The organism is Sphaerisporangium sp. NPDC049457 (assembly GCF_055586705.1).
Genome location: NZ_JBVJHR010000014.1, coordinates 1 through 57,671, shown reverse-complemented (window position 1 = coordinate 57,671; position 57,671 = coordinate 1). Strand labels below are relative to the sequence as shown.

48 protein-coding genes and 1 riboswitch (1 of these 49 running past the window's edge) are annotated in these 57,671 nt (G+C 71.6%); of the genes, 26 read left to right on the top strand and 22 right to left on the bottom strand.

The genetic code is table 11. The features are described 5' to 3' along the window. Positions 1–5 carry the 5' portion of a cytochrome ubiquinol oxidase subunit I gene (locus tag ACZ6QO_RS22295; protein WP_465853435.1) on the bottom strand. It extends 1,180 nt beyond the left edge of the window, so only the first 5 of its 1,185 coding nucleotides appear in the window; its start codon is at positions 3–5; its stop codon lies off the left edge, out of view. A gap of 89 nt (positions 6–94) precedes the next feature. On the opposite strand from ACZ6QO_RS22295, the gene ACZ6QO_RS22290 reads away from it, so the two are divergent. Next, on the top strand, positions 95–424 hold the full coding sequence (locus ACZ6QO_RS22290; protein ID WP_465853433.1) for a helix-turn-helix transcriptional regulator: 330 nt from the start codon (positions 95–97) through the stop codon (positions 422–424). A 39-nt stretch (positions 425–463) separates the two neighbouring features. On the opposite strand, the gene ACZ6QO_RS22285 is transcribed toward ACZ6QO_RS22290, so the two are convergent. Together ACZ6QO_RS22285 and ACZ6QO_RS22280 are read right to left on the bottom strand one after the other, a co-directional pair. Further along, entirely contained in the window at positions 464–1,195 is a 732-nt protein-coding gene (locus ACZ6QO_RS22285; protein WP_465853431.1) for a permease prefix domain 1-containing protein, read from the bottom strand. A gap of 192 nt (positions 1,196–1,387) precedes the next feature. Next, complete coding sequence (locus ACZ6QO_RS22280) at positions 1,388–2,848, bottom strand: pentapeptide repeat-containing protein (protein WP_465853430.1); 1,461 nt, start codon at positions 2,846–2,848, stop codon at positions 1,388–1,390. Positions 2,849–3,064: 216 nt separating this feature from the next. Here ACZ6QO_RS22280 and ACZ6QO_RS22275 point away from each other — a divergent pair, with 216 nt between their 5' ends. The 3 genes from ACZ6QO_RS22275 to ACZ6QO_RS22265 all read left to right on the top strand — a co-directional run bounded on the left by ACZ6QO_RS22275 (position 3,065) and on the right by ACZ6QO_RS22265 (position 6,657). Then, complete coding sequence (locus ACZ6QO_RS22275; RefSeq protein WP_465853428.1) at positions 3,065–5,488, top strand: ExeM/NucH family extracellular endonuclease; 2,424 nt, start codon at positions 3,065–3,067, stop codon at positions 5,486–5,488. Between the two features lie 174 nt (positions 5,489–5,662). After that, on the top strand, positions 5,663–6,049 hold the full coding sequence (locus ACZ6QO_RS22270; protein ID WP_465853426.1) for a hypothetical protein: 387 nt from the start codon (positions 5,663–5,665) through the stop codon (positions 6,047–6,049). A gap of 209 nt (positions 6,050–6,258) precedes the next feature. Continuing rightward, complete coding sequence (locus tag ACZ6QO_RS22265) at positions 6,259–6,657, top strand: thioredoxin family protein (protein ID WP_465853425.1); 399 nt, start codon at positions 6,259–6,261, stop codon at positions 6,655–6,657. 217 nt (positions 6,658–6,874) lie between these two features. Here ACZ6QO_RS22265 and ACZ6QO_RS22260 read toward each other — a convergent pair whose 3' ends face one another. Continuing rightward, a complete protein-coding gene (locus ACZ6QO_RS22260) occupies positions 6,875–8,215 on the bottom strand; it encodes a class II 3-deoxy-7-phosphoheptulonate synthase (RefSeq protein WP_465853423.1) in 1,341 nt (446 codons plus the stop codon). Positions 8,216–8,366: 151 nt separating this feature from the next. Beyond that, positions 8,367–9,584: an FAD-dependent oxidoreductase gene (locus tag ACZ6QO_RS22255; protein ID WP_465853421.1), complete on the bottom strand. Its 1,218-nt coding sequence runs from the start codon at positions 9,582–9,584 to the stop codon at positions 8,367–8,369. Positions 9,585–9,820: 236 nt separating this feature from the next. Here ACZ6QO_RS22255 and ACZ6QO_RS22250 point away from each other — a divergent pair, with 236 nt between their 5' ends. Next, a complete protein-coding gene (locus ACZ6QO_RS22250) occupies positions 9,821–10,408 on the top strand; it encodes a hypothetical protein (RefSeq protein WP_465853419.1) in 588 nt (195 codons plus the stop codon). Positions 10,409–10,609: 201 nt separating this feature from the next. On the opposite strand, the gene ACZ6QO_RS22245 is transcribed toward ACZ6QO_RS22250, so the two are convergent. Further along, complete coding sequence (locus ACZ6QO_RS22245) at positions 10,610–11,608, bottom strand: phosphotransferase family protein (protein ID WP_465853417.1); 999 nt, start codon at positions 11,606–11,608, stop codon at positions 10,610–10,612. Between the two features lie 209 nt (positions 11,609–11,817). After that, a complete protein-coding gene (locus ACZ6QO_RS22240; RefSeq protein ID WP_465853415.1) occupies positions 11,818–12,711 on the bottom strand; it encodes an aldose 1-epimerase family protein in 894 nt (297 codons plus the stop codon). 624 nt (positions 12,712–13,335) lie between these two features. Between ACZ6QO_RS22240 and ACZ6QO_RS22235 the strand changes: the two genes are divergently transcribed. The 3 genes from ACZ6QO_RS22235 to cydB all read left to right on the top strand — a co-directional run bounded on the left by ACZ6QO_RS22235 (position 13,336) and on the right by cydB (position 16,406). Continuing rightward, entirely contained in the window at positions 13,336–13,698 is a 363-nt protein-coding gene (locus tag ACZ6QO_RS22235) for a cupin domain-containing protein (RefSeq protein WP_465853413.1), read from the top strand. A 310-nt stretch (positions 13,699–14,008) separates the two neighbouring features. After that, on the top strand, positions 14,009–15,403 hold the full coding sequence (locus ACZ6QO_RS22230) for a cytochrome ubiquinol oxidase subunit I (protein ID WP_465853411.1): 1,395 nt from the start codon (positions 14,009–14,011) through the stop codon (positions 15,401–15,403). Positions 15,404–15,416: 13 nt separating this feature from the next. After that, the gene (cydB, locus tag ACZ6QO_RS22225) at positions 15,417–16,406 is read left to right on the top strand and encodes a cytochrome d ubiquinol oxidase subunit II (RefSeq protein ID WP_465853409.1); all 990 of its coding nucleotides are present in this window, start codon (positions 15,417–15,419) and stop codon (positions 16,404–16,406) included. 8 nt (positions 16,407–16,414) lie between these two features. On the opposite strand, the gene ACZ6QO_RS22220 is transcribed toward cydB, so the two are convergent. Then, complete coding sequence (locus tag ACZ6QO_RS22220) at positions 16,415–17,095, bottom strand: helix-turn-helix domain-containing protein (protein WP_465853407.1); 681 nt, start codon at positions 17,093–17,095, stop codon at positions 16,415–16,417. 146 nt (positions 17,096–17,241) lie between these two features. Between ACZ6QO_RS22220 and ACZ6QO_RS22215 the strand changes: the two genes are divergently transcribed. Next, the gene (locus tag ACZ6QO_RS22215) at positions 17,242–18,477 is read left to right on the top strand and encodes an acyl-CoA dehydrogenase family protein (RefSeq protein WP_465853405.1); all 1,236 of its coding nucleotides are present in this window, start codon (positions 17,242–17,244) and stop codon (positions 18,475–18,477) included. Beyond that, positions 18,474–19,313 (top strand): SDR family oxidoreductase, encoded by an 840-nt coding sequence (locus ACZ6QO_RS22210; RefSeq protein ID WP_465853403.1) that lies wholly within the window; start codon positions 18,474–18,476, stop codon positions 19,311–19,313. The genes ACZ6QO_RS22215 and ACZ6QO_RS22210 overlap by 4 nt, the downstream gene beginning before the upstream one ends. Positions 19,314–19,346: 33 nt before the next feature. Here the strand turns inward: ACZ6QO_RS22210 and ACZ6QO_RS22205 are convergent, their stop codons facing one another. From ACZ6QO_RS22205 to ACZ6QO_RS22175, 7 genes are all read right to left on the bottom strand, one after another. Further along, positions 19,347–20,666, bottom strand: a complete 1,320-nt coding sequence (locus ACZ6QO_RS22205) for a GH1 family beta-glucosidase (RefSeq protein ID WP_465853401.1) — start codon at positions 20,664–20,666, stop codon at positions 19,347–19,349. A gap of 80 nt (positions 20,667–20,746) precedes the next feature. Beyond that, positions 20,747–21,766, bottom strand: coding sequence for a LacI family DNA-binding transcriptional regulator (locus ACZ6QO_RS22200; protein ID WP_465853399.1), 1,020 nt, complete (start codon positions 21,764–21,766; stop codon positions 20,747–20,749). A 29-nt stretch (positions 21,767–21,795) separates the two neighbouring features. Beyond that, positions 21,796–23,229 carry a GH1 family beta-glucosidase gene (locus tag ACZ6QO_RS22195; RefSeq protein ID WP_465853397.1) on the bottom strand — a complete coding sequence of 478 codons (1,434 nt, stop codon included), beginning with the start codon at positions 23,227–23,229 and terminating at the stop codon, positions 21,796–21,798. Further along, complete coding sequence (locus ACZ6QO_RS22190) at positions 23,226–24,101, bottom strand: carbohydrate ABC transporter permease (protein ID WP_465853663.1); 876 nt, start codon at positions 24,099–24,101, stop codon at positions 23,226–23,228. Before ACZ6QO_RS22190 ends, ACZ6QO_RS22195 begins: the two co-directional genes overlap by 4 nt. A 5-nt stretch (positions 24,102–24,106) precedes the next feature. Continuing rightward, the gene (locus tag ACZ6QO_RS22185; RefSeq protein WP_465853395.1) at positions 24,107–25,087 is read right to left on the bottom strand and encodes a carbohydrate ABC transporter permease; all 981 of its coding nucleotides are present in this window, start codon (positions 25,085–25,087) and stop codon (positions 24,107–24,109) included. A 250-nt stretch (positions 25,088–25,337) separates the two neighbouring features. Beyond that, on the bottom strand, positions 25,338–26,672 hold the full coding sequence (locus tag ACZ6QO_RS22180) for an ABC transporter substrate-binding protein (RefSeq protein ID WP_465853393.1): 1,335 nt from the start codon (positions 26,670–26,672) through the stop codon (positions 25,338–25,340). Positions 26,673–27,196: 524 nt separating this feature from the next. Then, complete coding sequence (locus tag ACZ6QO_RS22175) at positions 27,197–27,886, bottom strand: CHAP domain-containing protein (RefSeq protein ID WP_465853662.1); 690 nt, start codon at positions 27,884–27,886, stop codon at positions 27,197–27,199. Between the two features lie 11 nt (positions 27,887–27,897). Further along, positions 27,898–28,049, bottom strand: a riboswitch (cyclic di-AMP (ydaO/yuaA leader). Positions 28,050–28,536: 487 nt separating this feature from the next. Here ACZ6QO_RS22175 and ACZ6QO_RS22170 point away from each other — a divergent pair. The 3 genes from ACZ6QO_RS22170 to ACZ6QO_RS22160 all read left to right on the top strand — a co-directional run bounded on the left by ACZ6QO_RS22170 (position 28,537) and on the right by ACZ6QO_RS22160 (position 32,059). After that, a complete protein-coding gene (locus ACZ6QO_RS22170; protein WP_465853391.1) occupies positions 28,537–29,568 on the top strand; it encodes a hypothetical protein in 1,032 nt (343 codons plus the stop codon). Beyond that, positions 29,565–30,776, top strand: coding sequence for a DUF6716 putative glycosyltransferase (locus ACZ6QO_RS22165; protein ID WP_465853389.1), 1,212 nt, complete (start codon positions 29,565–29,567; stop codon positions 30,774–30,776). The genes ACZ6QO_RS22170 and ACZ6QO_RS22165 overlap by 4 nt, the downstream gene beginning before the upstream one ends. Before the next feature lie 167 nt (positions 30,777–30,943). Continuing rightward, a complete protein-coding gene (locus ACZ6QO_RS22160; protein ID WP_465853387.1) occupies positions 30,944–32,059 on the top strand; it encodes an endo-1,4-beta-xylanase in 1,116 nt (371 codons plus the stop codon). A gap of 36 nt (positions 32,060–32,095) precedes the next feature. Here ACZ6QO_RS22160 and ACZ6QO_RS22155 read toward each other — a convergent pair whose 3' ends face one another. The 4 genes from ACZ6QO_RS22155 to ACZ6QO_RS22140 all read right to left on the bottom strand — a co-directional run bounded on the left by ACZ6QO_RS22155 (position 32,096) and on the right by ACZ6QO_RS22140 (position 38,045). Beyond that, positions 32,096–33,373, bottom strand: coding sequence for a polysialyltransferase family glycosyltransferase (locus ACZ6QO_RS22155; RefSeq protein WP_465853385.1), 1,278 nt, complete (start codon positions 33,371–33,373; stop codon positions 32,096–32,098). Then, positions 33,370–34,332 (bottom strand): glycosyltransferase family 2 protein, encoded by a 963-nt coding sequence (locus ACZ6QO_RS22150; RefSeq protein WP_465853383.1) that lies wholly within the window; start codon positions 34,330–34,332, stop codon positions 33,370–33,372. Before ACZ6QO_RS22150 ends, ACZ6QO_RS22155 begins: the two co-directional genes overlap by 4 nt. A 116-nt stretch (positions 34,333–34,448) precedes the next feature. Further along, complete coding sequence (locus ACZ6QO_RS22145; RefSeq protein WP_465853381.1) at positions 34,449–36,509, bottom strand: N-acetylneuraminate synthase family protein; 2,061 nt, start codon at positions 36,507–36,509, stop codon at positions 34,449–34,451. Positions 36,510–36,689: 180 nt separating this feature from the next. Continuing rightward, positions 36,690–38,045: a sensor histidine kinase gene (locus ACZ6QO_RS22140; protein ID WP_465853379.1), complete on the bottom strand. Its 1,356-nt coding sequence runs from the start codon at positions 38,043–38,045 to the stop codon at positions 36,690–36,692. A gap of 276 nt (positions 38,046–38,321) precedes the next feature. Here ACZ6QO_RS22140 and ACZ6QO_RS22135 point away from each other — a divergent pair, with 276 nt between their 5' ends. Together ACZ6QO_RS22135 and ACZ6QO_RS22130 are read left to right on the top strand one after the other, a co-directional pair. Continuing rightward, positions 38,322–39,641 carry a right-handed parallel beta-helix repeat-containing protein gene (locus ACZ6QO_RS22135; protein ID WP_465853377.1) on the top strand — a complete coding sequence of 440 codons (1,320 nt, stop codon included), beginning with the start codon at positions 38,322–38,324 and terminating at the stop codon, positions 39,639–39,641. Between the two features lie 157 nt (positions 39,642–39,798). Beyond that, positions 39,799–40,419, top strand: a complete 621-nt coding sequence (locus tag ACZ6QO_RS22130) for an ACT domain-containing protein (protein ID WP_465853375.1) — start codon at positions 39,799–39,801, stop codon at positions 40,417–40,419. Positions 40,420–40,510: 91 nt separating this feature from the next. Here ACZ6QO_RS22130 and ACZ6QO_RS22125 read toward each other — a convergent pair whose 3' ends face one another. Further along, a complete protein-coding gene (locus tag ACZ6QO_RS22125; protein ID WP_465853373.1) occupies positions 40,511–41,809 on the bottom strand; it encodes an ABC transporter ATP-binding protein in 1,299 nt (432 codons plus the stop codon). Positions 41,810–42,227: 418 nt separating this feature from the next. On the opposite strand from ACZ6QO_RS22125, the gene ACZ6QO_RS22120 reads away from it, so the two are divergent. Genes ACZ6QO_RS22120 through ACZ6QO_RS22100 form a run of 5 tightly spaced genes read left to right on the top strand, consistent with a single transcriptional unit; the run spans position 42,228 to position 48,095 of the window. Next, positions 42,228–43,526, top strand: a complete 1,299-nt coding sequence (locus ACZ6QO_RS22120) for an extracellular solute-binding protein (protein ID WP_465853371.1) — start codon at positions 42,228–42,230, stop codon at positions 43,524–43,526. 3 nt (positions 43,527–43,529) lie between these two features. Next, positions 43,530–44,525 carry a carbohydrate ABC transporter permease gene (locus tag ACZ6QO_RS22115; RefSeq protein WP_465853369.1) on the top strand — a complete coding sequence of 332 codons (996 nt, stop codon included), beginning with the start codon at positions 43,530–43,532 and terminating at the stop codon, positions 44,523–44,525. Beyond that, the gene (locus ACZ6QO_RS22110; protein WP_465853367.1) at positions 44,519–45,394 is read left to right on the top strand and encodes a sugar ABC transporter permease; all 876 of its coding nucleotides are present in this window, start codon (positions 44,519–44,521) and stop codon (positions 45,392–45,394) included. Before ACZ6QO_RS22115 ends, ACZ6QO_RS22110 begins: the two co-directional genes overlap by 7 nt. 48 nt (positions 45,395–45,442) lie before the next feature. Further along, positions 45,443–47,059, top strand: a complete 1,617-nt coding sequence (locus ACZ6QO_RS22105) for a glycoside hydrolase family 13 protein (RefSeq protein ID WP_465853365.1) — start codon at positions 45,443–45,445, stop codon at positions 47,057–47,059. Between the two features lie 10 nt (positions 47,060–47,069). Continuing rightward, complete coding sequence (locus ACZ6QO_RS22100; protein ID WP_465853364.1) at positions 47,070–48,095, top strand: LacI family DNA-binding transcriptional regulator; 1,026 nt, start codon at positions 47,070–47,072, stop codon at positions 48,093–48,095. Between the two features lie 93 nt (positions 48,096–48,188). Here the strand turns inward: ACZ6QO_RS22100 and ACZ6QO_RS22095 are convergent, their stop codons facing one another. Further along, complete coding sequence (locus ACZ6QO_RS22095; protein WP_465853362.1) at positions 48,189–48,800, bottom strand: TetR/AcrR family transcriptional regulator; 612 nt, start codon at positions 48,798–48,800, stop codon at positions 48,189–48,191. Positions 48,801–48,905: 105 nt separating this feature from the next. Between ACZ6QO_RS22095 and ACZ6QO_RS22090 the strand changes: the two genes are divergently transcribed. Beyond that, positions 48,906–49,715, top strand: a complete 810-nt coding sequence (locus tag ACZ6QO_RS22090) for a nuclear transport factor 2 family protein (RefSeq protein ID WP_465853360.1) — start codon at positions 48,906–48,908, stop codon at positions 49,713–49,715. Between the two features lie 183 nt (positions 49,716–49,898). Beyond that, positions 49,899–50,030 carry a helix-turn-helix domain-containing protein gene (locus ACZ6QO_RS22085; protein ID WP_465853358.1) on the top strand — a complete coding sequence of 44 codons (132 nt, stop codon included), beginning with the start codon at positions 49,899–49,901 and terminating at the stop codon, positions 50,028–50,030. Between the two features lie 61 nt (positions 50,031–50,091). Here the strand turns inward: ACZ6QO_RS22085 and ACZ6QO_RS22080 are convergent, their stop codons facing one another. Continuing rightward, a complete protein-coding gene (locus ACZ6QO_RS22080) occupies positions 50,092–51,513 on the bottom strand; it encodes an MFS transporter (protein ID WP_465853357.1) in 1,422 nt (473 codons plus the stop codon). Between the two features lie 514 nt (positions 51,514–52,027). Here ACZ6QO_RS22080 and ACZ6QO_RS22075 point away from each other — a divergent pair. The 4 genes from ACZ6QO_RS22075 (at position 52,028) to ACZ6QO_RS22060 (ending at position 57,537) form a co-directional block, all read left to right on the top strand. After that, complete coding sequence (locus ACZ6QO_RS22075) at positions 52,028–53,482, top strand: MFS transporter (RefSeq protein WP_465853355.1); 1,455 nt, start codon at positions 52,028–52,030, stop codon at positions 53,480–53,482. 168 nt (positions 53,483–53,650) lie between these two features. Beyond that, positions 53,651–54,430 (top strand): GNAT family N-acetyltransferase, encoded by a 780-nt coding sequence (locus ACZ6QO_RS22070; protein WP_465853353.1) that lies wholly within the window; start codon positions 53,651–53,653, stop codon positions 54,428–54,430. A gap of 208 nt (positions 54,431–54,638) precedes the next feature. Beyond that, the gene (locus ACZ6QO_RS22065) at positions 54,639–56,072 is read left to right on the top strand and encodes an MFS transporter (protein ID WP_465853352.1); all 1,434 of its coding nucleotides are present in this window, start codon (positions 54,639–54,641) and stop codon (positions 56,070–56,072) included. A gap of 439 nt (positions 56,073–56,511) precedes the next feature. Continuing rightward, the gene (locus tag ACZ6QO_RS22060) at positions 56,512–57,537 is read left to right on the top strand and encodes a glycoside hydrolase family 11 protein (protein WP_465853351.1); all 1,026 of its coding nucleotides are present in this window, start codon (positions 56,512–56,514) and stop codon (positions 57,535–57,537) included. Positions 57,538–57,671 lie beyond the last annotated feature (134 nt).

The window sequence follows — 57,671 nt, the reverse complement described above, 5'->3', positions numbered from 1 at the left end:
TCCATGGCTCCTCATCTCTCTACATTGTGTCTGTCTACATGTAGAGAGCCTACCTATAGACTGGCGTCATGACGCATCTGGATAGGCTTGAGCGGTGAATGCCGACGCGCTCCGCGGTCACATGGACGCCTTGCTGCTCTCCGTCCTCGAGAGCGGGCCGCTGCACGGTTACGCGATCATCGAGGCGTTGCAGGAGCGCAGCGGAGGCGCGCTCAACGTCCCGACCGGCACGGTCTATCCCGCGCTGCGCAGACTCGAGCGCGTGGGTCACCTCACGAGCGAGTGGGCGACGGTGGCCGGCCGCAAGCGCCGCACCTACCGGCTCACCTCCGGCGGGCGCGCGGCGCTGGCCGGCGAACGGTCGTCGTGGCGGCAGTTCACCGACGCCATCGGCAGCGTCCTCGCCCCGCGTACCCAGGAGTGACGGCTCCCGGCGGCCCGACGCGAACGCCGCGCGGGCGTGTCAGCCCAGCGCGCCGGACCGGTGCGGTGCGGGGGCCGGCGCCGGCGGGACGGGCGGGACGGTCCGGGAGGCGATCAGGCAGCGCGCGGCGCTGAACAGCAGCGCCCCGCACAGCAGATAGCTGAGAACGCTCGCCACCATCCCGGGTGTGAAATCGGTGAAGCCGTTGAGCGACCGCCCGGCCCCCGCGGCCAGCACCAGACCGATCGCGAAGATCACCGGCACCTGGACCCACACGAGGATGCCCAGCGCCCGCGTGAGGACCTCCGGCCGCTTCAGCCGGCGGCGTCCCCGGCTGAATGCGAACAGGGCGAAGGCCCCGGCGACGCCCATGCCGAACTGGAAGAAGTCGAGGAAGCGCGCGAGCGGCGTGAACCAGGCGGGCTTGCCGGCGATGACGGTCGCCGCGGGTTCGGGGTACACGATCCAGATGCCGCTCCAGATGAGCGTCATGAGCGGCACGGTCACGAACAGCACCGCCGCGGTCCTGCGGCCCTGCTGCGCCGCGATCTCCTCCTGGTAGCCGGGGGCGATCACGCCGATGGGCCCGAACTCGGCGACCGCCATGCGCTCGGCCTCGTCGCGGCCGACCCCATCGGCGAGGTGGGCCTCGGCGGTGTCGGCGAGGCTGTCGCGTGCCTCGGCGACCAGGTCGCGCCTCAGCCGGGCTGAGCCGCGCAGCGTGCGGTCGAGTGTGGTCACGTAGTCGTCGATGACACTCGCGCTCGCCATGCTCTCCCCAGGTTCACCGCCCGCCATGGGCTTCGGCCGGCCCACATTGTCTCCTCTGGGGCGGCAGGGGGGTAATCCGGGTAATCCCTGAGCCGTCCCTGGGCCGCCCCCCACCGGAAGGGCCCCCTGGGGACGCCGCAGCCCGGAACGCCGGTCGTCCGGGACGGCGCCCCGGCGCCGAGCCGGCCGGGGTCAGCCGACGCCGGTCGCGGTGGCGTGCACGGCGGGCGTCGGGGAACGGTGGCTGACGGGCCGCCGCCCCGGGTGGGATCCGGACGTCCACACCAGCGCGCCGGTGGCGACGGCGGCCACCACGACCAGCCAGCCGAGCGCCCGCCCCATGCGCATGCCGTACCCGCAGGTCAGCCAGTAGGCCGCCAGCGCGACCCGCAGGCGCCGCCGCCGGGTCGCCAGGCGGCGCATCTCCATCGCGCCGAACGCGAAGTCCGCCGAGGTCTGCGTGTCGTCCACCGCCCGCCGCAGCCGCTCGTACAGGGCGGCCAGCCGGCCGGGGTCGAGCGGCTGCTCGGCCCGCGTGGACCAGCCGCGCCAGGCGTGCTCGTCGGCCAGGACGCGGCGGCGGCTCCACCACAGCACCGGCGGCCAGCGCAGCCCGACCCGCACCCCTGTGGGCGTGGCGGCGAAGTGGCAGTGCGACAGCCGTAGCGCCTCCGGCCGCCGCACCTGGGCCAGCCGGCAGCCGCTCAGATCGGCTCCGTGCAGCGTCAGCTCGCAGGCGTCCAGCCGGTCCAGCGACGACACCCGCAGCCGGCCCGAGGGGCCGGTCACGGCCGCCGGCCCGCTGAGGACCGCCTCGCGCAACTCCAGGTCGACGTCCGACAGCCGCGCGGTGAGCCGGGCCGCGACCCTGGCCCCCCGCAGGTCCACCGGGCACCCGGCGACCTCCAGTTCCAGCGGCGCGGAGGCGTGGATGCCCGGCAGCGCCAGCCGGCGGCCGGCGCGCAGCCCGGTGAGGAAGGCGCCGCCGTGGAAGCCCGCCCCCTCGAACCCGGCCGTGCCGCCGAAGGTCGCCTTGCGGAACGACACGGCCCTGCGGAAGCGCGCGCCGCGGAACAGGGCGTCGTTGTCGAACACCGCGCCGTCGAAGGCCGCGAAGCCGTGGAACTCGGCGCCGCGGAACGAGGCGTCCCTGCCGAACCGGGCGTCGCCGAACAGCGCGTCGCTGCCGATGCGCACGCGGTCGAAGGTCCCGTGCCCGCGCAGGCGCGCGCCGTGCATGGAGAACTCGCGCGAGAAGCGCACCTCGCGGAAGGAGGCGTTACGGGTGAAGCGCGTGCCGAAGAACGAGGCCAGGCGGTCGAAGCGCGCGTGGTCGAAGGTCGCGTCCCCGGCGAAGACCACCTCGCCGAACCGGGCGGGCCCGGTGAACAGCGCCCGGTCGAACCTGGCCCTGCCGAAGTGGCGCCCGGCGGCGTCGAGCACCCGGGTGAGCAGCTCCTCGTCCAGGGCGGTGCCGCGCAGGTCGACGCCGCCGCCGGGGGTCAGCCGGCGGAGGATCTCTTCCAGCTCGGCGGGGGCCAGGTGCGCCAGGCAGCGGTCGAAGGGCGGGCAGGTGACCCCGGCGCACGCCGCGGAGGCGTCGCAGGTCTGCCAGCCGACGTCCAGGGAGCGCGTCTTCAACGGGGGCGTCATGCCAAAGTCATACCCAATGTCGGGTAACGGGTCGCTAAATCGTGACGGGAAGCTGACAGAGTGTATCCGTGGCGTCGGATCCACCCGGCCCGCTAGGTCTACAGCCGCCAAGCCTGCCGGCGGCCGCTCGACACCAAGTGTCAAGCTTCGGTTATTTCACCTTCTATCTAGTTCTAGTACGAGATCGTAGCCTCCCTCCGGCCTACGCTCCCGGTCATGCGTGCTCTATCCCGGGCGCTCGCCGCCCTCACGGCCGCCGGCACGACCCTCGCGGGCGTCGCCGTCCTGTCATCGCCCCCGGCGTCCGCCGAACCGGGGACGGTGGTCATCAGCCAGGTGTACGGCGGCGGTGGCAACACCGGAGCCCCGTACACCAACGACTTCGTCGAACTGTTCAACCGCGGCGATGCCGAGGTCTCCCTCGACGGGTGGTCCCTGCAGTACGCCAGCGCCACCGGCACCGGCGCCTTCGCCGCCAACAAGGTCGGCCTGTCCGGCACCGTCGCGCCGGGGCGTTACCACCTGATCCAGCTCGCCGCCGGCGCGACGCCCAGCACCCCCCTGCCCGCCCCCGACGCCACCGGCGGGCTCACCCTCAGCGCCACGGCCGGCAAGGTCGCCCTGGTCCGCTCCGCCGAGGGCCTGGCCTGCAACGGGGGTTCCACGCCCTGCTCGGCGGCGCAGCTGGCGCTGCTGGGCGACCTGGTGGGATACGGCAACGCCGACTTCTCGGAGGGCGCGGCGGCCCCCGCCCTCACCAACTCGACCGCGGCCGTCCGCGGCGGCCACGGCTGCGCCGACACCGACGCGAACGCCGCCGACTTCACCGCAGGCGCCCCCGCGCCCCGCAACTCGGCGACGCCCCCCGCCCCCTGCGGCACGACCCCCACCCCGACCCCCACCCCGACCGGGCCCGTGGACCCGACCCCGACGCCGGAGCCCACCGACACCCCGGAGCCGACTCCCACCCCCTCGGACACGCCGACGGCGAGCCCCACGCCGACCCGCACCGCCGAGCCGTGCACGCTCCCGGCGACCCACCAGATCGCACAGGTGCAGGGCGGCGGCGCGACCAGCCCGCTCGCCGGGCAGAGCGTGCGCGTCGAGGGCGTCGTCACCGGCGACTACCAGGGGACCGGCTCACTCGGCGGCTTCTACCTCCAGGACCCCACCCCGGACGCCGACCCCGCCACCTCCGACGCGGTGTTCGTCTTCACCGCTGAACCGGCCGCGCCGGGCGACCGCGTGCTGGTCAGCGGCACCGTCACCGAGTTCAACGGCCTGACGGAGCTGTCTCCGGTCACCTCCGTCGAGGTCTGCGGCACCGGCGCCGTCAAGGCCGCCAAGGTCAAGCTCCCCCTCGCCGAGGGCGCGAGCATGGAGCCGCTGGAGGGCGTGCTCGTCACCTTCCCGCAGAAGCTGACCGTCTCGGAGGTCTACAACCTCGGCCGCTACGGCGAGATCACCCTGTCCGCCCACGGCAGGCTCTTCCAGCCGACCGACCGCGACAAGGTCGACCCGGCGCTCGACGCCCGGCGCCGCATCCTGCTCGACGACGCCTCCAACGTCCAGAACCCGCCCCAGCTGCCGTACCACACCGGCGGCACCGACACCGTTCGCGTCGGCGACGCCACCGCCGGCCTCACCGGCGTGCTGACCTACGGCTTCGGCGTCTACCGGATCGAGCCCACCCGGCCGGTCGCCTTCACCCCCGACAACCCGCGCCCGGCCGCGCCCGCCAAGGTCGGCGGCGACGTCAGGGTCGCGAGTTTGAACACCCTCAACTGGTTCACCACGCTGGGCTCGCGCGGCGCCACCACCGCCGAGGAGCGCGACCGCCAGCTCGCCAAGCTCGTCTCCACGCTGAAGGGCCTCAACCCCGACGTCGCCGGCCTGATGGAGGTCGAGAACAACGGCGTCACCGCCCTGAACGCCCTGGTGGACGCGCTCAACGCCGCCGTCGGCGCCGGCACCTACAAGGGCGTCATCTCGCCGGCGCCCGGCACCGACGCGATCCAGGTCGCGCTCATCTACAAGCCCGCGGCGGTCAAGCCGGTGGGCGCGCCCCGCACGTCGAGCGACCCGGTCTTCCGCCGGCCGCCGCTGATCCAGGAGTTCCAGCGCGCCAAGGGCGGCGGTACGACGTTCACCATGATCGTCAACCACTTCAAGTCGAAGGGCTGCGGCGGCGCCGGCGGCGCCGACCTGGACCAGGGCGACGGGCAGAGCTGCTTCAACGCCGAGCGCGTCCGTCAGGCCAAGGCCGTCCTCGGGCTGATCGACACCCTGCGGCTGCCCGGCCCGGTCGTGCTCGGCGACCTCAACGCCTACGGCGAGGAGGACCCGATCCACACCCTGGAGGCCGGCGGGCTGACGAGCGTCAGCAAGAAGTTCCTCGACAGGAAGGACCGCTACAGCTACGTCTTCGACAGCCTGTCGGGCGAGCTGGACCACGTGCTGGTCGGCAGGCCGCTGCTCAAGCAGGTGACCGGTGCGACCATCTGGCACGTCAACGCCGACGAGGGCCGGTTCATGGACTACAACACCGAGTTCAACCCGCCCTACCTGTACGCGCCGGGCCCCTTCCGCTCCTCCGACCACGACCCGCTGCTCTTCGGCCTGAAGCTGAAGAAGAGCTGATCCCCCGCGTCGTCCCCGGCGCGGAAAGCCCCGGCTCCGGCCGGGGCTTTCCCATTGGGGGACGGGATTCGCCCGGCGTGGCCGCCCGCCCGTCCGCCGTGCAGGCGGGATGTAAGCGGACTGTAAGCCGTCGCCACTAGCTTCTTCCTAGCGAAAGATCACTAGGAAAGGCACATGATGTCCATCAACCTCCCCCGTCACGCTCTCGCGGTCTGCGCCGCGGCGACCCTCGTCTCGCTCACGACGGGATGTGGCGGCGGCAACACCCGGGCGGTCTGCGAGGACGCCGTCAAGGCGTTCCAGGACTACAGCACCAAGGCGGCGGCGGGCGCCGGCAACCTGGAGGCCTTCAACACGGCGGGCGCCGAGCTGGCGGCCAAGCTGAAGGACCTGTCGGGCAAGGCCGACGGCGACCTGAAGGCCACGCTGGCGGACCTGTCCACCACCTGGGGCGACATCAAGATCGACGTGTCGAACCCGGCCGCGGCGGCGACCGAGCTGACCAAGCTCGGCACCCAGGCCAGCGAGGCCACGCAGCGGCTAGGGAAGAACTGCTCCTGACGCGCTTCCGGCGGACGCCGGCCGGCTGGACGCCGACGCGCGGCGGCCCACGATCGACGAAAGATCGAACCCGCACATATGAGAAGCCCTCGGCCCTGCGGCGCCGGGGGCTTCCCGCGTTCACGTCCGGCGGATCCGGTGCGGAATTCAGGGAACGGGTAGATGGTTATGTCGATCGAAAACGACGAGACACGAGACGAGGACACACTGTGGCGACCATCGCGGTGACCGAGAAGAACTTCAACGACATCGCCGACGAGGGCATCGTCCTCCTCGATTTCTGGGCGGCGTGGTGCGGGCCCTGCCGCACGTTCGGCCCCATCTTCGAGAAGGCTTCGCAGAAGCACGAGGACATCAAGTTCGGCAAGATCGACACCGAGGCCGAGCGCGGCCTGGCCGAAGGGTTCGAGATCACCTCCATCCCCACCGTCATGGCCATCCGCGACGGCATCGTCGTGTTCGCCCAGCCGGGCGCGCTTCCCGAGCCCGCGCTCGAAGACCTGATCAGGCAGGTGCGCGCGCTCGACATGGACGCCATCCGCAAGGAGATCGCCGCCGACATCGACTCGGGCGCCGCCGAGGGCCCCGGCGACGGCAGCCGCCCCTGAACGCCACGACGGCCCTGCGGGCGCCGGGCCGGCTCTAAGCCGGAAGGGCGCCGAGCGCGGAAGGCGCTGAACGCGCCGCCGCGCGACGCTGAACGCGCCGAGCGCGCGCGAGCCGCGCGGGAGTACGCGGCGAACGCGTCCGTGAGAAGGCGAGAGCCGGTCCGGCCGCCCGTGGAGGGGGTGGCCGGACCGGCTCTCTCGCGTGATGAGGGGCCGCTCAGCTGGAGCGGTAGAGCTCGGCGAGCTGGAAGGCAAGGTCGAGCGACTGGCTGCGGTTGAGGCGCGGGTCGCAGGCCGTCTCGTAGCGCAGCGCCAGGTCCTCCTCGACGATCGGGTGGCCGCCGCCGACGCACTCGGTGACGTCGTCGCCGGTGAACTCGATGTGGATGCCGCCCGGGTGGGTGCCGAGCGAGTGGTGCACCTCGAAGAAGCCGGTGACCTCGTTGAGCACGTCGTCGAGCCTGCGGGTCTTGTGGCCGCTCGGCGCCTCGAAGGTGTTGCCGTGCATCGGGTCGCAGATCCACGCGACCTGAGCGCCGCTCGCGTGGACCTTCTCCACCAGCGTGGGCAGCGCGTCGCGCACCTTGGCGGCGCCCATGCGGGTGATGAACGTCAGCCGGCCCGGCTCGTTGGCCGGGTTGAGCTTGTCGACGAGCGCGAGGGCGTCCTCGGGCGACGTCGTCGGCCCGAGCTTGACGCCGATCGGGTTGCGGATGCGGCTGAAGAACTCGACGTGGGCGCCGTCGAGCTGGCGGGTGCGCTCGCCGATCCAGACCATGTGGGCCGACACGTCGTAGGGCAGCCCCGTGCGGGAGTCGACGCGGGTCAGCGCGCGGTCGTAGTCGAGGATCAGCGCCTCGTGCGAGGAGTAGTACTCGACGGTGTGGAACTCCTCGGGGTCGGCCCGGCAGGCGCGCATGAACGCGAGCGCGTGGTCGATCTCGCGGGCGAGCTGCTCGTAACGGCGACCGGACGGCGACTCGGCCACGAAGTCCTGGTTCCAGGCGTGCACCTGCCGCAGGTCGGCGTAGCCGCCCTTGGTGAAGGCGCGGGCCAGGTTGAGCGTCACGGCCGAGGAGTGGTAGGCGCGCAGCAGCCTGGCGGGGTCGGGCGTGCGCGACTCGGGGGTGAAGTCGAACCCGTTGACCATGTCGCCGCGGTACGCCGGCAGCTCGACGCCGCCGCGCGTCTCGGTCGGCTTGGAGCGGGGCTTGGCGAACTGCCCGGCCAGCCGGCCGATCTTGACTACGGGGACGCGGCCGGCGTAGGTGAGCACGATGGCCATCTGCAGCAGCGTCTTGAGCTTGTTGCGCACGTTGTCGGCCGTCGCGCCGGCGAAGGTCTCGGCGCAGTCGCCGCCTTGCAGCACGAACGCCTCACCCCGCACCACGGCGGCGAGCCGGTCCTTCAGCTCGTCGCACTCGCCGGCGAACACCAGCGGCGGCAGGCCCTGAAGCTCTGCGACGGTGCGCTCCAGCGCGGCGGGATCGGGCCACTCGGGCTGCTGCGCGGCGGGCAGCTCCCGCCAGGAATCCAGGTTGATCGGTTCGGCGCTCACGCTAAAAGGCTATTGCACCTTCGCCCGTGCGACAGAGTTCGTGTCCACAAGGTGAGAAATCTTTCTCCATATCGGGTACCGGACGAGGCGCCCGGCGTCCGCTTTCCGGCTGTTGCGGGCCGATCATGCCTGCACGCCGGTTCCGCGTGGTTCACGAGCCGCCCTCGCGCGGCGCCTCCGGCGAGCGGACGTGCTCGGGCAGGACGCCGAAGCCGATGAAGCGGCGCGCGACGGCCCCGACGATCGGCAGGCGCGACGGGTCGCGCGGCAGCGGCACCGGCCGGGAGGAGCCGCGCAGCGCCGGGCCGATGATGCGGGCCTGCACCACGCGCTGCGCCAGCTGGGTGATCACCGTGGGTGCCAGGCGGCGGCGCTGCAGCCGGCGCAGCAGCGACTCGGGAACGTCCCCGGCGAGCAACGGTCCCGCGAGCAGGTTGGCGGCGGCCACCGCGTCCTGCACGGCCAGATTGATGCCGACGCCGAACACCGGTGACATGGCGTGCGCGGCGTCCCCGATGAGCAGCAGCCCTGGACGGTGCCAGCGGCGCAGGCGGTTCACGGCCACCCGCAGGACGCTGACGTCGTCCATGCTCGTCAGCTTGCCCGTGCGGCCGGCCAGGAAGGGCAGCAGCGTGCCGACGGACGCGCGCAGCGACTCGATGCCCTCGGCCTTGACCTGCTCGAACCGGCCCTTGGGGATCAGATAGGCGAGCTGCCAGTAGGTCTGACGGTTGATCGCGACCATCATGCGCCCGGCCGAGACGCGCAGGAAGACCTCGTCGACGTCGCCGGGCTCGCGCGGCAGCCGGAACCACACCACGTCCATGGGCGCGCCGTGCTCCACCGGGACCAGGCCCGCGGCGCGGCGCACCTCGGAGTGCCGCCCGTCGGCCCCCACGGTGAGCGTGGCGCGCAGTTCGTGCTCCCCTTCCCGGTCGCGGTAGCGCAGCCCGCGCACCGCGCCGCCCTCCCGGATGAGGCCCACCACCTCGGCCTCCATGATCAGCCGGAAGGAGGGATGGCGGCGCGCCGCCGAAGTGACCAGGTTGAGGAAGTCCCACTGCGGGACGAACGCGATGTAGGGGAACCTGCTCTTCAGGCCGCGCAGGGACGCCGCCTCGACCATGCGCTCGTCGGTCCACACCAGCACCTTCTGGCTCTTGCGGTGCGGCAGCGCGAGGAATTCATCGGCGAGCCCCAGCTCGTCGAGCACCTGCATGGTCGAGGGATGGATGGTGTCGCCGCGGAAGTCGCGCAGGAAGTCGGCGTGCTTCTCCAGCAGCGTCACCTCCACCCCGGCGCGGGCGAGGAGCAGTGCCAGAACGGCCCCGGCGGGGCCGCCTCCGGCGATCGCACATGTGGTCCGCATTTTTCATCACCCGTTGAAATCATCGCACACCTCGCCCTCCCTTTGAAGCTCCTGCGAAAGCCCGGACGCGGGGCGCCGCGATCTTCCGTGACGCGGGGTGCGATCGCCGCGATTCCCGGCGCCCACGGGGGTCGCGGGCATCATCGAGGTGCGGAGGAGGAATAAGCGGAGGTCTCGGGGGCAGTCGGACAACGCCCACGAAGGGGCGACACCGAGGCGACTTGGAGTTGAGGTCCATGATAATTCTCGGCCTGCTCTTGATCGTGCTCGCCGGCGCGGCCCTGGTCGCGGTGGCGAACGACGAGTCCGGCGGCATCGCGGCGTCGGTCACGGTGCTGGACCGTACGTTCCAGCTCAGCAAGCTGGAGCTGTTCCTTGCCGGAGCGGCCACCGCGGCCGTGTTCCTGATCGGCCTGATCCTGCTGACGGCAGGGATGCGCCACTCCGGCGCGAAGCGCAGGAAGCTGCGCGAGGCGCGGCTGGAGACCCGCGACCGCGTCCAGCGGCTTGAGGAGGAGAAGCGCCGGCTGGAGCGGAAGCTGGAGACGGAGACCGCCACCGCGCCGGTCGCCGCCACCACGCCCGTCACCGGCGCCACACCGGAGGCCACCGACGGCTCCGTGCCCGCGGGGCGGCACGCGCACACGCCCGACCGCGACCATGACGGCGTGGACGACCGGGTGGAGGTTCCCGCCGCCCGGCCCGCCGGCCGCCCGGCCTACCGCGACCGCGACGCCGGCACCCAGCCGACGCGGGCCAGGGACGTCCAGGCGGGCGACCAGCTGGTCGCCGGCCCTCGCACCAACCGGGACGCGGGCGCCTGACATGCGCGCGGACACCATCAAGGACCGGCCGGTCGTCCGGGGACCCGGTCCCTGGGCGGCCCTGCCGGCGCGCCGGCGCCTGTCGCGGCCGGTGGAGCACCGCTGCTCGGCCCGGTGCCCGCGCTCGCGGCGTCCGGGACGGGCGCGCCCGCGCCGCCGGTGTCCGGTGACCGTGACCCAGGGACGGCCGGGGACGGCGCTTCAGCGCTGCCTGAGCAAGGCCAGGCAGTTGGTGACCCCGGCGGTCGCCGGCTCGCGGATGCGGGCGTAGTCCTCCGGCGGGTACTGGCGGGGGCCGTCCTCCACCAGCAGGATGAGGTTGAGGTACAGCCGGTACAGCGCTTCGCGGACGCGGGCCCGCGGGGTCAGGTCCAGCTTGCCGCCCGCCTGCCGGTAGCCCACCAGCATCGGGTCGTCCTCCCTCAGCTCCCCGAAGATCGTCGGCGTGATGAAGTCGGCCAGCGGATCGCCCCAGAAGGCCCGCTCGTGGTCGATCAGCGCCTGGACGCGCGGCGGCCCCCCTGGCCGGCGGGTGAGGAAGACGTTGCCGGGCCAGATGTCGAAGTGGACCAGCGCGGGCGCCGTCACCTCATCCAGCGCGTACACGTTGGAGTGGATCGCGCCGGCGATGTCCACCAGCGAGCACGGCAGCGGCGTGGCGTAGCGCACCGCGTCGTCCATGAGGGCGCCCATCATGACCACGAAGGCGTCACGCCACGTGGCGCCGGTGAGCCCGGCGTAGGGGTAGCCGTAGGCGCCCTGGCCGGGGATCGCGTGCAGCGTCGCCAGATGACCCCCCACCTCGTGCCGCAGCGCGCGGTGGTCGGCGTCGGTGAGCGAGGCGGCCTGACTCCACGGGACGCCGTCCAGCGCTGAGAAGACCAGATAGTCGCCGCCGAGCCCCGGGTCGTCGAAGCCGGAGTGCAGCAGCCGCGGGAGCGGCAGGCCGGTGGGGGCGGCCAGGTGGTACACGAGCGCCTCCGTGCGCAGCAGATGGCGCTCGTAGGTCAGCAGCCGCAGTTCGGGGGGCGGCGCGACCTTCGCGACGACCTGGCGGCCGTCGTCGAGGGTGATCCGCCACACCGCGTTGGCGAAGCCGTCGGTGAGTTCCTCGGTGGACCGCGCCCCCGATCCGAGTGCTCCACGGATCAGCGCGTCCAACTGGGCGGCCGACAGCCGGCGCTTGGTCCTGCTCTCCATCGGTCACATCACTTCGACTGGTCGAGACGGTCAGGGCTCGGTGGATCGACTTGGCAAAGCGATCCGGAAGACGACTGGAACGTCTGGAACGAAAGGCGGTCTGGAAGACGACGTGTACGGCGACGTGGGAAGACGGCCGGGAAACGGCCGGAAGCCCGCGGGGCCCCGGCGGAAGGCCGGCGCCGTCACGGGCCCCCGGGCCGCGCGCCTCAGACCGCGGAGATGGTCCAGGTGACCTCGTGCTTGCCGCCCGGGTCGAGGACGACCAGGTCGGTGCCGGTGTTGAACGCGTCGGGCGGACAGGTCATCGGCTCGACCGCGATGCCGCGGTGGCCGAACCCCGTGCCCGTGCACACCTGCACCCACGGCATGGCCGCCGCGTCCCAGGCGATCTGCACCGCGCCCCGGTCGCCGCTCAGCCGCGCGCGGCTGAGGCCGTCGGGACCCGTGGTCAGCCCGGTGAACGCCTCGTCGATCACGGTGTCGGCGAGCGCGCGGGGGGAGCGGAAGTCGAACGGCGTGCCGTCGACCGGCTCCAGCGTGGTCGGGATGAGGACGTCGTCGACGCGCAGCACCCGGCCGGCGGGCAGGTCGAGCTCCCAGCCGGTCTCGCCGCCGTCGTCGGCGATCAGCCAGGGGTGCGGGCCGCAGCCGTACGGCGCCCGGCGGACGCCGATGTTCTCGGCGGTCAGCGTCGTCGCCAGCCCGTCGGAGTTGAGGGCGTAGCGCACCTGCAGTGCCAGGCGGAACGGATAGCCGGGGGTGGGCTCGATGGTGTGCGCCAGCCGCGCGAAGCCGTGGTCGTCCTCGTCGATGAGCTCGACGAGCTCCCAGTCGGCGAACGCCACCAGCCCGTGCAGCGCGTGGCCGCGTTCGGGCTCGTTGACCGGGACCTCGAACGACTCGCCCTCGAAGTTGTAGCGCCCGAGCGCGACGCGGTTGGGCCATGGGGCGAGGATGGTGCCGCTGTAGTGCGGGATGGGGCCTTCCACGGGCCAGCTGGCCACCAGGTCGCGCTCGCCGTGCCTGAGCACACGCAGGGCAGCGCCCACCTTGGTCACCTCGGCGTGATAGCCGCCACCGCGTAGAACGTACTGAGGCACTGGGGGAATCCTCTCATCGACGCGCGAACGCAAGAATCCGGGCGGCACCAGGGGCACGCCTCCCATCTTCCCGGTAGCTCTCCAGCGATCGACACCGGGGTACGGCGGTGGGAGCGCTCCCATAGCGCCCTAAAGGTAGGGGCTTTGGCGCGGAGAGTCAACTAATCGCGTAAATACGGTCACAGATCACGAGGTTTCGGACATGTGCTGAGCCGATCGACGAAACCCCAGGTCAACCTGGTTCAGGGCAGCAAACACCGAACCCCTGGGCGAAGCTCTCCCGCTTCTTCACCGCGAGCCCCCGGCGTGCGGAAACATCCGCACGGGCAGTCAATGCCGACTGTCAGGTCGCCCTGTGAACCATGTCAGGCTACTCGCGAAACGGTTTTATGTGGAGACCTCCGACGACACGCGTCGCCCCCCGCGCCCCCCGTCGGCCCCATCCCGGACCTCCCCGCCGGCGGGACGGTCCGGCGGCCGGGGGATGGCCGTCGGCGCGGCGGGACGAACCTCGCGGGGGTGATCCGGTAGTGGCGGCGTAACAGCCCTCGGCCGGGGATGGTCCCTCAGGGCGGTGGGACGCTCTCGCGCGGGCGTCACGGGCACCTGCTAGCGTCGCCGCCCGTGACGGACAAGGTATACGTCGGGCGCGCCGAGACGGACGCGGCCGGCGACATGGGCTGGCTGCTCGGGCACTTCAAGCCGCCCGGCGACCTGCGCCACAGCGACGAGGTCGAGATCAAGTGGGGCGTGCACGCGCGCGGCGACAGCCGGCCCGAGTGGGTCAGGGGAGAGCGGCGCACCGCGCTGCTCATCCTGATCAGCGGAAAATTCCGCGTCGAACTCCCGGATCGCAGCGTGCTGCTGGCGGAGCCCGGCGACTACGTCGTCTGGGGGCGCGGGGTCGACCACTCCTGGTACGCCGAGGAGGCCTCGGTGGTGATCACCGTCCGCTGGCCCTCCATCCCGGGCTACGCCGTCCGATGAGCCGACGCCACGGAAAGCGAACCGGGCCGCCCGCCGCGCCACGGCGCCGTCCCCGCCGCGCCCAGCCGACCCGGCGCCGGTCGTAGGAGCATCCCCGCCGGCGGTAGAGGTGACCGGCACGCGTCGGTCCTTCTTCGGAGTGCCGGGGGCGCCGGTCGTGAGAAGGGCGGGGAGGCAGGTGCTCGCGTGGTGATGGGACCTTGGTCGGTTCGTGGGGGGCCAAGGTCCCGTGACCGTCGGGGCTGGTGACTCTGGGGGGAGTGGGCGCGCCTTCGGAAGGCTGACCGCAGAGATCTGCGGAGGAGCGCGCATGGATGTCCTTGACCTGTCCCGTTGGCAATTCGGGATAACGACCGTCTACCACTTTCTGTTCGTGCCGCTGACGCTCGGGCTGTCGGTCGTCGTCGCGGGCTTCCAGACCGCCTGGTATCGCACGCGCAACCCCGCCCACCTGCGGCAGACCAAGTTCTGGGGCCGGCTTTTCCTCATCAACTTCGCGATGGGGGTGGTGACCGGCATCGTGCAGGAGTTCCAGTTCGGTATGAACTGGAGTGAGTACTCCCGCTTCGTGGGGGACGTCTTCGGCGCGCCGCTGGCCATGGAAGGGCTGCTCGCCTTCTTCCTGGAATCCACGTTCATCGGCCTTTGGATCTTCGGCTGGGATCGGCTCCCGCCCCGGGTCCACCTGGCCACCATCTGGCTCGCGGCGTTCGGCACGAACATCTCGGCGTACTTCATCCTGGCCGCCAACTCCTGGATGCAGCACCCGGTGGGCTACCGGCTCAACCCGGCCACCGGCCGCGCGGAGCTCACCGACATCTGGGCGGTGCTCACCAACTCCACCACGCTGGTCACCTTCCCGCACGTCCTGTTCGGCGGGTTCGTCACCGCGGGCGGCTTCGTCATCGGCGTGAGCGCTTGGAACCTGTTGCGGCGCAGGGACGTCGAGCTGTTCCGCACCGCGACCCGCGTCGCCCTCGGCATCACCGTGGCCGCCTCCATCGGCGTCGCCCTCAGCGGGCACGCGCAGGCCCAGATCATGACCCGACAGCAGCCGATGAAGATGGCCGCCGCCGAGGCGCTGTGGGAGGACGAGAGCTCCGCCGGCTTCTCGCTGTTCGCGGTCGGCGACGTCGAGCACGGCCGCAACCACGTCAACCTGCAGATCCCCTACGGGCTCAGCATCCTGGCGACCAACACCCCCGGCGGCAAGGTCGAGGGCATCAACGACGTCCAGGCCCGTTACCAGGCCCTGTACGGAGCCGGCGACTACCGGCCGGTGATCGGCCTGGCCTACTGGTCCTTCCGCCTGATGATCGGTTTCGGCGTGCTGTCCGCGCTGCTGGCCCTCGCCGGGTTGTGGTTCACCAGGCGCGGGCGGCTGCCGGGCGGCCCCTGGTTCCACCGCCTGGCCATGCTCGGCATCGGCCTGCCGTTCCTGGCCAACTCGCTGGGGTGGATCTTCACCGAGATGGGGCGCCAGCCGTGGACGGTGTTCGGCGTCATGCGCACCGCCGCCGCCGTGTCGCCGGGGGTGGACGTCGCCGAGGTCGCCATCACGCTCGTCGGCTTCACCCTCGTCTACGGGGTGCTGGCCTTCATCGAGGTCCGGCTGATGCTGAAGGCCATCCGCTCGGGCCCCGAGACCGAGGAGGCGTCCGAGAAGGCGCCCGACATCGACCCCACACCCGCTCTTTCGTACTGAGGGACGACCTGCCATGGAACTCACCACCGTCTGGTTCCTGCTCATCGCCGTCCTGTGGACCGGATACTTCGTCCTGGAGGGCTTCGACTTCGGCGTCGGCGTGCTGCTGCCGTTCATCGGCCGGGACGAGACCGGCCGCCGCGTGGCGCTGCGCGCCATCGGCCCGCTGTGGGACGGCAACGAGGTGTGGCTGCTGGTCGCCGGCGGCGCGACCTTCGCCGCCTTCCCCGAGTGGTACGCCACCCTGTTCTCCGGCTTCTACCTGCCGCTGTTCCTCATCCTGCTCGCGCTGATCGCTCGCGGTGTGGCCCTTGAGTACCGCGGCAGGAGCGACGACCCGAAGGGATGGGACAGGGCCATCTTCTGGGGGTCCGCGGTGCCGGCGTTCCTGTGGGGCGTGGCCTTCGCCAACATCGTGCGAGGCGTCCCCCTCGACCGCGACCACGAGTACACCGGCTCGCTGCTGACCCTGCTCAACCCGTACGCGCTGCTCGGCGGACTGGCCACGCTCGCGCTGTTCACCCTGCACGGCGCGGTGTTCCTGGCGCTGAAGACCACCGGCGACGTCCGGCGGCGGGCTCTGGCGGCCGTCAAGTACGCGGGCCCGGTGGCGCTGGCGGCCGGAGGGGTGTTCCTGTTCATCACCCAGCTCCTGACCGGCAAGCCCGCCACGTGGATCAGCGCGGCGGCCGCCGCCGCGGGCATCGCCGGCGCGCTGGCCGCGGCCGCGCGCGGCCGGGAGGGGCGGGCGTTCCTCGCCAACGCCGTGGCCATCGTCGCCGTGGTCGTCACCCTGTTCGGCGGCCTGTGGCCGAACGTGATGCCCGCCCTGGACCCGGCCAACAGCCTGACCGTCGCCAACGCCTCCTCCACGCCGTACACGCTGACGGTGATGACCTGGGTCGCCGCGATCTTCACCCCGATCGTGCTGGCCTACCAGGGGTGGACGTACTGGGTGTTCCGCAAGCGCCTGACCGGCACGGACGCGGCCCGCTCGCACTGAGTTCCGCCTCACCGTCCTGCGCCCCGGTCCCGCCCGTCCCGCTCGCCGATCAGGCGGGCGGTCTCGGCGGACACCTCGGTGGCCAGGACGGCCGACACGACGTCGATCAGGTGGCTGGTGAACAGCCGGTCGTCCTCGCGCTCGGCCTCGCCCGCGCGCCGGGCCAGCTCCACGTGCGTCATCCTGATCGCCGTGAAGCGCTGGTGCAGGCGACGCACGGCGACCTCGGGCAGCAGCGGCGCCACCAGCGCGCGCCAGCGGTCGATGCTGCGCTCGGGGCCGGCCGGCGCGCCGCGCAGCACCACCGGGTCGGCGCGCTGGACGAGCTGCTCCATGATCCGCAGAAAGTGGCGGCCGCCGTCGGGGTCGGCGAGCTTGGCCGCCAGCGGCCGCACCAGCGCCGCGGCGAGCGCGCGCCTGGCATCGGCCCCGGGCGGCCCGCCGCCCCGGGACTCGTACTCGTCGAGGAGCTGGTGGCGGCGGGCCTCGACCTCCGGCTGGTGCTTGCCGATGACGGCCCGCAGCAGGCCGGCCCGGTCGCCGAAGTGGTACTGCAACGCCGTCGTGTTGCGCTGGCCGGCCGCGGCGTTGATCTCGCGCAGTGACACGGCGTCGATGCCCCGCTCGGCGAACAGCCGCTCGGCGGCGCTCACCAGCCGCGCGGAGGTGGCGGCGGGGTTCGGGGGCATCCGCTGATCCTTGTCTTGCCGGTGGACGCGTCCATGTCTATCGTATTCAGGCACATGCCTGAAATCCTCATGCGATCGTATTGAAACGCGCCGCCATGGGCGCGTCGTGCCGATGGCCGGGCGACGCCGGCCGACGAGGAGGGCCGATGGCCATCGACTTCACGCTCGCCCCCGAGCACGAGGAGATCCGCCGGCGCGTGCGCGCCTTCATCCAGGACGTGGTCATCCCCGCGGTCGCCGGGTTCGACGACGAGTCGCGCGCCACCACTCGTGAGGAGTACCTGCGGGTGATCTTCGGCCTGCGCGCCAAGGCGCGCGAGGAGGGCCTGTGGCTGCCGCACATGCCCAAGGAGTGGGGCGGCATGGGCCTCGGCCACGTGGAGCTCGCCATGGTGCAGTCGGAGGCCGCCAAGACCCGCCTCGGCCCGTGGATACTCAACTGCGCGGCCCCCGACGAGGGCAACATGCACACGCTGCTGCACTGGGGGAACGACGAGCAGAAGGAGAAGTACCTCCGGCCGCTGCTCGACGGCACCAAGATGTCCTGTTTCGCGATGACCGAGCCCGAGGTGGCCGGCTCCGATCCCACCCTCATCCGCACGCACGCGGTCAAGGACGGGGACGAGTGGGTGATCAACGGCCACAAGTGGTTCATCTCCAACGCCCGCCGCGCGAGCTTCGCCATCCTCATCGCCAGGACCGAGGCGGACGTGCCCGAGGGCTCCCGGGGCGCCAACACCGCCTTCCTCGTCGACCTGCCCCAGGAGGGGTGGGACGACGTCCGCGAGGTCGAGACGATGCACGGCTCCACCGGCCACAGCGAGATCGTCATCACCGATCTGCGGGTGCCGGACGCCGCCGTCCTCGGCGGCCGGGGCAACGGCCACCGCCTGGGCCAGTACCGCCTCGGCCCCGCCCGGCTGGCGCACTGCATGCGCTGGATCTCGCAGGCCGAGACGGCGCTGGACATGATGGTCGACCGCGCGCTCAACCGCTACAGCCACGGGTCGCTGCTGGCCGACAAACAGGGCGTGCAGTGGCTCATCGCCGACTCGGCCATGGAGCTGTACCAGTGCAAGCTCATGGTCCTGCACGCCGCGTCCAAGATCGACAAGGGCGAGGACTTCCGCACCGAGGTGTCGATGGCCAAGCACTTCGTCGCCGGCAGCCTCAACCGGATCATCGACCGGTCGATACAGGTGCACGGCGCCCTCGGCTACTCCACCGACACCCCGCTGGCCAACATGTTCCAGCACGCCCGCTGGGCGCGCTTCGCCGACGGCGCCGACGAGATCCACCAGATGCGCATCGCCGAGCGTACGATCGCCGCGTACCGGGCCACCGGCTCGACGAGCGCCGCCACCGGAGGGTTGCCACTGTGACCGACAACGACGCGGCGGGCGGCTTCGCCCGTCTCACCGGCGCGCCGGCGCGAGGGGCGCAGGGGCAGGGGGCGCCGTCCAACGTGGTGCGCTCCGACCGGCTCGACGGCAAGGTGGCCCTCATCACCGGCGGCGCGAACGGCATCGGCGCCGCCGCCGCCCGCCGGCTGGCCGAGGGCGGCGCCCGGGTGGTCGTCGCCGACATCGACGACGCGGCGGCCGGGCGGGTCGCCCGCGAGACCGGCGGGACGGCCGTCCGCTGCGACGTGCGGCGCCCCGCCGACAGCGTGAAGGCCGTCGCCCTGGCGGTCGAGCGGTACGGGCGGCTCGACCTGGCCTTCCTCAACGCCGGCGTGGCCACCGGCTGCGGGCTGGGCGACGACTTCGACCTGGAGCGCTACCGCCTGGCGATGGGCGTCAACCTCGACGGCGTCGTGTTCGGCGCGCGGGCCGCGATCCCGGCGCTGCGGGCGGCCGGCGGCGGCACGATCGTGGCGACCGCCAGCATGGCCGGCATCGTCGGCATTCCCGCCGACCCCGTCTACGCCGCCAACAAGCACGCCGTCGTCGGGCTGGTGCGCTCGCTCGGCCCCGCCCTGGCCCCGGACGGCGTGAAGGTGCAGGGGCTGTGCCCCTCCTTCGCCGACACCGCCATCCTGGACGGCAGCAGGGGCCTGCTCGAGCAGATGGGCTTTCCCATCCTGCCGGTCGCGGCCGTCGTCGACGCCTTCATGCGGCTGCTCGACAGCGACGGCACGGGGGAGTGCTGGTTCGTCGTCCCCGGCCGCGAGAGCGCCCCGTTCGAGTTCCGCCGCGCCCCCGGCCCGCGGGCCTGACCGTCCCCGACGGCCGGGCCCGCGGCGCCGCGGTCAGGTGAGGCGGCCGCCGGCGATGACGTCGCGGTACCACAGGGCGCTGTCCTTCAGCGTCCTGCGCTGGGTGGCGTAGTCGACGTGCACGAGGCCGAAGCGGGCGTCGTAGCCCTCGGCCCACTCGAAGTTGTCCAGCAGCGACCAGACGTAGTAACCCTCCACCGGCACGCCCTCGGCCAGGGCGTCGTGCACGGCGGCGAGGTGGTCGCGCAGGAAGGAGACGCGCTCGCCGTCGGCGACGCGGCCGTCGGCGCCCACCTCGTCCGGCGCGGGCACGCCGTTCTCGGTGATCACGATCGGCACCGCGGGGTAGTCGTACTTCAGGCGGGTCAGGGTGTCGTACAGGCCCCTTGGGTAGATCTCCAGCCAGTCGAGCTGCGCCGTGGGGTGCTTGTGCACGCGCTCGCCCGTGGCGTCCACGAAGTGCGGCGTGTAGTACTGCACGCCGAGGACGTCGATGGGCTCGCTGATGACGGCGAGGTCGCCGTCGAGGATGCGATCGGGCATCGGGCTGCGCTCGGCGATCCACGCCAGCGTGTCCTCGGGGTAGGCGCCGGTGAAGATCGGGTCGAGGTAGAGCCGGTTCTCCAGCCCGTCCTGGTGCCAGACCCGCCGCTGGGTCTCCGGCGAGGAGTCGGCGGCGTAGGTCGGGTGCAGGTTGAGGGCCGGGCCGATGCGCCGGCCGGGGTGGGCCTGGTGCAGGACGCCGGAGGCGAGGCCGTGGCCGAGCAGCAGGTGGTGCAGGACCACGAACGCCCGTCCGTCGTCCTGGACGCCGGGAGCGTGGATGCCCCAGCGGTAGCCGCAGTCGACGACGGTCTTGGGCTCGTTGATGGTGAGCCAGTCGCGCACGTCCAGGGCGTCGAACATGATCTCGGCGTAGTCGGCGAACCGCGCGGCGGTGTCCCTGTTCTCCCAGCCGCCGGCGTCCTGGAGCGCCTGGGGGAGGTCCCAGTGGAACAGCGTCGCCATGGGGTTGATGCCGCGCTCCGCCAGCCCGTCGACCAGGCGGCGGTAGAAGTCCAGGCCCCGCTGGTCGGGCTTGCCGGCGCCGTCGGGCTGCACGCGCGGCCAGGCGATGGAGAAGCGGTAGCCGCGCAGGCCGATCGAGGACATCAGGTCGAGGTCCTCGCCGAAGCGATGGTAGTGGTCGGCGGCCACGGCCCCGGTGTCGCCGTTCTTGACGTTGCCGGGGACCGCCGAGAAGGTGTCCCAGACCGACACCCCGCGGCCGTCCTCCTCGACGGCGCCCTCGATCTGGTAGGCGGAGGTCGCCGCACCCCAGACGAACTCGCCGGGGAAACGCTGCTCAGGCACGGGGTTCTCCTTCGGGGGGTGGGCGGTGCGCGCCGGCGGCCCGGCCCCCGGTCATACGGGGAGCCAGGCCGCCGGCGTGGTCAGGCCGAGCCGCGCTCGACCAGATGGGTGTCCAATATGACGACCGGCTGCTCCAGCCGCTCGCCGTTGATGCGCGAGACGAGCAGCTGCGCCATCTGGCGGCCCATGTCCTCGGTCGGCTGGTGGACGCTCGTGAGCGGCGGCACGGTGTGCGCGGCGATCGCGGAGTCGTCGAAGCCGATCACCGCCACGTCATCGGGGATGATCTTGCCGTGGTCCTTGAGCACCCGCATCGCGCCGAAGGCCATCGGGTCGGAGGCGGTGAAGACGGCGTCCAGCGTCGGATGCTGCTGGAGCAGGCGCTCCATCGCCGTGACGCCGCTGGCCTCGCTGAAGTCGCCGTAGGCGACGATCTCGTGCATGCCGGTGGCCAGCAGCGCGTCGCGGTATCCGGCCAGACGGTCGACGCCCACGCCCATGTCCTGCGGGCCGGCGATGGTGGCGATCTGCCGCCTGCCCCTGCCGAGCAGGTACTTGACCGCCTGCCGGGCGCCGGCCCGGTTGTCCATGTCCACGTAGCTGAACGGGGTGAACCCGACCGGCCGGCCGCCGAGGACGGTGGGCACGCCCATCTCCTCGAGCCGGCCGGGCAGCGGGTCGGCGCCGTGCAGCGAGATCAGCAGGACGCCGTCCACGTGCTGGCCGGTGAGGTAGAGCTCCAGGCGCTCGTGCTCGTCGGTGGACTGCGCCATCGTCAATATGAGCTGCAGCCCGGTCTCCGACAGCGACGAGCCGATGCCGCGGATGATGCCCGCGAAGAACGGCTCGTCGAAGATGCGCTGCTCGGACTCCGACACGACCAGGGCGATCGTGTCGGTGCGTCTGGTGACCAGGGTGCGCGCCGCCCGGTTCGGCACGTAGCCGAGCTCGTCGATCGCCTGCTGCACGGCCTCGCGCGCCTTCTCGCTCACCTTCGGCGAGCCGTTTATGACGCGCGACACCGTGCCGCGGCCGACCCCGGCGCGAGCGGCGACGGCCTCTAGGGTCGGTCGCGCTCCCGAGCGGCGGTCCCCGTTCATCAAGTTAGCCCCCTCCTGACAGTTGAGCTTTATTCTGCCGGACCCAGCAGGCCGCCTCTGCGGATGGTTTCGGCGTACCAGAAGGCGCTGGACTTGGGGGTTCTGCGCTGAGACTCGTAGTCGACGTAGACCAGGCCGAAGCGCTTGCCGTAGCCCCAGGCCCACTCGAAGTTGTCCATCAGGGACCAGGCGAAGTACCCCTTGAGCGGGATGCCCGCCTCGATGGCGGTGTGGCAGGTGCGCAGGTGCGCCTCGATGTAGGCCAGGCGCTCCTGGTCGTCGACCGTGCCGTCCACGACGACGTCGTCGAACGCCGCGCCGTTCTCCGAGATGACCAGCGGGATGCTCGGGTACTCGGTGGCGACGCGCTGGAGCACCTCGTACAGGCCGAGGTCGTCGATCTCCCAGCCCATCGAGGTGACCGGCCGGCCGCCGTTGACGAAGGACACGTGCTCGCTGCCCGGCCACGGCGACCCGGCGCCGGTGGGCGCCGCGGCCGCGGAGGCGGCACCCCCGGGCTTACCGGACACGGTGAACCGGCTGTAGTAGTTCACCATGAGGGTGTCGAACGGGGTGGAGATGGTGGCCAGGTCGCCGTCCTCGATGAAGTCGATCTCGGTGACCGCGCTCAGGTCCTCAAGGACGTCCTCGGGGTAGGCGCCCTTCAGCAGCGCGTCCAGGAAGAACCGGTTCTGCAGGCCGTCGATGCGCCGGGCGGCGTCCAGGTCGGCCGCGTCGTCGGTGGCCGGGCTGATGGCGTACAGGTTGACCGACCCGCCGATGTTCACCCCCGACCCCTGGGCGCGCAGGGCCTGGACGGCCAGGCCGTGGGCGAGGTTGAGGTGGTGGGCGGCCCTGATCGAGGAGGCCGGCTCGCGCCGTCCCGGCGCGTGCTCGCCCGAGGAGTAGCCGAGGAAGGCCGCGCACCAGGGCTCGTTGACGGTGCTCCACTGCTTGACGCGGTCGCCGAGCGCCTGGTGGACGCAGGTGGCAAAATCGGCGAAGCGCTTCGACGTGTCGCGTACAGGCCAGCCGCCGAGGTCCTCGAGCGCCTGGGGGAGGTCCCAGTGGTACAGGGTGAGCCAGGGCTCGATGCCGTTGGCCAGCAGCTCGTCCACCAGCCGCCGGTAGAAGTCGAGGCCCGCCTGGTTGACCGCCCCGGCCCCGTCGGGCTGGATCCTCGGCCAGGAGACCGAGAACCGGTAGGCGGTCAGCCCGAGATCCGCCATGACGGCCACGTCGTCACGGTAACGCTGGTAGTGGTCGATGGCCACATCGGCGTTCTCGCCGTTGAGGATGCGGCCCGGCTGCCGGACGAACGAGTCCCAGATGGACCTCCCGCGCCCGTCCACGTCGGTGGCCCCTTCGATCTGGTACGCCGAGGTGGCGGCGCCCCAGACGAAGCCGGTGGGGAACGCGAGGGCGGGGATGCCGGTCTGGGGTTGAGTCTCCTGCGTGGTCACGCTTTGACCGCACCTTCCATGAGTCCGCCGACGATCTGCCGGCCGAACGCGACGAAAACGACAACTAGCGGTAGTACGGATAGAGCCGTTCCGGTGAAGATCAGGACGTAGTCCGTGCTGTGTGCCGCGGTGAGGAAGCTGATCGACACCTGAACCGTGGGGTTGTCCGGGCTCAGGACGATCAGAGGCCACATGAACTCGTTCCAGTTGAGCATGAACGTCTGCAGTGCCAGCACCGCCATGCCGGGCCGCACGGCGGGCAGGATCACGTTCCACCAGATGCGCATGGTGGACGCGCCGTCCACCCGCGCCGCCTCGACCAGCTCTTCTGGCACGGCCTGATCGGTGTACTGCGTCATCAGGAAGACGCCGAAGCCGTTGAGCAGGTAGGGCAGAATGACGGCCTTGAGCGTCCCGACCCAGCCCAGGTTCACCATGAGCTGGTAGAGCGGGACGATGCCCATCTGCTGGAGCGGCACCATCATCGTGATGAGGATGGAGCCGAGCAGCAGGTTGCGGCCGCGGAAGTGGAGCCTGGCGAAGGCGAAACCCGCGAACGTCGAGATGAGCACGACGGAGATCGTCACCGTCGAGGTGACGATCAGCGAGTTCACCAGACCCGTTATGAAGTGCGCGTCCTCGGTGGCGAGCACGCGTTGGATGTTCTCGCCGAGGTTGCCGCCGGGCAGCAGCGGCGGGGGCACGTCGACCGCCTCGGAGTTGGTCCGAGACGCGATGATGATCATCCAGTAGATCGGGAAGATCGACAGCAGCACGGTGACGCCGAGGACGATCTTCGTCAGCGGCGTGGCGCGGAACGGGTCCCGCTTGCTGCGCGCGCTCTCCCTCCGCGCCGGCCCGGCCTGCGTGATCGTGGTCACTTACTGCCTCCGATCCGGCGGACGAACGCGTAGTTGATGCCGACACCGAGCAGGATCAGGACGAACAGCAGCCAGGCGGCCGCCGCGGCGTAGCCGTAGTCGAAGTTGCGGAAGCCCTGCTCGACGATGTACATCGCGATCGTCTGGAACTGACCGGTGGCGCCGCCGTCCATCCGGTTGCTGGCGAACATGACGGGCTCGGCGAACAGCGTGAGGCCGCCGATCGTCGAGACGAAGACGGTGAAGATGATGGTCGGGCGGATCATCGGCAGCGTGATCTGCCAGAACTGGCGCCGCGGGGAGGCTCCGTCGATCGAGGCCGCCTCGTAGAGGTCACGCGGGATGGTCTGCATGCCGGCGAGGTAGATGATCGCGTTGTAGCCGGTCCATCGCCAGTCGACCATGGTCGCGATGGCGGTCCAGGACGACCACTTGGCGCTCTGCCAGTCGATGTGCTGGTCGACGCCCACGAAGCTCAGCAGCCAGTTGATCAGGCCGAAGTCACGGCCGTAGAGCTGGGTGAACACGATGGCGACGGCGACGACGGAGGTCACCAGCGGCACCAGCACGCCCAGCCGGAAGAACAGCCGCCCGCGCAGGCGCTTGTTGAGCGCGTTGGCGAGCATGAGAGCGAGGACGAGCTGCGGCACCGTGGCGAGGACGAAGATGCCGACGGTGTTGATGACCGCGTTCCAGAAGTCCGCGTCGGCCAGGAGCTTGGCGTAGTTCTCCAGCCCGGTGAACTCGGCGTCGCCGCCGGCGAGCCCGTAATCCTGGAGCGAAACCCATAGGGTGAACACCAGGGGGAAGAGACCGAAGATCGCGAACAGGATGAAGTACGGAGAGATCAGAAAGTATGGGGTCGCCTTGAGGTCGAACTGCGACCAGATGCGGCGGCGGGAGCGCGAATGGTGGCGTCCCGGCCGCGGCGGCGGAGGCGCCGGGTCCGCCCGCTGCGTGTGGAGGTTGACGCTCATCGGATTTCCGGGGCGTTCCCCCTGGCCGGCGGCCACGGGGTGGAAGCCCCATTCTCCTTCTTTCGTCGGTAACGGTCGATGGTGTGTCCGCTACCAAGCGATAACCAAGCTCGGCATCGGTACGACTGGAAGAGGGCCCGCTCGGAGCGAGGGCGGTGATGGGTCGCATCACCGCCGCGTCGCTCACGACGGCAGGTCACCGGCTCGCCGGGGCAGGTGCCCCGGCGAGCCGGTGACGACCGGTGGACTGTCAGCCCGCCGCCTTCTGACCCGCCTCGACGAACTTCTGCCAGCCTTCGGCCGCGGGCACCGAGCCCTGCTCCAGGCCGTTGAGCACCTGCTCCACCTCGCGCTTGACCTGCGCGTGCTTCTCACCGAGGAAGATCGGCTGAAGCGACTTGATGGACGGCCCGAAGATCTTGCCGATGGGCGCGTTGTTGAAGTACTCGTTGGTCGCGCTCTGGAGCTCGGGGTTGTCCTGCGCCGGGATGGTGCTGGGCAGGTTGCCGCCCTCCTTGAACGCCATCAGCTGGGCGTCGGCGCTGGTCAGGTAGCTGGCCAGCTCCGCGGCCTCCTTCGGGTGCTTGGACTGCTTGGGCACCGCGAGCCAGGAGCCGCCCCAGTTGCCGCCGCCGCCGGGCACCGTCGCGACGTCCCACTTGCCCTTGAACTTGTCGCCCGCCGTGCCGGAGACGACACCGAGCATCCAGCCGGGGCAGCCGAGCGTCGCGAACTGCGACTTCACGAAGCCGGTGTTCCAGCCGTCGGTGAAGTTCTGCAGCTTGGCGGTCAGACCGCCCTGGCTCATCTTCGTCGCCATGTCGAACGCGCTCCGGACGGCCGGGTTCTTGTCGACGATGAGCTGCTGGTTCTTGTCGAAGTAGGTGACGTTGCCGTTCTTGGCGGCCTCCTGCGCCAGCACCACGTTGTAGATGGTGTTGATGCTGTCGACGAACTTGGCGTCCTTGACCTTGGCCTGGAAGTCCTGCCCGGCCTTGATGAAGTCCTCCCAGCCGCCGCTCCAGAGCTTGCCGACCTCCTCGCGGTCGGTGGGCAGCCCGGCCTTCTTGAACAGGTCGGAGCGGTAGCAGATGCTCATGCCGCCGACGTCGGTGCCGAGGGCGAACAGCTTGCCCTCGCTGTTGATGCCGTTCTCCCACTTCCACGCGGGGAAGTCGGCCTGGCGGCTCTGCAGGCCGTACTGGCCGAGGTCGGTGAAGAACTGGGGACGGGCCTTGGCGAGGCCCATGCCGCCCTCGTCGATGCCGACCACGTCACCGGCGCCGGTCCCCGACTGCAGCCACTGCAGCATCTGGGGCCAGTAGACGTTCTCGAAGCTGTCGGTCAGGTTGTTGTACTTGACCTGGACGTTCGGGTGGTCGCTGTTCCACTTCGCAACGGCGGCCTTGTACCCGAAGTTGGTACCGCCGCCGAACGTCTGCAGCGTAAGAGTGATCTTCTCGGCAGGCGCGGCCGACGACGAACCGCCGGTGTCGCCGCCGGTGTCGCCGGAGGAGCAAGCGGTGGTGATGCCGAGCGCTGCCGTCATCACCGATGCGACCGCGAGCAGTCTGCCGCGGCGCATTTTGTTCATCATTCCGGACCCCTCTCAGGTGGTTGCCCGATCATTGGGAGGTGCATCGAGGGCCGGCCCCGACAGTCGGGCCCACGATGTGCTGGATCCCTCAGTCGTGATCTCGCGGGGAGTGAACCTGCGAGCGATATTTGGGAGCGCTCCCACGAAGGGTCCCCGACGGGCAATGCTGGCGTCAATATGCCGAAACCTAACTGTTACTCCTGTGGCGATTAGGAGGAAGAAAACCGTCTACGGGCTCCCATAAACCCCGTTGGCAGCATTGGGAGCGCTCCCATCGCATGCGGCACAGTCGGGCGCAAATCATCCATGCGCCACTGGTGAAGCCGCCCGTACGGGTTCGGGCAGGCCGATTGGGACGTTCAGGACGACCGGGACGATCGGCGCGCCGCGCCGCCCAGAGCGCCGGCGCCGGGCGGCCGGGGGAGTGGGCCCGGCCGCGCGGCGCGGCGCGGCGTCCTCCGCGGGGAGGCGACGGGGACGCCATGGGATGAGGCGCGGGGAGAGCGGAAAGGTCAGGCCGCGTAGCTGGGATAGCCGTATCCGGCGACCTGGGAGGTCGGCCGGGTGCGGATCTCGACCCGGCCGCCGCTGGTGTTGCCCTCGATGGTCTGGATGGAGCCGTCGCCGTTGTCCTTGATGACGAAGCCGACGTGCTCGATGCCGTCCACGCTCTTGCTGCCGTCGAAGGCGAAGAACACCACCGCGCCGGGCTTGGGCGTGGTGCCCCAGCGGCCCTGGGAGGCGAACCACTTGGCGTGGGTGACGGTGTAGGCGTCGGAGCCGACGGTGTCCTGCATGCCGAGCTGGGCGCCCACCCAGGAGACGAACATGTCGCACCAGGAGGCGTTCGCGTAGCCGGCGATCGTGCCGGTGTCGCGGGCCACCGTCTCCTTGGCGCGCGGGGAGCTCATGTACCAGGCCTGGAACTTGGTGCCGCCGCCCTCGCTGTTCTCGCTGATCCCGACCTGCTTCTCCGCCAGCGCCAGCAGCTGCTGGGCGGAGACCTGCCGGGAGGGGAGTCGCATCGCCTTGGCCGCCTCCTTGCGCGCGACGCCGACGACGTTGTCCTTCGGAGAAGAGTCGGCGTGCGCCGCGAGCGCGGTGCCGGTGACGGCCTGTGCGAGCACGAGGCCGCCGAACACGAAAGCCTTCAGCTGGTTCTTCGGGGCATCCAGGAGCCGATGCGGGAGCATGGAGAACATGGACAAGCTGAAACTCCTTCTTCCGGCCGCCTACCGAGTTAGCTGACGGGTTCGGGCGTGAAGGTTCGCCCTACAGGCGCGTCCGTGGGCGGGCGCGACTGATTCACCCCAAGGGAGGTGGGTCCCCGGTTCCGCGTGGGAGCGGATTCGGCGGTAGCGCGTGACGGCGGGAGAGGGCTCTCCGCAGAGGACCGGCCGCGCCGGGCAATCTCAGCGGTACGGGAGGCTCGCCCAGATGGGCGGTACCCGCGCCGGGATTCCTCCGAGAGTAATACATCGGACAAACATGATGCAAGTAGGACAAATCTCTCGCCAGGACAGGATTCGCGAGCGCTAAAGCGTGCATGCCGCCGCCCGCGTGCGCCGCGCACGGCCGGGGGTTGACCTGCCGCGACGCGGGCAGGTCACCGCCGGCTCTGGCCCGGCCGCCGCGCCCGGCCCGCTGGCGGGACGATCCGGGAGCCGCCGGGACGGCGCGGCCGGAAGTGGTACTTCAAGCGCCGGGTGCCTTCAGTGTCAAACGAGACGGGCGTTACTCAGGCGACGGCCGTGACGCGGGCCCGCGTCCGGCGACGGTTCGGCCGCCGTCGGCCGCCGTTCATCGTGCGTTCCCCCCTTCGTCGCGTCGCCCGGCTAGGTTGCGTGTCGTCGTGAACGTGTCAATGCCCGGCGTGGAGAGGAACGGCCGAAGCCGCGTACGGGAGCAGAGGTCGGCCGTCGCCTGGGTGGAGTCGCCCCTCCAGCTGCTGTGCGCGGTCGAGGCGCGGTACGCCGGAGTGATCGGGCCGGGCACGCGCGTGGTGACCCGCGGCAGGCTGCCCGGCCTGCGCGTCACCCGCGCCGAGCTGGACGCGCTGGAGCTCCCCGCCGGGCTGAGCATCGAGACCGCCGAGGCGGGCCTGCCCCGTCCCGGCCGGCGCGCCGCCTGGGTCCTCGGCGACGCGTTCTCCGGCAGGATGCAGCTCACCTCGCTGACCGCCTTCCCCTCGCGCATGGTCGTCGTCGACGACGGCCTGGCCACGATCCGCCTGCTCGAACAGCTGACCGCCGGCCTCGGCGCCCCGCTGCTGCGCGCCCGGTCCCAGGCAGGGCCGTCCCGCCGGGCCCTCGGCGTCGCGGCGGGGCTCCGTCTGCGCGCCGCGGCCAGGGCCGGACGGCTCACCGTGTTCACCGCCCTGCCCGTCCCGGTCGGCCTGGCCGGCGCCGTGCGCGGGCTCGGCGCCGAGCTGGTCACCCACGACTTCCCCTGGCTGCGCTCCCAGCCCGTGGCCGCCCATCCCCGGCCGGCGGAGAACACGGTGGTCCTCGGCACCTCGCTGGTGCGCAACGGGCTGATCCGCCGCGAGCGTTACCTGGCATGGCTCTTCGGGCTCGAAGGGCCGCTGGCCTACTATCCGCACCGCCGGGAGGACCCCGGCGACCTGGCGGCCGTCCGCGACCACCCCGGCGTCACCGTGTACGACGCCGGGGCGCCGGTCGAGATGACGCTGCGCGACCTGCGGCCCGGCCAGCGCGTGCTGAGCCTGCCGTCCACGGCCGTCACCTCGCTGCGCGTCCTGCTGGGCGCGCGCGGGGTGCCCGTCGAGACCGTGGACGTGCCCGACGACTGGTGGACTCCCTCCGCGACGGTCTCCCTCCGATCGCATCTCCAGATGTTCGCGCACGAAAGGGCTGCTCCTTGAGCCGGATTCTCGCTGTCGCCGATTCGGACTCGTATCTGAAATGGGCGGCGGGTCTTCTCGACCAGCTTCCGGCCGGTTGGACCTCGACGCTGGCCGTCGTGCGCACGCCGATCGCGCCGTCGCGGGCGCAGATCGGCGCCGCCGTCAGCGGTACCCGGTCCGGCGCGGGCGAGCCGCCCGCCGTGGTGTCGGCGCGGGCGCTGCGCCGCGCCGCCGAGCGCGACCGGCCCGACGCCATCCTGCTGGCCTGCACGGGACCGGTGGTGGACGTGCTGCTCAGCGACGTGTTCGACGGACTGCGGCCCCGGCCGGTCTTCGTGTCCGGCCTGCCGGGCATCTCGATCCCCGCCACCGAGAAGGCCTGGCTCTACCGGGGCGGCTGCGACCTGTTCGTCGTGCACAGCGGCAGGGAGGTCGAGGAGTTCGGGCGCATCGGCGAGGAACTGGGCGCGGCCGGCTCGATGGCCCTGGCCCGCCTGCCCTACCTCGACCACCGCGCCCCCGGCGGCGGGACGGGCGACCGTCTGGTGTTCGCCACCCAGGCGAAGGTGCCCAAGCGGCGAGAGGACCGCGAGAGCATCCTGCTGGCCCTCGCCCGGCTGGCCGAGGCCCGTCCCGACCTGGACGTCGTGGTCAAGCTGCGCGCCCTGGAGAACGAGCGCCAGACCCACAACGAGCGCCACCACTACGAGCGCCTCTGGCGGTCGCTGGTGGATTCCGGCGCGGTGCGGCCCGGCGCGATCAGGTTCGCCGCCGGCGCCATGCACGAGCACCTGGCCGCGGCGGCGGGCTTCGTGACGGTCAGCTCCACCGCGGCCCTGGAGGCGATAGCCGGCCGGGTGCCGCTGCTCGTCCTGTCGGACTTCGGGGTCAGCGCCGAGATGATCAACCTGGTGTTCGAGGACAGCGGGTGCCTGGGCACGCTGGAGGACCTGGCGAACGGCGACCTGCGGCACCCGGCGGCCGCGTGGTGCGAGGCCAACTACTTCCACGACCCGGCCGCCGGCGACTGGGTGCCCCGGCTGGACGCGCTGGTCGCCGAGGCGCGCGCCGGGCGGCTCGCCCCGGCGCGGCCGCTGCTCACCGGACCCGAGCACGTGGCCGCCCGGCGGCGGGCCCGCCTGCGGGTGGAGGTCCCGCCGAACGTGCTGCGCGCCGGTTATCGGGCGCGCCGCCGCGTGCGCCGCTACCTGAAGGCGCTCGGCTGATTCCGGGAAGGGAGGCGTGAAACTTTCGCGCCGCCCGGTCGGCATCAGCGGAGGCATGGGCCCTGCGGCCCCTGTCCGGCCGGCGAAACTTTCCACGCCGCGTTGACAACTTCCGGCGTCCGCTCACAATGAGTGACGTCGACGCTCCGGGCGACGGGAGGACGGGCATGGCGGGATTCTCCAGGATCGCGGCCGCGCGTACCGCGCTCGCCGCCGTCGCGGTCCTAGGTGCGGTGGCCTCGCCCTCGCTGACCGCCCCGGCCGGCGCGGCGGCCGCCACACTCGGAGGGGCGGCCGCGGCCACCGGCCGCTACTTCGGCGCGGCCGTCAACGCCCAGCATCTCGGCGAGGTGCCCTACGCGACCGTCCTCGACCGGGAGTTCACCTCCGTGACGCCCGAGACCGAGATGCACTGGGACGCGGTGGAACCGGTGCGCGGGCAGTTCAACTTCACGGCCGCCGACGCCGTCGTGGCCCACGCCGAGAGCAAGGGCATGCGCGTGCGCGGGCACAGCCTGGTCGACTCCCCGCACTCGGCCTGGACGGGCAACCTGTCCACCACCCAGGACACCCTCCGGGCGCTCACCGACCACATCACCGCGGTGGCCGGCCACTTCCGGGGGAAGATCTACAGCTGGGACGTGGTGAACGAGGCGTTCGCCGACTTCGGCGGCGTGCGCCCCGGCCTGTTCCAGCGGCGCCTCGGCGACTCCTACATCGAGACGGCCTTCCGCACCGCCCGCGCGGCCGACCCCGGCGCCCGGCTGTGCCTCAACGAGTACGGCATCGAGGACCCCGCGGCCGCCAAGACCCGCTCCGTCATCGCCCTGATCAAGGACTTCAAGAACCGGGGCGTGCCGATCGACTGCGTCGGGCTGGAGTCGCACTTCAGCGCCACGACGCCGATGCCGGCCGGGTACGCGCAGACCATCGCCCAGTTCGCCGCGCTCGGCGTGGACGTCCAGATCACCGAGCTGGACATCGAGGGCTCGGGCGCCGCCCAGGCCCAGGCGTACGGCAGGGCGGTCGCCTCCTGCCTGATGGTGCCGCGCTGCACCGGCATCACCGTGTGGGGCGTGACCGACAGATACTCCTGGCGCAGCGGCGGCACGCCCCTGCCGATCGACCGCGACTACAACAAGAAGCCCGCCTACTACGCCATACTGTCCGCCTTCACCCCGTGCGGAGGCGCGGCCCCGGCTTCGGCCGACGCGACTGACACGGCTGACACGGCCGACGCGGCCCGCACCGCCTTCTGCCGGCCACCGGCGTCCCACGGCTGACAGGTTCGCGCCACAACGGGTTCCCGCCGCAGTGCGCTAACGAGACAGTGCGCGGCGCAGGCGGGTGAGGGGGCGGGGTCTGGCCGGCTGGGCGGGCTCGGGGGGCGGGAGCAGGCCGACGGAGGCCAGCCGGCGGTTCTTGAAGTAGCGGGCCTGCGGGCCGTGGGTCTCGATGTAGCGGGCCGCGGCCTCGCGCAGCGCCGGGTGGTGCTCGCTCTGCATGCAGAAGCCGACCGCCTCCACCAGCGCCCGCAGGTCGGCCTCGGGCGGCTCGGCGATCGAGCCGTCCGGCGCCAGGCGCGGCACGGTGGCGTCGACGATGGTCACCGGCACGCGGTTGCCGTTCTCGTAGGGGGTCAGCCGTTCGAGGACGACGTCGCAGCCCATGGTCGCGATCGGGACGCCGAACAGCCGGCGCGCGGTCAGCAGCGCGGTGGAGAAGCAGCCGACGACCAGTTCGGGCCGCAGCGCGAGGAAGCAGACCTCCGCGGGCACGCTGTCGCCGGCCACGCACAGGTCCACGCCCAGCTCGCGGGCCACCGCGCGCAGCTCGCGGGCGTGCCGGCCGCCGGCCGCCGGGTGCGGCTTGAACAGCACGCCGCGGTGGCCGCGCGCGGCCAGGGCGCGCAGCATCCCGGCGTGCAGCTCCGCCTCCTCCTCGGCGGTGACGATGCCGAGCGCCGACAGGTACTGACCGAGGATGACCGCCTCCCCGTACAGGCCCTCCACGGCGGGCATGTCCTCCAGCACCCGCCGGAACGCCGCGTCCGGCAGCGGGTCGGGCGCGACGCCCGCCTCGCGCAGCAGCAGCGGGGTCAGGCCCGGCAGCAGGTCCAGGTGGAGCAGCCGGGTGATCCGGCCGGAGATCTCCGACGGCAGCGGGTCGCGCGTCGGTCCGTAGCCCATCAGCCCGTCGGAGTACACCGTGATCGGGCAGTCGCGGATCAGCGCCGCGACCGTCCTGGCCGGCGGCACCGCCACCGACTCCAGCACCAGCTCGCCGGCGCCCTCGCCCAGCGACAGGTGGGAGCGCAGCAGGCGCTCCAGCATCGGGACCTCGATGACGCGGGCCTTCCAGTCGGAAGGGTGCAAGGGCGCCACGATGTCGTTCCACGACCGGACCTCGTCGAACCGCGGCCGCAGTGCCGCGAACCCGGGGGCCTCGTCCAGGGACGGGGTGACCTCGGGGATGGCCGCGTTGTTGGACACCAGCAGGACGCGGTGGCCGTCGTGCGGGCCGAACCTGCCCGCGTCCATGGCCGCCGCCAGCGTCATCGTCCCGAACAGGGTGGAGCTGTAGAAGACCTGCGTCATGCCGGACGCTCCTCGGTCTGCTCAGGGGGGCGGGGGAGCAGGTGACCGATCAGGGCCTCGCGCTCCTCGTCCAGCCCCGTACGGGCGAGCAGGTCCGCGGGAAGCCCGGCCAGGACCTCGCGCGCCCTGGCCTCGAAGCGGGCCCGCAGCGCGGGGGTGAGGCGGTCGCCGAGCTCCAGGTGGTGGGCGAGCAGGGCGCGGAAGGTGCGCACCGCCTTGGGCAGCAGGTGCGGCTCGCCTTCGATCTGGTCGAACACCAGGCGGAAGGCGTCGAAGAAGTGCAGTTGCCGCTCGTCGCCGGCCTGGGTGAGCGACGTCGCGACCATCCGCCGGTAGAACACGCCGGCGATGGAGGCCACCGCGAACGAGTGCGCCTCGCGGTGCAGCCGCCAGATCCATGGCCGGTCCTCGGCGGTGTGCAGGTGCCCGGGGAAGGCGAGCAGGTCGCCGAGCGAGCGCCGGTACACCCCCGCCCAGGCGTAGGGGTAGTCCACCATCGTCCTGGCGCCGGCCGGCAGGATGCCGTCGCGGGGGTCGAGCACCAGCCCGCGCCTCGCCTCCGGCGCGCGGTGGACGACCCGCCTGCGTCCCTCGACCTGGACGTGGTCGACCCGGACGAAGTCGCAGCCGAGGCCGTCGATCGCCGCCACCAGCTCGGCCAGGTACCCACGTGCCAGCCAGTCGTCGCCGTCCAGGAAGGTGACGTACCGGCCGGACGCGAGGGACAGCCCGGCGTTGCGGGCGTCGGCCAGCCCGGCGGGCGCGGCGTTGCGCAGCACGGTCAGCCGCGGCAGCTCGCCGAGGAAGTCGTCGATGACCTGCGGGGTGGCGTCCACCGATCCGTCGTCGACGACGATGAACTCGAAGTCCGGCCGAGCGTTGCGCCGCAGCGAGGCCAGCGCGTCCGCGATGAACGGGCCGGCGTCCCGCACCGGCACCACGACCGACAGCGTGGTCACCGCCGGCCCCCGTCCCGTGCCGCCGCGCCGGCGACCGTGTCCGCCCGCCGCCGGCGCGCGTGCATTCCGTGGTCCTTTCCTAGGAGGTGTGTACGGCCCGTCGTGCGGGCGGGGCGTCAGACGGTGACGCGGCGCAGGCGGGACTTGGGGGCCTCCTCGCCGGGGAAGACCCGCTTGACCCCGTCGCCTAGGGCCTGCTCGATGATCCGGATGTCGCGCACCAGGTGCTCCAGGCCGCTCGGCTCCAGGGACGCCGCGTGGTCCGAGCCCCACATCGTGCGGTCCAGGGTGATGTGCCGCTCCACGGTGACCGCGCCCAGCGTGACGGCCGCCAGGGAGATCTGCAGGCCGCGCTCGTGGCCGGAGTAGCCGACCGGGACGCCGTACCGGTCCTGGAGGGTGATGATCGTGCGCAGGTTCGCCTCCTCCGGCGGCAGCGGGTAGGTGGAGGTGGCGTGCATGATCACCAGCTTGGAGGTGCCGAGGATCTCCACGGCCTCGTCGATCTCCGCGAGCGTCGACATGCCGGTCGACAGGATGATCGGCTTGCCGGTGGCGGCGAGCCGGCGCAGCAGCTCGTGGTCGGTGACGCTGGCCGAGGCCACCTTGTGCGTGACGACGTTCATGTCCTCCAGGAAGTCCACCGAGGGCACGTCCCAGGGGGAGGCGAACCAGTCCAGGCCCCGCTCGGCGCAGTGCTCGGCGATCCGGCCGTACTCGTCGGCGCCGAACTCCACCCGGTGCTTGTACTCCAGGTAGGTCATCTCGCCCCAGGGCGTCTGGCGGATCTGGTCGCGCTGGTGCGCCGGCACGGCGATCTCGGGCGTGCGCTTCTGGAACTTCACCGCCTGGCAGCCGGCGTCGGCGGCGACGTCGATGAGGCGGCGGGCGATGTCCAGGTCGCCGTTGTGGTTGATGCCGATCTCGCCGATGACGTACACCGGCCGCCCGGGGCCGACCAGCGACTCGCCGATCTGGACCGGGGCGCCCTTGACCCGCAGCGTCGCGCGCGGGCCTGCGACGGCCGGCTCGGCGTCCACGGGACGGGCGGCGAGCACGCGGTCGCACAGCTCGCGCACGGCCCCGGCGCCGCCCTGGTGGCTCAGCACGACGCGGGCGGCGGCGCGCACGCGGGGGTGGGCGTCGGGCACGGCGACCGGCCAGCCGACGAGCTCCATGCAGCCGAGGTCGTTGAGGTCGTTGCCGACGTAGGCCACCCGCGCCGGGTCCAGCCCTTCGATGCTGAGCCAGTCGCGCAGGGCGGTCTGCTTGGACGCGAGGCCCTGCAGCACCGGGACGCCGAGCTTGCGGGCGCGGGCGGTCACGACCGGGTTCCGCTCGGTGGACAGCACCAGGATCTTGACTCCGGAGCGCTTGAGCAGGGCGACGCCCAGGCCGTCCGAGCGGCTGACGGCCACGGTCTCGCGGCCGTCCTGGTCGATGTAGACCAGATCGTCGGTGTGCACGCCGTCGAAGTCGGTGATCACCGCGTCCACGTCGAGCGGCGCGGGACGGTCCGCGAACGGGGCCAGCGCGCGGACGAGCTCCAGGTCCTCGGGGGTGTCGATCTCGACCGCGTGGCCCGCGGGCACCTGCTGGACGGCGACCGTGCCGAAGAACCGGTGCCCGTGCTCGCGCAGCCCGGCGGTGCGGATGGCGTAGAAGGCGCCGGTCTCGCGGTACTCCGGCTCGCGGTCCTGGCGGCGCGGGCGGTGGGCCGGGTCGTGGTTGACGCCGCTCACCCCGCCGTCGCCCGCCGCCCACACGAACTCATGGGTGGGCAGCCCGGAGAAGACCACGTCGGCGGCGCCGTCGAGCACCTTGGCGACGGCCGCGTCCAGGTCGGCGGGGTCGATGAACGCGCTGGTGCACTGGACGAGGACGACGACCTCGGGGTCGGCGTCGAACTGGTCGAGCGCGTGCAGCAGGGCCGACTCGCTGGACGCCGTCGCGCCGCTGAGGCCGGCGGGGCGCTCGATCACCCGGGCACCGGCGGCGCGGGCGGCGGCCGCGATGCCCTCGTGGTCGGTGCTGACGGCCACCAGGTCGATGAGCTCGGACTCGGCGCAGGAGGCGACCGCGCGGGCGACCAGGGGCGTGCCGCCCACCTTGGCCAGGTTCTTCAGCGGAACGCCCGCAGAACCTCCACGGGCGGGGACGACGGCCAGGACTCGCAAGGTTGACTCCCTGATATGCGGCGTGCGAGCGCGCCGCCTTGGGCCGCGCTCGTGAGGTGTCACGCACGCTAACCAGCGGCACCGTCCAGCAAGGAGAGGGAGAGCTGAACGCCCGGCGTCGCTCCTGTTAACACTTCGGACGTCCCGGGCGGGAACGTCCCGGGCGGCGTCCTGTGCGGTTCACTCGGCGAGCGGCAGCCGCAGCACGAACCGGGTGCCCTCGGGGACGTTCTCGACGTGCAGCGTGCCCCCGTGGGCGATGGCGACGTCCCTGGCGATGGCCAGCCCGAGCCCGGTCCCGCCCTTGTTCCTGCTGCGGGCGGCGTCCAGCCGGGTGAAGCGGTGGAAGACCCGCTCGCGGTCCTGTTCGGCGATGCGGTCGCCGTCGTTGGTGACGGCGAGCACGGCCGAGCCGTGCTCGGCGCGCACCTCGACCTTGACCATGCGGGCGGCGTGCCGCCCCGCGTTGTCGAGCAGGTTGTCGATGACCCGGTACAGGTGGGTCCGCACGCCCGTCACGGTCACGTGGTCGTCGATGTCGGCGATGACCGGCACCCGGCCGGGCCGGTTGGCGATCTCGCCGGCGGCGAGCCGGCCCAGGTCGACGACCTCCTGGGCCGCGGGGCCGCTGGAGCCGAGCCTGGCCATGAACAGCAGGTCGGTGACGATGGTCTCCAGCCGGTCGGTGTCGCGAAGGGCTCCCCGCACCAGCGTGTCGAGGTCGCTCTCCTCGGGGTGCAGCAGCGCCTCCTCCAGTTGGGCGCGCAGCCCGGCGATGGGCGTGCGCAGCTCGTGGGAGGCGTCGGCGGCGAACCTGCGCTGCTGCTCGACCGAATGCTCCAGCCGGGCCAGGGTGCTGTTGACGGTCCGCGCGAGCTGAGAGATCTCGTCCTGCCCTGGAGACTCCTTGACGCGCAGTGACAGGTCGCTGGCCGTGATGTGGGCCAGCTGCGCCTGGATGTGGTTGATGGTGCCGAGGCCCCGGTCGGCGGTCCTGAAGGCGACCCAGCCGACCAGGCAGGCGACGGCGGCGACCTGCATGCCGACGGCCGCGTCCAGGACGCGGGTGGACAGCACGGCGGGGGTCGGCGCGGCGGCGTAGACCACCGGGGCGGCGGGGTCGCCGCCGGTGAGCGAGGCGGTCACGTGGAAGCAGTCGGTGGAGAACCGCCGGCAGGTGGTGAAGTCCAGCAGGTCGTGCGGGAGCACGGGACGCACGTCGCTGAGCGGCGGCAGATCCAGGCCCTGGGCGGTCGAGGCGAGCAGGTGCCGCCCCGGCCCGACCACCTGGATGACGTCGACGTCGCCGGGGCCGGGGGCGATGGGGTTGCGCAGCAGCGACTCCCGGTAGGCCGCCACCACCCTCGAGGCGGCCTCCCTGGTCTCGTGCCAGATGGCGTTGGCGACCGTCGCGCGGATGACCAGGTCGGCGGCGACACCGAGGGGGATCAGGAAGACGGCGGCGAGCACGAGGGAGACAAGGGTGACCTTCCCTCTGATCGATCGCGGCCAGAGGGCGGCCCGTGGGAGGGGCATTGGCAAAGGCTATCCGCGCCGTTCTCCGCCAAGATCCCCGAGCGGGGAAAGAGGTGGCCAAGGGATGGCAAACTCCCCCGGCGCGGCCCCGGGCCGCGCGCCGCCGCGGCCTAGCGTCCGGCGTGCCGGATCACCGGATCCGGCCGCCGTCGAGATGGGGTCTCCCGAAAGGGATCAACGACCGATACTGTGTGCGGCAGCAACCGTTGAATGTTGAAGTGTGGGGTTATGGCGCCGAAAGCGTGGCGGGCCTGTCTGTCCTTACCGTTGACCTCCGTGCTGCTCGCCACCCCGGCGGCGGCCGGCGCCCTTCCGGAAGAACGCGCCGGCGGCGCGGCTTCCCCGCGGGCCGCCTCCCAGCGGCCGGCCGGGCGGGACGGCGTCGCCACGGCCCTGGAACGCTCCGCCGCCGGGAGGGTCTTCTACGTGGACTCCCGCAAAGGGGACGACGACGCGCCGGGCACCTCGTCGGGCAAGGCGTGGCGGTCGCTGGAGCGGGCGGGGGAGGCCCGGCTGCGGCCGGGGGACACCCTGCTGCTGAAGCGGGGCGGCCGATGGAAGGGCACGCTGACGCTGGACGGCGACGGCACCGCCAGGCGGCCGATCACCCTGAGCGCGTACGGCAAGGGCGCGCGGCCGAGGATCAGCGGGCGGGACGACGACTGCGTGGTGGTCGCCGGCTCCTACTGGCGGGTCTCGGAGGTGCGGGCGAGCGACTGCGGGTGGGCGGGCTTCCGCGTGGACGGCCGCCACAACGACCTGTGGGACGTGTACGCCGACCGCAACGTCACCGGCGTGTGGCTGACCGCGCGCGGCGGGCGCAACGTCCTGCGCAACAGCCAGCTCCTCGGCAACGACCGGATGAGCGTGAACGACGCCGAGCCGGACAACGACTCCGGCGCGTTCGGCGTGCTGCTGAACGGCGACGACAACCTTGTGATCGGCAACCTGATCACCGGCAGCTACGCCCGCAGCCAGGACTACGTGACCGACGGCGCGGCCGTGGAGGTGTACGACGGCGACCGCAACCTGGTGGCGCACAACGTGGCCAGGGACAACGAGACCTTCACCGAGCTCGGCCACCGGCCGGGCGCGAGCGCCGAGGGGAACCTGTTCGCCAACAACGTGGTGACCTCCTCGCGCCCCCGCGGCTCGTTCCTCATCACGCGCGGCCCGGGGCACATCGTCGGCCCGGTCAGGGGCACGGTGGCGGTCAACAACTCGGTGTACCTGCCGGCGCGCGACACCATCGGCTTCTCCTGCGCCGACGGCTGCACCAGGAAGATCCTGGTCCTGCGCAACAACGCGATAAAGGTCGGCGGCATCGTCGGGTTCGAGGACGCCTCGGGCATCGACGACGCGGGCGGCGTGTACGACGGCAGGATCAAGGACTTCAAGCTCGGCCGCCGGTCGGTCCACGCCGACCCCCGCTTCGCCGGCCGCCGTGATCTGCGGCTTCGCCCGGGGTCACCCGCCATCGGGCGAGGAGTGCCCCTCAAGGCATCCTGGTACGGGGGGGCCTCCATGGCCCACGACGCGGCGGGACGGAGCATCCGGCGCTCGAAGAACCCGGACGCCGGCGCTTATCAACACTGAATCATATTTATCCCGTACATATCTCCGGAACATCGGTGAAACCTACATCCGCCAACCTGTGTGGCGAAGGGCTGCGGATGAAAGAAACAGGAGGTCGGCCCGTACATGTGGTCCGGCACGGCGTGCAGAGGCGGTGGTGAAGGTGCTGAGAGTCCGGGTGTCGCTACCTGACCGGCCGGGGGTCCTGGGGCAGGTCGCCCGGGCGTTCGGGGTGCTCGGCGCCGACATCCTCCAGGTCACGGTCCTGGAGCGCGAGGCCGGCCGGGCCGTCGACGACTTCACCCTGTCCTGGCCGGGCGGATTCGCCCCCGAGGAGCTGCGCGAGCGCCTGTCGGTCGTGCCGGGGGTGCGCATCGAGGGCGTGTGGCCGACCAGGGAGGCGCCCGGGGCGAGCCCCGACTACGACCTGCTCGGCCATGTCGTCTCCGACGCCGAGCGGGCGTTCGTCATGCTCGTCGACGCGGTGCCCGACCTGGTGAGCGCCGAGTGGGCCGTCGCCGTGGACTCCGGAACCGGCGCCGTCGTGCACGGCAGCTGGCAGGCCCCCGGCGTGGAGGAGATGCCCGACCTCACGCCGCTGCGGCCGTCGGCGTTCAGCGAGGGAGCGCTGCACCTGCTCAGCCTGCCGGTCAAGGCCGCGGGCCTGCACCTGGTCGTGGCACGCTCGCAGGGGCCGGCCTTCCACCAGGTGGAGCTCGACAAGGTCGCCCGGGTGGTCGAGATCATCGCCCTGCTCGCCGGCGCGACGGCGCACCGGCGGCCGGAACCGGCGGCCTGAGGTGGCAGCCGGGATAGGGCCGCGCCGTGGACGGAGCGGACCGGAGGCGGACGGTGACGGCGTTCTGCCGGAGGCCGGCGGTGACGGCGTCCTATCGGCGCGGCGGGTCGATGCGGTTGCCCTGCGTCGTGAACAGCATCAGCCTGCTGAGGTCCACGGCGACCCGGCCGACCTCGCCGGCGCGCCAGACCGGCCGGGAGCCGAGCCGGACGATGATGTCGGCGCGGCGGTGGTGGCCGCTGTTGGGGTTGGGCGTGTGCTCCTCGGCTTGGGGGGCCTCCTCCCCGCCGGACATCAGGCGCCGCATCATCGAGCGCACCCGGTGCGCCGCCCCGTTCACCGCGTGCCCGTTGCCGTTGGCGTGGCCGTTGACCGTCGTCGGGGTGGGTTCGGGAGCCGGCACGGCCGGGATGCCGACCTCCAGGTAGGCGAGCCATTCGTGCCCGTGGTACTCAAGGGCCCTGACCCTGCCGGTGAAGTGCGGGCCTTCCACGCCTTCGGGGATGGGCGTCAGCCCGTCGGGGCGGATGCCCACGATGATCTGGCTGCCGGTGTGCTGGGAGACTGCGTACGCCCGGGGGTCGGTCCAGGGCATCGTGATGTTGTGCAGCCCGAAATCAAGGGAGATGTACTGGTTCTGCGGGGTTCGCACCGTCGCTGACAGCAGGTTCAGCTGCTGTGAGCTGAGGAAGGCCGCCACGAAGGCGGTGGCCGGGTCGTTGTAAATCTGCCCCGGGGTGCCCACGTCCTGCAGGACGCCGCGGTTCATGATCGCGATGCGGTCGGCCAGCGTGAGCGCCTCGACCTGGTCGTGCGTGACGTAGATCGTCGTCACGCCGAGCGCGCGCACCAGCGACGAGATCTCCATGCGCAGCTCGGTGCGCATGCCGGCGTCCAGGTTCGACAGCGGCTCGTCCATGAGGAACAGCGAGGGCTGCCGGACGATGGCCCTGCCCATGGCGACGCGCTGGCGCTGCCCGCCGGAGAGCGTTCCAGGCCGGCGGTCCAGCGTCTCGTCGATGTGCAGGGCGCGGGAAAGCTCGACCACCCGCTCCCTGGCCATGTTCGGGTCGGCCTTGGCGATCTCCAGTGGGAAGGAGATGTTGCCCCGGACGGTGCGGTGGGGATAGAGGGCGCCGTTCTGGAAGACCATGGCCACGTCGCGGTCGCGAGGGGCGAGATCGTTGGCGTACTTCCCGTCGAGATAGAGCTCGCCGGCGGTTATCTCCTCCAGTCCGGCGATCATGCGCAACAGCGTGGACTTCCCGCATCCGGACGGCCCGAGCAGGACGAGCAACTCGCCCTCTTCCGCGCGCAGGCTCATTCGATCGACCGCGAGATGACCCCCCGGGTACACCTTTGTCACGCTGTCGAGAACGACGGTACTCATCGTCACTCGTTCCTCCCGGGCATCGCAGCCCGGATCCCAGCCGTCATTGTGATTGATGAGGTAGTACATCGCGTACTGGGGCACCGTGTCCATACGTGTGGTGATAAATCGCTCATCCTCCGATTACTTGACCGTTGGCTGTCCGTCGACGTCAGGACAGGCGCAAACACGCGGCGCCGCCGAGAGCCGCCGAGCATGGTCCCGGCCGCCCGCGACGGGCGTCGCTCACCTCCTCCGGCGCAGGTAATGCCGCGGCAATGACGGGCGTGTCACAATTTGCAGCAACTTTCCGAAACGCCTTTCATGTCAGTTCACACGCCTGTTACGTTCCGCGTACCCGGTCGGCGCGGCCGCCCGGCACGGACCGCCGGTGGCCACCCAACCTCATGGCAATGGAGCTGAGCAAGGAGTGCACACAATGCGGCGAGGCATCTCGGCCGCGGCGGCAGCCGCGGCGCTCGCGCTGGCGGTTTCCGCCTGCGGCGGCCAGGACACCCCCACCCCGTCGGCCGCCCCGACCGGCAGCGCCGACGCCTCGGCCGTCTCCGGCGAGGTGACCTGGTGGGACACCTCGGACGCGACCAACGAGGCGCCCGTCTTCCAGGAGCTGATCAAGGGCTTCCAGGCCGAGTACCCCAAAATCAAGGTCAACTACGTCAACGTGCCGTTCGCCGAGGCGCAGAACAAGTTCAAGACGGCGGCGCAGAGCGGCTCGGGCGCCCCTGACGTGCTGCGCGCCGAGGTCGGCTGGGTCGCAGAGTTCTCCTCCCTCGGCTACCTGGCCCCGCTGGACGGCACCCCGGCCCTCGACAAGCCGGAGGACTTCCTCGCCAGTCCCGCGAGCAGCGGCGAATACAACGGCAAGACCTACGCCGTTCCGCAGGTCACCGACACCCTCGGACTGCTGTACAACAAGGAGCTGCTGAAGAAGGCCGGTCACGACGCGCCGCCGAAGACCTTCGAGGAGCTCAAGCAGGTCGCGCTGGACGTGAAGTCCAAGTCCGGCGCCGGCGGGCTCGCCCTGAACGTGGACGCCTACTTCCTGCTGCCGTTCATCTACGGCGAGGGCGGCGACCTGCTCGACGTCGCGAGCAAGAAGATCACCGTCGCCTCGCCGCAGTCCACCGCGGGCGTGAAGATCGTCGAAGACCTGATCAAGTCCGGCGCCGCGACCAAGCCCGCCATCCAGGACAGCTACACCAACGCCGAGACCGCCTTCAAGGAAGGCAAGGTCGCGATGATCTTCAACGGTCCGTGGTCGAACACCGACAACCTCGGCGGCAAGGTCTTCAAGGACAATCCCGACAACTTCGGCATCGCCCCGGTGCCGGCCGGATCGGCCAAGGCCGGCGCCCCCACCGGCGGCCACGACTACGCGGTGTACGCGGGCTCCAAGAACCTGGACGCCTCCTACCTGTTCGTGCGGTACATGGACTCCGCCGAGAGCCAGGCCAAGGTCGCGGGCAAGCTCGGCCTGCTGCCCGCCCGCCAGTCGGCCTACACCATGCCCGACGCCGAGGCCAACGACATGATCGCCAAGTGGAAGGACCCCATGGCCGCGGCCGTCGAGCGTCCGTGGATCCCCGAGGGCGGCCAGCTGTTCCAGCCGCTGGTGGAGGGCTACCAGAAGATCGCCGCCGGCCAGAAGGACAGCGGCGCCGCGCTGCAGGACGTGGCCAAGGCCTACCAGGGCATCCTCAAGGGCTGGAGCCTGTGACCGATGACGACGCAGGTCGTTGAGGGCACGGCCTCGGGCGCTCCCGCCCGCGGCCGTGCCCGCCGTCCCCGGGGCCAGGGCGGGGCCGGACGCTTCCTCGCGCGTCACTGGTACGCGTGGGCGATGTGCGCGCCGGTCGTCATCGTGACGCTCGTGCTGATCGGCTATCCGCTGGCGCGCGGCGTCTACCTGTCGCTCACCGACGCGACCGAGGCCAACATGGGCCGCACGATCGGGATGAACGTCATCCCCTCGACCTACGAGTTCGTCGGCCTGTCCAACTACGTCACCATCGTCACCTCCAGCGAGTTCCTGTCCCGGCTCGGCTGGACGCTCACCTGGACCTTCATCTGCGTCGCCCTGCACTACGGCATCGGGCTCGGCCTCGCGCTGCTGCTCAACCGGCCGATGCGCTTCCGCTCGCTGTACCGCATGATGCTCGTGCTGCCGTGGGCGGTGCCGGCGTTCGTGTCGGCCTTCATCTGGCGCTACCTGCTCAACGGCGAGTTCGGCGTCGTCAACGCGATGCTGCGGGCCGCGGGCCTGGCCGGCGTCGACTGGCTGGACGACCCGCTGTGGGCCAAGGCGTCGGTCATCGCCGTCAACGTCTGGCTCGGCGTGCCGTTCATGATGCTCGCCCTGCTCGGCGGGCTGCAGGCCATCCCGCGCGAGCTGTACGAGGCCGCCGAGGTCGACGGCGCGACGCCGTGGCGGCGCTTCCGGCACATCACGCTGCCGGGGCTGCGGCCGGTGTCCAGCACGGTCGTGCTGCTCGGCACGATCTGGACCTTCAACCAGTTCCCCGTCATCTTCCTGGTGACGCGGGGCGGCCCCGGCGGGTCCAGCGAGATCCTCGTCACCTACGCCTACCGGCAGGCGTTCGAGGGCATCCGCAACTACTCCGGTTCGGCGGCGTGGGGCGTGCTCATCCTCGTCCTGCTCATCGTCATGGCCGTGGTCCACCGCCGGGCGCTGCGCCGGCAGGGGGAGGCATGGTGACCACGGCCACCCGCCCGAGCGGCCCTCGTGCCCGCGGCCGCGAGAGCCGCGGGCCCGGAAGATCGCTGGCCCTGCACGCCACGCTGGTCGTCGCGAGCGCCATCGCCGTCTTCCCCGTCCTGTGGCTGGTGCTGACCTCGATCAAGCCGAGGGACGCCTGGCAGACCTCCACGGTGGAGCTGTTCAACAACCCGAGCCTGGACAACTACGCCCAGGTGCTCGGGCAGACCGCCTTCCCGCGCTGGCTGTTCAACTCGCTGCTGGTCGCGGCGATGACCACCGTGCTCGGCGTGGTCCTGGCCGCCACCACCGGCTACGCGGTCAGTCGCTTCCGCTTCCCCGGCTTCCGGTCGATCATGTGGATGCTGCTGGTCACGCAGATGTTCCCCGTGGCGATCCTGATCGTGCCGATCTACAACCTGCTGGCCGGCCTGGGACTGATCAACCAGTTCCCCGGCCTGGTCATCGCCTACCTGACCTCGACCGTGCCGTTCTGCGCCTGGATGATGAAGGGATACTTCGACACCGTCCCCGGGGAGATAGACGAGGCGGGGCGGGTGGACGGGCTGACGCCGTTCGGCACCTTCTGGCGGCTCATCCTGCCGCTGTCCAAGCCCGGCCTCGCCGTCGCGGCGTTCTACTCCTTCATCACCGCCTGGGCGGAGGTCGCCTACGCGACCGCGTTCATGACCGGCGACGACAAGTACACGCTGGCGGTCGGGCTCGGGCAGTTCGTCGGCCAGCACAAGGCCGAGTGGGGGCTGCTGACCGCGTCCTCGGTGCTGATCGCCGTGCCGGCCGCGGTGGTCTTCCTGTTCGTCCAGCGCCACCTGGTCACCGGGCTCACCGCCGGGGCCACCAAAGCCTGACCTCATCGTGGTATCGGTTCTGAAATTTCGGAGAATCGGGGGATCCCAATGACAGACGTCGTCCGCGAAACCCGTCCCGTCCAGGCGGCCACCCGCTGGTGGCGGGACGCGGTGATCTACCAGGTGTACGTGCGCAGCTTCGCCGACGGGGACGGCGACGGGGTCGGCGACCTGCTGGGCGTGCGCAGCCGGCTGGACTACCTGGCCGAGCTGGGGGTGGACGCCCTGTGGCTGACGCCCTTCTACACCTCGCCGATGGCCGACTTCGGGTACGACGTCGCCGACTACCGGGACGTCGACCCGATCTTCGGCACGCTCGCCGACGCCCGCGCCCTGATCGACGACGCCCACCGGCACGGGATGCGCGTCATCATCGACGTGGTGCCCAACCACACCTCCGACCGCCACGCCTGGTTCCTCGCGGCCGTCGAGGCGGGGCCGGGCAGCCGCGAACGCGAGCGCTATATCTTCCGGCCGGGCAGGGGCGACGCGGGGGAGCTGCCGCCCAACGACTGGGAGTCGGTGTTCGGCGGCCCGGCGTGGACGCGGCTGCCCGACGGCGAGTGGTACCTGCACCTGTTCGCCGCCGAGCAGCCCGACCTCAACTGGGACGACCCCGAGGTGCGCGCCGAGTTCGAGGCCATCCTGCGCTTCTGGCTGGACCTGGGCGTCGACGGCTTCCGCGTCGACGTCGCCCACGGCATGGTCAAGGCCGCGGGACTGCCCGACATCGGGTCCGCCGGGCAGATCGAGCTGCTCGGCACCGCCGTCCTGCCCTACTTCGACCAGGACGGCGTCCACGAGATCCACCGGGCCTGGCGGCGGGTGCTGGACTCCTACGACGGCGAGCGCATCGGCGTGGCCGAGGCGTGGGCGCCCTCGCAGGAGCGCCTGGCCCACTACGTCCGCCCCGACGAGCTGCACCAGGCCTTCAACTTCCACTTCCTGAAGACGCCGTGGGACGCCGGGATGCTGCACGCGGTGATCGACGAGTCGCTCGCCACCGTCGGCCCGGTCGGCGCCCCGCCCACGTGGGTGCTGTCCAACCACGACGTCAAGCGGCACGTCACCCGGTACGGCGACGGCGAGCTCGGCCTGCGCCGCGCCCGCGCCGCCGCGCTGCTGATGTTCGCCCTGCCCGGCTCGGCCTACGTCTACCAGGGCGAGGAACTCGGCCTGCCCGAGGTGCTCGACCTGCCGGAAGAGGTCTGCCAGGACCCGCAGCGGCTGCGCCACCCCGAGCACGGACGGGACGGCTGCCGCGTCCCGATGCCGTGGGCGCACGCCGAGCCGCCCTTCGGCTTCAGCCCGCCCGGCATCGAGAAGACCTGGCTGCCGGTCCCGGCGTCCTGGGGGTCGCTCAGCGTGGAGTCCCAGCTCGGCGACCCGGCCTCGACCCTTCGGCTGTACCGCGAGGCGCTGCGGCTGCGGCACGAGCATCCCGCGCTCGGCGACGGCGCCCTCACCTGGCAGGAGTCGCCCGAAGGCACGCTGACGTTCACCAGGGACGACACCTTCGCCTGCACGGTCAACACCACCGGCGAGCCCGTCGAGCTGCCCCGGCCGGGCGCCCTGCTGCTGTCGAGCGCCCCCGTCGAGGTGAAGGGGGACGTGGTACGGCTCCCGCCGGACTCGGCCGCGTGGTGGGCACTCGGCGATGCGTAAAGTAACGGCCATGAACGGCAACGCGCGGCTCGCCGACATCGCGGCCCAGGCGGGGGTCAGCGAGGCCACGGTCAGCCGTGTCCTCAACGGCAGGTCCGGGGTGTCGGCGAACACCCGCCAGCTCGTGCTCACGGCGCTCGACCTCATCGGGTACGAGCGCCCGCAGCGGCTGCGCCAGCGCAGCAACGGCCTCATCGGGCTGGTCACCCCCGAGCTGGACAACCCGATCTTCCCGGCGTTCGCCCAGGCCATCGAGAAGTCGCTGACACAGCACGGGTACACCCCCGTGCTGTGCACGCAGAGCCCGGGCGGCGCCCCCGAGGACGAGTACACCGAGCTGCTGCTGGAGCGCGACGTCAGCGGCATCGTCTTCGTCTCGGGCCTGCACGCCGACACCACCGCCCGGATGGACCGATACACCCGGCTCACCGACCGGGGGCTGCCCATCGTCCTGGTCGACGGCTACAGCGAGCACATCGCCGCGCCGTTCATCTCGCCGGACGACCGCATGGCCGCCCGGCTGGCCGTGCAGCACCTGGTCGACCTCGGCCACGAGCGCATCGGCCTGGCGCTCGGCCAGCGGCGCTTCGTCCCGGTCATCCGGAAGATCGAGGGCTTCGCGCAGGCGATGTCGCACCTGCTCGGCGTCTCCGACTGCGAAGAGCTGATCCAGCACTCGCTGTTCTCCGTGGAGGGCGGCCAGGCCGCCGCCTCGGCGCTCATCGGGCGCGGCTGCACCGGCATCGTCTGCGCCAGCGACCTCATGGCGCTCGGCGCCATCCGCGCCGCCCGAGAGCGCGGCCTGTCGGTGCCCGGCGACGTCTCGGTCGTCGGGTTCGACGACTCGCCGCTGATCGCCTTCACCGACCCGCCGCTCACCACCGTGCGCAAGCCCATCGGCCCGATGGCCTCCGCGGCGGTGCAGACCCTGCTGGAGGAGATCGGCGGCGCCCCGCCCAAGAACATAGAGCTGGTCTTCCAGCCCGAACTGGTAGTCCGCGGCTCCACCGGCTCCGGCCCCCTCGTCAACCGCTGACCCGACGCCACGGTCCTCGCCTACGGCTCGGGCCGCACTCCCCAGGGCTCCCTTCGCCCCCCCGCAAGGCGCAAGCCTCGGCGCGTGGGCTGGTCATCGTCGGAGGTCGTGGTGGCGTAGTCCGTTCATGAGGAGGGTGAGCAGGCGGTCGGCCTGGGCCGGGGGGTTCGGGGCGTCCTGGGCGGCCCAGGCGATGGCGCCGATCATCTTCAGCACGTCCGCGCCGTCGGCGTCCGGGACCACCACCCCTGATCGCCGCGCCCGCTCCAGCAGCGCCGTCCCCGCCTTGAACATCTCCGCGTGCCAGGCTGACACCGGGCCGTTCTCGCGGGCGAGCGCCGAGTTCATCACGGCGGCCGCCAGGCCTCGATAGGTCAAGGCGTGCATGATCGCGGCACGCAGCCAGGCGGACACCGCGTCGAACGCGTCCTCGGCCGTCAGCAGCTCGCGGCCGAGGCCGACCAGCTCGGATATCTGCTCGGCGAGCACCGCCTCGATGAGATCGAGCCGCGTGGGGAAGTGCCGGTACAGCGTGCCGCTGGCCACCCCTGCCCGCCGGGCGATCTCGTCCAGCGAGGCGTCCACGCCGGACTCGGCGAACGCGATTCTCGCCTGCCCGACCAGCCGCTCGTAGTTGCGCCGGGCGTCCGCACGCATCGGCCGCCCGGCACGCGGCCGCGCATCGTGACCTTCCAGCGCGATCACCACACCCTTGCTAACCGGGGACACAGTCCGTTACCGTGCCCAACTAACCGGACCATGCCTCATCTTAGCTGGCATGGCTCATCCCGAAGCCTGGAGGGCCGCCCGATGGCGCTGTCGGAACAAGACCGCATCGACATCAACGACCTGATCAACCTGCACGGCCACTTCGTCGACGCCGGCGACCTGGACGCGGCGGGTGAGCTGTTCACCCCGGACGCCGTCTATGACATGCACGACTTCGGCCTCGGCTCGGTGCACGGGACCGCGGCCATGCGCGAGGCCGCGCTCGCGCTGGGCGACGCGAACCCGGTCGGCCATCACGTCACCAACATCGTGATCACTCCGGTCGACGACGGCTCGGTGCGGGTGCGATCCAAGGGGATCGGCATCAAGGCCGACGGAACGGCCGGCAGCGTCGTCTACGACGACATCGTCACGCGCCGGCCGGACGGCTGGAAGATCGAATATCGCAAGCTGACCGCCAGGCGGGCGCCGCTCGGCGGGCGGAAGGCCGGCGCGCGCGAGGTTCTGGAGCTTTTTCGCCAGGCCGCTGTCAGCCGGTCCGCCGACGACATGAGCCGTCTGTACGCGATCGACGCGGTGCACGAGTTCCCGTTCACCGCCCCGGGCTTGCCGTCCCGGCTTGAGGGCCGGGACGAGATCGTGAACTGGATGACCGCGGGCTGGAAGGCCGACGGGCTGAGGTATGAGCGTTACCGCACTCTGGCCGTGCACGAGACCGGCGACCCCGAAACGATCATCGTCGAGCAGGAGGCGCTCGGGACCGGCGCCTCCACCGGCGAGTTCGCGCTCCCCAACATCGTCGTCCTCACTGTGCGGGAGGGGGAGATCACCCATCTGCGCGACTACGTGAACATTCTGGCGGCCTCGGCCGCCGTGGGACGCGGCGTGTGAACCGGTACGGTCCTGTCCGCCGGTCAGCCGGCCGCTAGGCTCGTCCCGTGGCCGACCCCCAGCACGGGCGGGCAGGCCGGCCAGGCCGGGGGCGCGGGCGTCATCGGCACGGGGACCTTCACCGGAGTTCCCCACGCGCCCGCCGCCGGGGCCGCCGTTCAGGGACGGCGCGGGCGGCCAGGGGTGATGAGCCCGGAAATGGCGGACACGGCCCGGCGCATGCGCGCCGCCGGCGGCACCGCCGCCGAGATCGCCGCGGTGCTCGGCGTCTCCCGCGCCACCGTGTACCGCCACCTTCCCGAAGCCGACCAGTAGTGAGACGATCCGAACTCGCGATGCCGCCGGCGGACTCAGGGGCTGTTCGTCGAGGTCGCCATCAGGTCGCGGAACCTTGCGCGGTAAGCCGATCCTGGCCCACGGCCGCGGGCTCGGCGGGCGGGCGCGTGCGCAGGAGCGTGAGGACCGACAGGGCGCTGAGCGCCGCCGCCACGGCGACCGCCGCCCGCATCCCCGCCGGCTCATAGGAGAGGGCCGACCACACCAGCGTGGCCAGCGCGGGCCCCAAGGCGAACCCCATCGTGCGGGCGAGGCTGGTCGAGGAGCCGGTGGTCGTCAGCAGCGGCGGCGGCGCGTGGGTCATCGCCATCGCCATGTTGGGCGCGTTGAACAGGCCGTTCCCGCCGCCGGCCAGCGCCAGCCGCCAGGCCAGATCGGCGAGGCTCCAGGAGGGGTCCATCGGCAGGAGAAGGACCAGGCCGACGGTGAACAGGGAGGCGCCCAGGACGGCGGTCCTGCGGGAACCCCACCAGTCGCCCAGGAAGCCGCCGACGGGTCCCATCACGGCCATGCCGGCGGGGAAGGCCAAGATCGTGAGGCCGACGGCCGACAACGGCTCGCCGAGCTCGCGTCGCATGAAGTACGGGGTGATGAAGAACACGGTGCCGATGGCCGTCGCGGCCATGAGGAGCGCGACATGCGGTCCCGCCTCACCGGGAGCGCGTAAGAGATCGCGGACGGCGGCGCTGGCCGGCAGGCGCCGCCACAGCAGGAGCAGCGGCACGGAGACGAGCGCGAGCGTCGTCCACCCCGGACCCGCCCCGGCCGTGAGGGACAGGGCGAGCAGGAGCGCGGCGACCGCCGCGCTGAGCAGTACGGCCTCGGCCAGCCACCGGCGGTCCGGCATCCGCAAAGGCGCGCCGGCGGGCAGCGCGCGCAGTCCGACCGCCATCACCAGGACGCTCACCGGGACGTTCACGAAGAAGATCCACGGCCAGCCCAGCACCTCGACGGCCATGCCGCCCAGCCCCGGCCCGCTGATCAGCCCGAGCGGGCCGAGGGTCGTGATCAGTCCCATCGCGCGGCCGCGCGCCCGCGGCCGGACGGCCGTGGTGGCCAGCGCCGGGACCAGCGAGAACAGCAGCGCGCCGAAGATCCCCTGGGCCAGCCGCGCGGCCACCAGCCACGCCAGGCCGGGCGCGAACCCGGCCGCGGCGCTCGCCAGGGCGAAGCCGGTGAGCGAGAACACCAGGGCGGGGCGCCGGCCGACGCCGTCCAGCCAGCGGCCGCTCGGCAGCGCCAGCCCGGCGAGGGGCAGCAGATAGGCGAGCATGACCCACTCGGTCATGCTGGTGGCGATCTCCAGATCACGTTCGATCGCCGGCAGCGCGACATTGACGATGCTCATGTCCACCGACGCCATGAACACGGCCAGGCCGGCGGCGATCACCAGCCACCATTGGTCGCGTTCCGCGCCGGCCTGCGCTGACGGGCTCCCGCGACGATCGGTTCCCTCGGGCATGGCACGACCTCCCTGGTCTCGGCGGGCCTTGGCCCGGCTCTCGCTCGCCCGAGGCGACGGGCGAGGCGTCAGTGCGCCCCCCCGCCGCACGGCGGCCCGCTCGGCCATCGCCCGCGCGAAACTGCCCGGTCCGAACAGAGAGCAGGGCGTCGTGCCGGTTCCTGCGGGGGACGGGAAACGCATACTCGGACGGTACATCAAATTGAATTGATGAATCAATCCGATTTGATGTACCGTCCCGACCGTGACGTCATCCGATCGGACCGCCCCGCCGCCGGCCATCCGGCCGGCTCGCCCGTCCTCGAACGCACCTCGCGCCGGGAGGCCGAGCCGTCACCTCATCCGAACCGCTCACCTTCGCGGGACGGGTCGTCTCACCCTCGTCGGGGGGCTTCGTTAGGGGGCGTCCTTCCTGGGTAGCGAGGGGTGCCGTAGTCGCTGCCGGGCAGGCCCAACATGGCGGCCGTCCGTCCGGGCAGTTCGGAAGCTAGGGCGGGTCAACATGTCAGATGTCGTGCGAACGCTGGTCCCGGCGCGCCTGGACCGGTTGCCGTGGTCGCGGTTCCACACCAGGCTGGTCGTCGCCCTCGGGGTGGCGTGGGTGCTGGACGGGATGGAGATCACGATCGCCAGCGCGATCGGGTCGGTCCTGCAGGACAGGGGGACGCTCGCACTCTCGGCCGTGGAGGTGGGGTTCACCGCCACGGTCTATCTGATCGGCCAGGTCGCGGGCGCGCTGGTGTTCGGGCGGCTGTCGGACCGGTTCGGCAGGCGCAAGCTGTTCATCCTGACGCTCGCGCTCTACCTCGCCGCCAACGGCATCACCGCGTTCTCGCCGAACCTCGCCTTCCTGCTGATCTTCCGGTTCTTCGCCGGAGCCGGCATCGGTGGCGAGTACGCCGCCATCCATTCGGCCATCGACGAACTGATCCCGTCGCGCTATCGCGGCCGGGTCGACCTCGCGGTGAGCGGCACGTACTGGCTGGGCGCCATCATCGGCACCATCAGCACCTACATCCTGCTCAACCCCGACATCCTGCCGCTGAACCTGGGCTGGCGCCTCGGGCTGCTGATCGGACCGGTGCTCGGCGCGATGATCTGGGTGCTGCGCCGCCACCTGCCCGAGAGCCCGCGATGGCTGCTCATGCACGGCAGGATCGAGGAGGCCGAGCAGGCCGTCGAATCGGTGGAGCGGGCCGTCGCCGCCGGCGGCCGTACGCTGCCGCCCGTCGACGAGGACAAGGCGCTGGAACTGCGCCCGCACGGCTCCCCGTCCTACCGGGAGATCGCGCGGGTGGTGCTGCGCGACTACCCGACCCGGACCCTTCTCGGCGTGACCATGATGATCAGCCAGTCGTTCCTGTACAACGCGATCTTCTTCACCTACGTGCTGGTGCTGAACACCTTCTACGGCGTGTCCCCCAGCGACGCCTCCAAGTACCTGCTGGTGTTCGCGGTGGGCAACCTGGCCGGGCCGTTCATCCTCGGGCCGCTGTTCGACACCATCGGACGCCGTCCGATGATCTCCAGCACGTACATCGTGTCGGGGCTGCTGCTGGCGTTCACCGGCTGGCTGTTCAAGCAAGGAGTGCTGACGGCGGGCACGCAGACGCTGCTGTGGTCGGTCATCTTCTTCGTGGCCTCGGCGGCGGCCAGTTCGGGATACCTGACGGTCAGCGAGCTGTTCCCGCTGGAGATCAGGGCGCTGGTCATCGCGTTGTTCTTCTCCGTCGCCCAGGGTTTCGGCTCGCTCGGCCCCACGGTCTTCGGCGCGCTCATCGGCGACCAGGCCCAGCCCGACCCCACCCGCCTGTTCTACGGCTACCTGTTCGCCTCGGCGCTGATGGTCGGCGCGGGGCTGGTGGCGTGGTTCTTCGCGGTGAAGGCGGAGCGCCGGTCGCTGGAGGACCTCGCCCCCTCGCTGTCGATGCTGGACGCCACCAAGCGCAGCACGGCGGCGGCCGGCTGAACCGGTCCCGTCCGGAACCCGCCCCTGGCCGCCGTCCGCGCCGCCCTCCGCCGGGCCGTCCGGCCTCGCCGTCCGGGCGGTCGGCCCGGGCCGCGGGGCCGGACGCCGGCGAAACGGACAGGTGTGGTGCTTGTCGGTCAAATTGGGGCGCATCGGTAGGGTTCTCGCGTGGTAACAACGCAGATCGACGACACCGCGGCCGCCGTGTGGATGGACGCGATGAGACTGTTCACCCGGACGCAGCCGAGCGGTTTCCACCGCGACGGCGCCCACGGGACGTCCGAGGTCGTCACGGGCGTCGCCGTGCCGCTGCTGAACGGGGTGTTCAGCGTCGCGCGGGAGGCCGACGCGGACGAGATCGCCGCCTTCGCCGGCTCGCCCGACCTGCGTTCGGTCCCGTGGAGCATCCAGGTGCGGGGCGAGCGGTTCGACCCGCGCGTCGCGGACACGGCCGCCGCTCACGGCCTGGAGCGGCGGTCCACGCTGCCCTTCATGACCAAGCGGCTCTCCGAGGACGACGTGCGGGCCGGGGAGTCAGGGGAGTCCGGTCCGTCGCGGGTCCGCCCGGTCGCCGGGGACGAGGGAGAGCTGTACCAGCGCACGCTGGCCGCCGGGTACGAGGGGCCGCCGGAGCTGTTCGCGCCGATGAGCACCCGGTCGGTCCTCGACCACCCCGCCATGCGGGCGTACATCGCGGAGGAGGCGGGCGAGCCGGTGGCCACCGCGTTCGGCGTCTTCCTCGGCGACCACGTGGCGGTGTTCAACATCGCCGTCCCGCCGTCGCACCGGCGGCGCGGGCACGGCAGGGCGGCGACGGCGGCGGTGCTGCGCGACGGGTACGCGGCCGGGGCGCGCACCGCGTTCCTGCACGCCAGCCCGATGGGCGTTCCGCTCTACCAGGACATGGGCTTCCGCATCGCCGAGCAGTGGACGGCCTTCACCCCCTGACCCGGCCGCGCCCCGCCCCGGCCGACGGCGTCCCGGCCGGCGGCGTCCCGGCCGGCGGCGTCCCGGCCGGCGGCGTCCCGGCCGGCGGCGTCCCGGCCGGCGGCGTCCCGGGCGGCGGCGTCCCGCGCGGCCGGGCGCGCCCGCATCTCCCGGCCGCGCGGCAGCAAGATCCATCGCGTAGCGCCACGGGTCGCTACGCTCGGTGACCATGGAGAGGGTAGTCCGCAGTATGGTGCCCGCCCGGCTCGACCGGTTGCCGTGGTCGCGGTTCCACACGCGGCTGGTCGTCGCGCTCGGGGTGGCATGGGTGCTGGACGGGATGGAGATCACGATCGCCAGCGCCGTCGGCTCCGTCCTGCGGGACACGCGGACGCTCGGGCTCTCGGCCGTCGAGGTCGGGTTCACCGCCACGGTGTACCTGATCGGTGAGGTCATCGGGGCACTGGTGTTCGGGCGGCTGTCGGACCGGTTCGGCAGGCGCAAGCTGTTCATCCTGACCCTGGGGCTGTACCTGGTGGCCAACGGCATCACCGCGTTCTCGCCGAACCTCGCCTTTCTGCTGTTCTTCCGCTTCCTGGCCGGCGCGGGCATCGGCGGCGAATACTCGGCCATCCACTCCGCCATCGACGAGCTCATCCCCTCCCACTACCGGGGCCGGGTCGACCTGGCCGTCAGCGGGACGTACTGGCTGGGGGCGATGGTGGGCACGGCGAGCACCTACGTGCTGCTCGACCCCGACATCCTGCCGATCGACGTGGGATGGCGGGTCGGGCTGCTCATCGGCCCGGCGCTCGGCGTGGCCATCTGGGCGCTGCGCCGGCACCTGCCGGAAAGTCCCCGATGGCTGCTCATGCACGGCAGGCGGGAGGAGGCCGAGCGCGCCACCGCGGGCATCGAGGAGGCCGTCCGCCGCGGCGGGGGCGCCGTGCCGCCGGTGGATCCCGGCAGGGCCATGGACTTCCGCCCGCACGGCGCGCCGTCCTACCGGGAGATCCTGCGGGTGGTGCTGCGGCAGTACCCCCGGCGGACCGTCCTCGGCGCGACGCTCATGATGAGCCAGTCGTTCTTCTACAACGCGATCTTCTTCACCTACGTGCTCGTGCTGAGCACCTTCTACGGCATCGCCCCGCACGACGCCTCGAAGTTCCTGTTCGCGTTCGCGGTGGGCAACCTGGCCGGGCCCATCCTGCTGGGACGGTTCTTCGACACCCTCGGCCGCCGGGTGATGATCTCCAGCACCTATCTCGTCTCCGGGGCGCTGCTCGCCGTGACGGCATGGCTGTTCAAGCAGGGAGTGCTGACGGCGGTCACGCAGACGCTGCTGTGGTCGGTGATCTTCTTCGTCGCCTCGGCGGCGGCCAGTTCGGGGTACCTGACGGTCAGCGAGCTGTTCCCGCTGGAGATCAGGGCGCTGGCCATCGCGCTGTTCTTCTCCGTCGCCCAGGGTTTCGGCTCGCTCGGCCCCACGGTCTTCGGCGCGCTGATCGGCGACCGCGCGCATCCGGACCCGGTCCGGCTGTTCTACGGCTACTCCTTCGCCGCCGCGATGATGCTGTCCGCCGGGGTGGTGGCGCTGTTCCTCGCGGTCGACGCCGAGCGCAGACCGCTGGAGGAGGTGACCCGCCCGCTCTCCGTCACCTGAGCCCGGCGCGGCGCCGCGGGAGACGCGCGGCTCGCGTCGCGAAAAGCGGCGCCGCGGGGGACGGCGCGCCGCACACCGCAAGATTCGGGGAAAAGCCGAAACTTTCATCGTCTGGCCTGGCGAACGATCGGCTGGACAGGGTCAGTGGGCAGGTGAAACGCCAGTTCAGGCGGAGAACGGCGGGTCGCAATCTTTCGGGAATCGTTGACAGCCTGACAAGGCGCACGAAGACTGTCGCCATCGACAGACCCGGCCACTGTCGATCCGGGTCACCTGCCGCGACCCGGTCCTCCGGTCGCCGATGCATGACGACCGGCCAACCTCCGCCGCGTCGTACGACGCCGGCGTGCGGCGGTCGCCGCCCTGACCGCCGAGAGCCACGCAGGCTCGTATCACGCTGCCTGGCCCCCCGCCAGCCTCACGAGGAGGAAGCGCGCACATGTACCACGTCCCCACCCGTCCGAGAAGCCGCGGAGGCGGCCGCGCCTGGCAACTCGCCGGCCGTGCCTTCGCCGTAGTGCTGGTAGCGGTCATAACGATGCTGCCCGGCACCGCCCACGCGGCCGTCACGACGAACCAGACCGGCACCAACAACGGTTACTTCTACTCCTTCTGGACCGACAGCCAGGGCACCGTGTCCATGGAACTCGGGTCCGGCGGCAACTACAGCACCTCATGGCGCAACACGGGCAACTTCGTCGCCGGCAAGGGCTGGAGCACCGGTGGACGCAGGACCGTGAACTACTCGGGCAGCTTCAACCCGTCCGGCAACGCGTACCTGACCCTCTACGGGTGGACGAGGAACCCGCTCGTGGAGTACTACATCGTCGACAACTGGGGCACCTACCGGCCCACCGGCACCTACAAGGGCACGGTCACCAGCGACGGCGGCACCTACGACGTCTACCAGACCACCCGGTACAACGCCCCCTCCATCGAGGGCAACAAGACGTTCAACCAGTACTGGAGCGTCCGGCAGCAGAAGAAGACCGGCGGCACCATCACCGCGGGCAACCACTTCGACGCATGGTCCCGGTACGGAATGAACCTGGGCAGCCATGACTACATGATCCTCGCCACCGAGGGCTACCAGAGCAGCGGAAGCTCCAACATCACCATGGGCGAAGGCAGCGGTGGCGGCGGCGGTGGCGGCGGTGGCGGTGGCGGTGGCGGCGGTGGCGGTGGCGGCGGTGGCGGTGGCGGCTGCACCGCATCGCTGTCCGCCGGCCAGTCGTGGAGCGACCGCTACAACCTCAACGTCGCGGTCTCCGGCTCCAGCAACTGGACCGTCACGATGAACATCCCGTCCCCCGCGAAGGTCCTGAGCACCTGGAACATCAGCGCCAGCTACCCCAGCGCGCAGCAACTGGTCGCCAGGCCCAACGGCAGCGGCAACAACTTCGGCGTCACGATCCAGCACAACGGCAACTGGAACTGGCCCTCGGTCTCCTGCAGCGCGGGCTGACCTCCGGACCTGACCTCCAGAACACCGCGAACCGTGGGGGGGGGGGGGGGGGGGGGAGGGGAGGGGGGGGGGGGGGGGGGGGGGGGGGGTCCTCCCCCCGTAGCCCACGCCCCTTCTCCCCGCGAGCTATAAAC

Coding starts and splice junctions, on each gene's coding strand:
- ACZ6QO_RS22080 (WP_465853357.1), bottom strand. CDS start 51,513: ATGCCCGAGGGAACCGATCGTCGCGGGAGCCCGTCAGCGCAGGCCGGC.
- ACZ6QO_RS22065 (WP_465853352.1), top strand. CDS start 54,639: ATGGAGAGGGTAGTCCGCAGTATGGTGCCCGCCCGGCTCGACCGGTTG.
- ACZ6QO_RS22215 (WP_465853405.1), top strand. CDS start 17,242: ATGGCCATCGACTTCACGCTCGCCCCCGAGCACGAGGAGATCCGCCGG.
- ACZ6QO_RS22100 (WP_465853364.1), top strand. CDS start 47,070: ATGAACGGCAACGCGCGGCTCGCCGACATCGCGGCCCAGGCGGGGGTC.
- ACZ6QO_RS22250 (WP_465853419.1), top strand. CDS start 9,821: ATGATAATTCTCGGCCTGCTCTTGATCGTGCTCGCCGGCGCGGCCCTG.
- ACZ6QO_RS22270 (WP_465853426.1), top strand. CDS start 5,663: ATGATGTCCATCAACCTCCCCCGTCACGCTCTCGCGGTCTGCGCCGCG.
- ACZ6QO_RS22245 (WP_465853417.1), bottom strand. CDS start 11,608: ATGGAGAGCAGGACCAAGCGCCGGCTGTCGGCCGCCCAGTTGGACGCG.
- ACZ6QO_RS22090 (WP_465853360.1), top strand. CDS start 48,906: ATGGCGCTGTCGGAACAAGACCGCATCGACATCAACGACCTGATCAAC.
- ACZ6QO_RS22175 (WP_465853662.1), bottom strand. CDS start 27,886: ATGTTCTCCATGCTCCCGCATCGGCTCCTGGATGCCCCGAAGAACCAG.
- ACZ6QO_RS22230 (WP_465853411.1), top strand. CDS start 14,009: ATGGATGTCCTTGACCTGTCCCGTTGGCAATTCGGGATAACGACCGTC.
- ACZ6QO_RS22140 (WP_465853379.1), bottom strand. CDS start 38,045: ATGCCCCTCCCACGGGCCGCCCTCTGGCCGCGATCGATCAGAGGGAAG.
- ACZ6QO_RS22115 (WP_465853369.1), top strand. CDS start 43,530: ATGACGACGCAGGTCGTTGAGGGCACGGCCTCGGGCGCTCCCGCCCGC.
- ACZ6QO_RS22285 (WP_465853431.1), bottom strand. CDS start 1,195: ATGGCGAGCGCGAGTGTCATCGACGACTACGTGACCACACTCGACCGC.
- ACZ6QO_RS22120 (WP_465853371.1), top strand. CDS start 42,228: ATGCGGCGAGGCATCTCGGCCGCGGCGGCAGCCGCGGCGCTCGCGCTG.
- ACZ6QO_RS22220 (WP_465853407.1), bottom strand. CDS start 17,095: ATGCCCCCGAACCCCGCCGCCACCTCCGCGCGGCTGGTGAGCGCCGCC.
- ACZ6QO_RS22255 (WP_465853421.1), bottom strand. CDS start 9,584: ATGCGGACCACATGTGCGATCGCCGGAGGCGGCCCCGCCGGGGCCGTT.
- ACZ6QO_RS22280 (WP_465853430.1), bottom strand. CDS start 2,848: ATGACGCCCCCGTTGAAGACGCGCTCCCTGGACGTCGGCTGGCAGACC.
- cydB (WP_465853409.1), top strand. CDS start 15,417: ATGGAACTCACCACCGTCTGGTTCCTGCTCATCGCCGTCCTGTGGACC.
- ACZ6QO_RS22180 (WP_465853393.1), bottom strand. CDS start 26,672: ATGCGCCGCGGCAGACTGCTCGCGGTCGCATCGGTGATGACGGCAGCG.
- ACZ6QO_RS22125 (WP_465853373.1), bottom strand. CDS start 41,809: ATGAGTACCGTCGTTCTCGACAGCGTGACAAAGGTGTACCCGGGGGGT.
- ACZ6QO_RS22060 (WP_465853351.1), top strand. CDS start 56,512: ATGTACCACGTCCCCACCCGTCCGAGAAGCCGCGGAGGCGGCCGCGCC.
- ACZ6QO_RS22105 (WP_465853365.1), top strand. CDS start 45,443: ATGACAGACGTCGTCCGCGAAACCCGTCCCGTCCAGGCGGCCACCCGC.
- ACZ6QO_RS22155 (WP_465853385.1), bottom strand. CDS start 33,373: ATGACGCAGGTCTTCTACAGCTCCACCCTGTTCGGGACGATGACGCTG.
- ACZ6QO_RS22275 (WP_465853428.1), top strand. CDS start 3,065: ATGCGTGCTCTATCCCGGGCGCTCGCCGCCCTCACGGCCGCCGGCACG.
- ACZ6QO_RS22110 (WP_465853367.1), top strand. CDS start 44,519: ATGGTGACCACGGCCACCCGCCCGAGCGGCCCTCGTGCCCGCGGCCGC.
- ACZ6QO_RS22160 (WP_465853387.1), top strand. CDS start 30,944: ATGGCGGGATTCTCCAGGATCGCGGCCGCGCGTACCGCGCTCGCCGCC.
- ACZ6QO_RS22200 (WP_465853399.1), bottom strand. CDS start 21,766: ATGAACGGGGACCGCCGCTCGGGAGCGCGACCGACCCTAGAGGCCGTC.
- ACZ6QO_RS22185 (WP_465853395.1), bottom strand. CDS start 25,087: ATGAGCGTCAACCTCCACACGCAGCGGGCGGACCCGGCGCCTCCGCCG.